Source organism: Olsenella sp. DNF00959, assembly GCF_001553055.1.
GTDB classification, from domain to species: domain Bacteria; phylum Actinomycetota; class Coriobacteriia; order Coriobacteriales; family Atopobiaceae; genus Olsenella_I; species Olsenella_I phocaeensis.
Genome location: NZ_KQ960123.1, coordinates 588,924 through 645,214, shown reverse-complemented (window position 1 = coordinate 645,214; position 56,291 = coordinate 588,924). Strand labels below are relative to the sequence as shown.

Annotated in this window: 51 protein-coding genes and 3 tRNA genes (1 of these 54 only partly in view); 21 read left to right on the top strand and 33 right to left on the bottom strand. The window is 65.4% G+C overall.

Features of this window, described 5'->3' with window-relative positions:
• The 14 genes from HMPREF1868_RS02770 to HMPREF1868_RS02705 form a co-directional block, all read right to left on the bottom strand.
• Window positions 1–29 carry the 5' portion of a division/cell wall cluster transcriptional repressor MraZ gene (locus HMPREF1868_RS02770; RefSeq protein ID WP_009279434.1) on the bottom strand. Its footprint begins 403 nt before the window's first position, so 29 of the gene's 432 nt are visible here — the first part of the coding sequence; its start codon is at window positions 27–29; its stop codon lies beyond the left edge, outside the window.
• A gap of 646 nt (window positions 30–675) precedes the next feature.
• Entirely contained in the window at window positions 676–1,638 is a 963-nt protein-coding gene (locus HMPREF1868_RS02765; RefSeq protein ID WP_062530133.1) for a site-specific tyrosine recombinase, read from the bottom strand.
• Window position 1,639: 1 nt separating this feature from the next.
• Window positions 1,640–3,307, bottom strand: a complete 1,668-nt coding sequence (locus HMPREF1868_RS02760) for a CTP synthase (protein WP_062530132.1) — start codon at window positions 3,305–3,307, stop codon at window positions 1,640–1,642.
• 128 nt (window positions 3,308–3,435) lie between these two features.
• The gene (locus HMPREF1868_RS02755; RefSeq protein ID WP_062530130.1) at window positions 3,436–5,076 is read right to left on the bottom strand and encodes a DNA repair protein RecN; all 1,641 of its coding nucleotides are present in this window, start codon (window positions 5,074–5,076) and stop codon (window positions 3,436–3,438) included.
• A complete protein-coding gene (locus HMPREF1868_RS02750) occupies window positions 5,076–5,924 on the bottom strand; it encodes an NAD(+)/NADH kinase (RefSeq protein ID WP_062530128.1) in 849 nt (282 codons plus the stop codon). Before HMPREF1868_RS02750 ends, HMPREF1868_RS02755 begins: the two co-directional genes overlap by 1 nt.
• Window positions 5,925–5,990: 66 nt before the next feature.
• Entirely contained in the window at window positions 5,991–6,851 is an 861-nt protein-coding gene (locus HMPREF1868_RS02745; protein WP_062530126.1) for a TlyA family RNA methyltransferase, read from the bottom strand.
• 1 nt (window position 6,852) lies between these two features.
• A complete protein-coding gene (locus tag HMPREF1868_RS02740; protein WP_062530125.1) occupies window positions 6,853–7,119 on the bottom strand; it encodes an exodeoxyribonuclease VII small subunit in 267 nt (88 codons plus the stop codon).
• A 3-nt stretch (window positions 7,120–7,122) separates the two neighbouring features.
• Entirely contained in the window at window positions 7,123–7,788 is a 666-nt protein-coding gene (gene nusB, locus HMPREF1868_RS09955) for a transcription antitermination factor NusB (RefSeq protein ID WP_082719504.1), read from the bottom strand.
• Window positions 7,789–7,799: 11 nt separating this feature from the next.
• Entirely contained in the window at window positions 7,800–8,162 is a 363-nt protein-coding gene (locus tag HMPREF1868_RS02730; protein ID WP_009279443.1) for an Asp23/Gls24 family envelope stress response protein, read from the bottom strand.
• Between the two features lie 264 nt (window positions 8,163–8,426).
• Window positions 8,427–8,993 (bottom strand): elongation factor P, encoded by a 567-nt coding sequence (gene efp, locus HMPREF1868_RS02725; protein WP_009279444.1) that lies wholly within the window; start codon window positions 8,991–8,993, stop codon window positions 8,427–8,429.
• Between the two features lie 593 nt (window positions 8,994–9,586).
• The gene (locus HMPREF1868_RS02720) at window positions 9,587–9,970 is read right to left on the bottom strand and encodes a DUF956 family protein (protein ID WP_062530122.1); all 384 of its coding nucleotides are present in this window, start codon (window positions 9,968–9,970) and stop codon (window positions 9,587–9,589) included.
• Window positions 9,971–10,196: 226 nt separating this feature from the next.
• Window positions 10,197–11,117 carry a PTS system mannose/fructose/sorbose family transporter subunit IID gene (locus tag HMPREF1868_RS02715; RefSeq protein WP_062530120.1) on the bottom strand — a complete coding sequence of 307 codons (921 nt, stop codon included), beginning with the start codon at window positions 11,115–11,117 and terminating at the stop codon, window positions 10,197–10,199.
• Window positions 11,118–11,140: 23 nt separating this feature from the next.
• On the bottom strand, window positions 11,141–11,953 hold the full coding sequence (locus HMPREF1868_RS02710) for a PTS mannose/fructose/sorbose transporter subunit IIC (RefSeq protein ID WP_009279447.1): 813 nt from the start codon (window positions 11,951–11,953) through the stop codon (window positions 11,141–11,143).
• Window positions 11,954–11,965: 12 nt separating this feature from the next.
• On the bottom strand, window positions 11,966–12,967 hold the full coding sequence (locus HMPREF1868_RS02705) for a PTS sugar transporter subunit IIB (RefSeq protein WP_062530118.1): 1,002 nt from the start codon (window positions 12,965–12,967) through the stop codon (window positions 11,966–11,968).
• A 425-nt stretch (window positions 12,968–13,392) separates the two neighbouring features.
• On the opposite strand from HMPREF1868_RS02705, the gene HMPREF1868_RS02700 reads away from it, so the two are divergent.
• Window positions 13,393–14,184, top strand: a complete 792-nt coding sequence (locus HMPREF1868_RS02700; protein ID WP_062530115.1) for a tRNA threonylcarbamoyladenosine dehydratase — start codon at window positions 13,393–13,395, stop codon at window positions 14,182–14,184.
• 1 nt (window position 14,185) lies between these two features.
• Window positions 14,186–14,962 carry a TatD family hydrolase gene (locus HMPREF1868_RS02695; RefSeq protein WP_062530113.1) on the top strand — a complete coding sequence of 259 codons (777 nt, stop codon included), beginning with the start codon at window positions 14,186–14,188 and terminating at the stop codon, window positions 14,960–14,962.
• 174 nt (window positions 14,963–15,136) lie between these two features.
• Here HMPREF1868_RS02695 and clpX read toward each other — a convergent pair whose 3' ends face one another.
• The 4 genes from clpX to HMPREF1868_RS02675 form a co-directional block, all read right to left on the bottom strand.
• Complete coding sequence (clpX, locus tag HMPREF1868_RS02690) at window positions 15,137–16,438, bottom strand: ATP-dependent Clp protease ATP-binding subunit ClpX (RefSeq protein ID WP_009279451.1); 1,302 nt, start codon at window positions 16,436–16,438, stop codon at window positions 15,137–15,139.
• Between the two features lie 36 nt (window positions 16,439–16,474).
• A complete protein-coding gene (locus tag HMPREF1868_RS02685; RefSeq protein WP_009279452.1) occupies window positions 16,475–17,089 on the bottom strand; it encodes an ATP-dependent Clp protease proteolytic subunit in 615 nt (204 codons plus the stop codon).
• 131 nt (window positions 17,090–17,220) lie between these two features.
• Window positions 17,221–18,549 carry a trigger factor gene (gene tig, locus HMPREF1868_RS02680; RefSeq protein WP_062530111.1) on the bottom strand — a complete coding sequence of 443 codons (1,329 nt, stop codon included), beginning with the start codon at window positions 18,547–18,549 and terminating at the stop codon, window positions 17,221–17,223.
• A 70-nt stretch (window positions 18,550–18,619) separates the two neighbouring features.
• Window positions 18,620–18,706: transfer RNA gene (locus HMPREF1868_RS02675), tRNA-Leu, on the bottom strand.
• Window positions 18,707–18,905: 199 nt separating this feature from the next.
• Between HMPREF1868_RS02675 and HMPREF1868_RS02670 the strand changes: the two genes are divergently transcribed.
• Complete coding sequence (locus tag HMPREF1868_RS02670; protein WP_062530109.1) at window positions 18,906–20,321, top strand: ATP-binding protein; 1,416 nt, start codon at window positions 18,906–18,908, stop codon at window positions 20,319–20,321.
• A 193-nt stretch (window positions 20,322–20,514) separates the two neighbouring features.
• On the opposite strand, the gene HMPREF1868_RS02665 is transcribed toward HMPREF1868_RS02670, so the two are convergent.
• Complete coding sequence (locus HMPREF1868_RS02665) at window positions 20,515–21,417, bottom strand: hypothetical protein (protein ID WP_062530107.1); 903 nt, start codon at window positions 21,415–21,417, stop codon at window positions 20,515–20,517.
• Between the two features lie 717 nt (window positions 21,418–22,134).
• Here HMPREF1868_RS02665 and HMPREF1868_RS02660 point away from each other — a divergent pair.
• Both HMPREF1868_RS02660 and HMPREF1868_RS02655 read left to right on the top strand, forming a co-directional pair.
• Window positions 22,135–22,302, top strand: coding sequence for a hypothetical protein (locus HMPREF1868_RS02660; protein ID WP_156439387.1), 168 nt, complete (start codon window positions 22,135–22,137; stop codon window positions 22,300–22,302).
• Between the two features lie 33 nt (window positions 22,303–22,335).
• Window positions 22,336–22,644 carry a TfoX/Sxy family protein gene (locus HMPREF1868_RS02655; RefSeq protein ID WP_062530103.1) on the top strand — a complete coding sequence of 103 codons (309 nt, stop codon included), beginning with the start codon at window positions 22,336–22,338 and terminating at the stop codon, window positions 22,642–22,644.
• Window positions 22,645–23,005: 361 nt separating this feature from the next.
• On the opposite strand, the gene HMPREF1868_RS09685 is transcribed toward HMPREF1868_RS02655, so the two are convergent.
• Window positions 23,006–23,665: a hypothetical protein gene (locus HMPREF1868_RS09685; RefSeq protein WP_156439386.1), complete on the bottom strand. Its 660-nt coding sequence runs from the start codon at window positions 23,663–23,665 to the stop codon at window positions 23,006–23,008.
• Window positions 23,666–23,673: 8 nt separating this feature from the next.
• Window positions 23,674–24,771 (bottom strand): DNA cytosine methyltransferase, encoded by a 1,098-nt coding sequence (locus HMPREF1868_RS02645; RefSeq protein ID WP_062530098.1) that lies wholly within the window; start codon window positions 24,769–24,771, stop codon window positions 23,674–23,676.
• 101 nt (window positions 24,772–24,872) lie between these two features.
• On the opposite strand from HMPREF1868_RS02645, the gene HMPREF1868_RS02640 reads away from it, so the two are divergent.
• The 6 genes from HMPREF1868_RS02640 to HMPREF1868_RS02620 are packed head-to-tail and all read left to right on the top strand — an operon-like array spanning window position 24,873 to window position 30,843.
• Window positions 24,873–25,136, top strand: coding sequence for a helix-turn-helix domain-containing protein (locus tag HMPREF1868_RS02640; RefSeq protein WP_062530096.1), 264 nt, complete (start codon window positions 24,873–24,875; stop codon window positions 25,134–25,136).
• On the top strand, window positions 25,129–26,766 hold the full coding sequence (locus tag HMPREF1868_RS02635) for a hypothetical protein (protein WP_062530094.1): 1,638 nt from the start codon (window positions 25,129–25,131) through the stop codon (window positions 26,764–26,766). The genes HMPREF1868_RS02640 and HMPREF1868_RS02635 overlap by 8 nt, the downstream gene beginning before the upstream one ends.
• 6 nt (window positions 26,767–26,772) lie before the next feature.
• Window positions 26,773–27,525, top strand: coding sequence for a hypothetical protein (locus HMPREF1868_RS09680; RefSeq protein WP_156439385.1), 753 nt, complete (start codon window positions 26,773–26,775; stop codon window positions 27,523–27,525).
• A gap of 6 nt (window positions 27,526–27,531) precedes the next feature.
• The gene (locus HMPREF1868_RS02625; RefSeq protein WP_062530090.1) at window positions 27,532–29,232 is read left to right on the top strand and encodes an ATP-dependent nuclease; all 1,701 of its coding nucleotides are present in this window, start codon (window positions 27,532–27,534) and stop codon (window positions 29,230–29,232) included.
• Complete coding sequence (locus HMPREF1868_RS09530; RefSeq protein WP_197414927.1) at window positions 29,219–30,271, top strand: UvrD-helicase domain-containing protein; 1,053 nt, start codon at window positions 29,219–29,221, stop codon at window positions 30,269–30,271. The genes HMPREF1868_RS02625 and HMPREF1868_RS09530 overlap by 14 nt, the downstream gene beginning before the upstream one ends.
• A gap of 35 nt (window positions 30,272–30,306) precedes the next feature.
• Window positions 30,307–30,843 (top strand): SEC-C metal-binding domain-containing protein, encoded by a 537-nt coding sequence (locus HMPREF1868_RS02620; RefSeq protein WP_082719487.1) that lies wholly within the window; start codon window positions 30,307–30,309, stop codon window positions 30,841–30,843.
• Window positions 30,844–30,857: 14 nt separating this feature from the next.
• Here the strand turns inward: HMPREF1868_RS02620 and HMPREF1868_RS02615 are convergent, their stop codons facing one another.
• Together HMPREF1868_RS02615 and HMPREF1868_RS02610 are read right to left on the bottom strand one after the other, a co-directional pair.
• Complete coding sequence (locus HMPREF1868_RS02615; RefSeq protein ID WP_062530087.1) at window positions 30,858–31,229, bottom strand: hypothetical protein; 372 nt, start codon at window positions 31,227–31,229, stop codon at window positions 30,858–30,860.
• A 31-nt stretch (window positions 31,230–31,260) separates the two neighbouring features.
• The gene (locus tag HMPREF1868_RS02610) at window positions 31,261–31,728 is read right to left on the bottom strand and encodes a helix-turn-helix transcriptional regulator (protein WP_062530085.1); all 468 of its coding nucleotides are present in this window, start codon (window positions 31,726–31,728) and stop codon (window positions 31,261–31,263) included.
• A gap of 184 nt (window positions 31,729–31,912) precedes the next feature.
• Between HMPREF1868_RS02610 and HMPREF1868_RS09825 the strand changes: the two genes are divergently transcribed.
• From HMPREF1868_RS09825 to HMPREF1868_RS02590, 4 genes are all read left to right on the top strand, one after another.
• Entirely contained in the window at window positions 31,913–32,116 is a 204-nt protein-coding gene (locus HMPREF1868_RS09825; protein ID WP_062530082.1) for a hypothetical protein, read from the top strand.
• 105 nt (window positions 32,117–32,221) lie between these two features.
• The gene (locus HMPREF1868_RS09820) at window positions 32,222–32,440 is read left to right on the top strand and encodes a hypothetical protein (protein WP_062530079.1); all 219 of its coding nucleotides are present in this window, start codon (window positions 32,222–32,224) and stop codon (window positions 32,438–32,440) included.
• 32 nt (window positions 32,441–32,472) lie between these two features.
• Window positions 32,473–32,895 carry a hypothetical protein gene (locus HMPREF1868_RS02595; protein ID WP_231782235.1) on the top strand — a complete coding sequence of 141 codons (423 nt, stop codon included), beginning with the start codon at window positions 32,473–32,475 and terminating at the stop codon, window positions 32,893–32,895.
• 231 nt (window positions 32,896–33,126) lie between these two features.
• Window positions 33,127–34,356, top strand: a complete 1,230-nt coding sequence (locus HMPREF1868_RS02590; protein WP_062530078.1) for an ATP-binding protein — start codon at window positions 33,127–33,129, stop codon at window positions 34,354–34,356.
• A 38-nt stretch (window positions 34,357–34,394) separates the two neighbouring features.
• Here HMPREF1868_RS02590 and HMPREF1868_RS02585 read toward each other — a convergent pair whose 3' ends face one another.
• Window positions 34,395–35,768 (bottom strand): ATP-binding protein, encoded by a 1,374-nt coding sequence (locus tag HMPREF1868_RS02585; RefSeq protein WP_062530076.1) that lies wholly within the window; start codon window positions 35,766–35,768, stop codon window positions 34,395–34,397.
• Between the two features lie 575 nt (window positions 35,769–36,343).
• Window positions 36,344–37,924 carry an alpha-amylase gene (locus tag HMPREF1868_RS02580; RefSeq protein ID WP_062530074.1) on the bottom strand — a complete coding sequence of 527 codons (1,581 nt, stop codon included), beginning with the start codon at window positions 37,922–37,924 and terminating at the stop codon, window positions 36,344–36,346.
• A gap of 664 nt (window positions 37,925–38,588) precedes the next feature.
• Between HMPREF1868_RS02580 and HMPREF1868_RS02575 the strand changes: the two genes are divergently transcribed.
• On the top strand, window positions 38,589–39,497 hold the full coding sequence (locus HMPREF1868_RS02575; protein ID WP_062530072.1) for a TetR family transcriptional regulator: 909 nt from the start codon (window positions 38,589–38,591) through the stop codon (window positions 39,495–39,497).
• A 622-nt stretch (window positions 39,498–40,119) separates the two neighbouring features.
• Here the strand turns inward: HMPREF1868_RS02575 and carB are convergent.
• Together carB and carA are read right to left on the bottom strand one after the other, a co-directional pair.
• Window positions 40,120–43,452, bottom strand: a complete 3,333-nt coding sequence (gene carB / locus HMPREF1868_RS02570; protein ID WP_062530070.1) for a carbamoyl-phosphate synthase large subunit — start codon at window positions 43,450–43,452, stop codon at window positions 40,120–40,122.
• The gene (carA, locus tag HMPREF1868_RS02565; protein WP_062530069.1) at window positions 43,452–44,816 is read right to left on the bottom strand and encodes a glutamine-hydrolyzing carbamoyl-phosphate synthase small subunit; all 1,365 of its coding nucleotides are present in this window, start codon (window positions 44,814–44,816) and stop codon (window positions 43,452–43,454) included. Before carA ends, carB begins: the two co-directional genes overlap by 1 nt.
• Window positions 44,817–45,656: 840 nt before the next feature.
• On the opposite strand from carA, the gene HMPREF1868_RS02560 reads away from it, so the two are divergent.
• A complete protein-coding gene (locus tag HMPREF1868_RS02560) occupies window positions 45,657–47,225 on the top strand; it encodes a DUF2130 domain-containing protein (RefSeq protein WP_062530067.1) in 1,569 nt (522 codons plus the stop codon).
• 310 nt (window positions 47,226–47,535) lie between these two features.
• On the opposite strand, the gene gdhA is transcribed toward HMPREF1868_RS02560, so the two are convergent.
• The 4 genes from gdhA to HMPREF1868_RS02540 form a co-directional block, all read right to left on the bottom strand.
• Window positions 47,536–48,867 (bottom strand): NADP-specific glutamate dehydrogenase, encoded by a 1,332-nt coding sequence (gene gdhA / locus HMPREF1868_RS02555; protein WP_062530064.1) that lies wholly within the window; start codon window positions 48,865–48,867, stop codon window positions 47,536–47,538.
• Between the two features lie 438 nt (window positions 48,868–49,305).
• Window positions 49,306–49,584 carry a type II toxin-antitoxin system Phd/YefM family antitoxin gene (locus tag HMPREF1868_RS02550; protein ID WP_062530062.1) on the bottom strand — a complete coding sequence of 93 codons (279 nt, stop codon included), beginning with the start codon at window positions 49,582–49,584 and terminating at the stop codon, window positions 49,306–49,308.
• 163 nt (window positions 49,585–49,747) lie between these two features.
• A tRNA-Gly gene (locus HMPREF1868_RS02545) sits at window positions 49,748–49,823 on the bottom strand.
• Between the two features lie 3 nt (window positions 49,824–49,826).
• Window positions 49,827–49,903 (bottom strand) — tRNA-Pro (locus HMPREF1868_RS02540).
• A 417-nt stretch (window positions 49,904–50,320) separates the two neighbouring features.
• Here HMPREF1868_RS02540 and HMPREF1868_RS02535 point away from each other — a divergent pair.
• Window positions 50,321–51,280 (top strand): diacylglycerol/lipid kinase family protein, encoded by a 960-nt coding sequence (locus HMPREF1868_RS02535; RefSeq protein ID WP_062530061.1) that lies wholly within the window; start codon window positions 50,321–50,323, stop codon window positions 51,278–51,280.
• A gap of 241 nt (window positions 51,281–51,521) precedes the next feature.
• Here the strand turns inward: HMPREF1868_RS02535 and fba are convergent, their stop codons facing one another.
• Complete coding sequence (fba, locus tag HMPREF1868_RS02530; protein WP_062530059.1) at window positions 51,522–52,394, bottom strand: class II fructose-1,6-bisphosphate aldolase; 873 nt, start codon at window positions 52,392–52,394, stop codon at window positions 51,522–51,524.
• A 158-nt stretch (window positions 52,395–52,552) separates the two neighbouring features.
• Between fba and HMPREF1868_RS02525 the strand changes: the two genes are divergently transcribed.
• Together HMPREF1868_RS02525 and HMPREF1868_RS02520 are read left to right on the top strand one after the other, a co-directional pair.
• Window positions 52,553–53,593 carry a hypothetical protein gene (locus HMPREF1868_RS02525; protein ID WP_062530057.1) on the top strand — a complete coding sequence of 347 codons (1,041 nt, stop codon included), beginning with the start codon at window positions 52,553–52,555 and terminating at the stop codon, window positions 53,591–53,593.
• Window positions 53,594–53,734: 141 nt separating this feature from the next.
• Window positions 53,735–55,162 carry a L,D-transpeptidase gene (locus HMPREF1868_RS02520; RefSeq protein ID WP_062530055.1) on the top strand — a complete coding sequence of 476 codons (1,428 nt, stop codon included), beginning with the start codon at window positions 53,735–53,737 and terminating at the stop codon, window positions 55,160–55,162.
• Between the two features lie 79 nt (window positions 55,163–55,241).
• Here the strand turns inward: HMPREF1868_RS02520 and HMPREF1868_RS02515 are convergent, their stop codons facing one another.
• Window positions 55,242–56,018 (bottom strand): radical SAM protein, encoded by a 777-nt coding sequence (locus HMPREF1868_RS02515; protein WP_062530053.1) that lies wholly within the window; start codon window positions 56,016–56,018, stop codon window positions 55,242–55,244.
• 148 nt (window positions 56,019–56,166) lie between these two features.
• Between HMPREF1868_RS02515 and HMPREF1868_RS09675 the strand changes: the two genes are divergently transcribed.
• Window positions 56,167–56,291, top strand: a 125-nt coding sequence (locus HMPREF1868_RS09675; protein WP_369817517.1) for a glycosyltransferase, incomplete at its 3' end; no start/stop codon positions are given.

The following is a 56,291-nucleotide window of genomic DNA, read 5'->3' as shown; positions in this document are numbered from 1 at the left end:
TTGTGCTGGTAGCTGCCAGTCAGGTACATGTCCCCCTCCCCTCTCTGCTCGCAGGGAGTCCCCCCTCGAAAACGTGAGACTAATAATAGGTCATCCGCCCCCTTTCGCAACACTTCCCTCCACTTTGGTACACCGAAGGCACCACATTTTGGGCTGAGCGGACCCGGAGTCTGGGCCATGCCCCACATATCGTGGGAACGCCCGTTCTGGGCACAAGTTCGCATGGCAAGTTGTGTAGGACCTGTGAATCTGCTGGTAGAATGCATCTTCGCAGGTCAGATAGGGTGTTTTTTTCAGACGAGAGGAGCCTGCGGCCTCGGTGGGACGAGGTGTGGAGTGGAGTGCGGACGGGGGCCGGGCGGCGTAGGGGCTGGGCGGTGCCGGAGCCGCGGCACAAGCAGGAAGGCAGGCAAGAAGGCAGACTCTCTCGCTTGTCGGCAGTTTTGGAGAGGGGAACCACCGACAAACGGGCCGACATGGCACGCTCACGTCCAGGACAGCCCACTTGTCGGCACTTTTGGAGAAGGAAGCCACCGACAAACGGCCGGCAATGACACGCTTATGGCCAGAACAGCCCGCTTGTCGGCACTTCTGGGGAGGGGAACCACCGACAAACCTGCCTCACCGCGCAGCGCATGCCCCGACGCCACCCCCCTGCCAGGCGCTCCAGCGCGACTACCCCTCCCGCAGGCCGGCCCTCGGATGGGCCTGGAGGTAGGCCATGCGCACGTGGGTGCGGTCGACGTGCGTGTAGAGCTGGGTGGTCGAGACCGACGCGTGCCCCAGGAGCTCCTGGACCATCCTCAGGTCCATGCCCCCCTCGAGCAGGTGCGTCGCGTAGCTGTGCCTCAGCGTGTGGGGGTGGAGTCCCTCGATCCCCACCATGCGGCCGTAGCGCTCGACGAGCGCGTGCACCGCCTGGCGCGTGATGCGGCTCCCCCTCTGGCTCAGGAACACGGCCGGTCCCGGCCGGCCGTGCGCGGCGAGCAGGGGCCGCCATTCCTCGAGGTAGCTGGCGAGGGCCCGCGCCGCCGTTCCCAGTACCGGCACGACCCGCTCCTTGGAGCCCTTGCCCATGACCCTGAGCAGCTCCTCGTCCAGGAGCACGTCCCTCAGGTCCAGGCCGCAGAGCTCGGAGACGCGCAGGCCGCAGCCATAGAGCAGCTCCAGGATGGCCTTGTCGCGCCGGAAGGCGGCCACGTTGCTGCGGTCGGGCTCGCCCGTCTGGCGCGCCTTGGGCCTGGGGTCCACGCGGAAGGGCTCGTCGAGGAGGCGTGCCGCGTCCTCGCGCGATATGACGTCCGGCAGGCGCTCGGGCTTCCTGGGCAGCGCGAGGTCCGCGGTGGGGTGGTTCTCGCAGATCTGCTCGGCCACCATGAAGCGATGGAAGCCCTTCATGGCCGAGGCCGCCCTCTGCACCGAGGAGGAGGCGAGTCCCATCTCGTGGAGCTCCCTCACGTGCGCCTCCGCGTCCTCCCTCGTCACGTCGTCGGGCGCGACCACGCCGCGCTTGGCCAGGAAGGCCAGGTAGCGGTCGAGGTCGCGCCCGTAGGACTGGATCGTGTTGCGTGAGCTGCCTCGCTCGATGGCAAGGTAGGCAAGGTAGTCCCGGCAGGCCCTGTCGAGGCTCGCGGCCAAACTACGCCTCCTTGGCCCCTGCGTGCAGGGGTTCGACGGCAAGACGGCCGCAGCCCTCGTGGTGGGCGATCGCGGCACGCACGAACTCGCGGAAGAGCGGTGCCGGGCTGGTCGGGCGGCTCTTGAACTCGGGGTGAGCCTGGATCGCCACGAACCAGGGGTGCACGTCCTCGGGGAGCTCGACCATCTCGACCAGGCGCTCGTCGGGCGAGAACCCGCTCAGGCGAAGGCCGGCCGCCTCGAGCCTGGCGCGATAGGCGTTGTTGACCTCGAAGCGGTGGCGATGGCGCTCGTAGACGAGCTCCTCCCCGTAGGCCTCGCGGGCGAGGCTCCCCTCGCCCAGCTTGCAGGGATAGGCACCCAGACGCATGGTGCCGCCCTTCTCGGTCACGTCCTCCTGGTCGGGCATGAGGTCGATCACGGGATACTCGGCGTCGGGGACGAACTCGGTCGAGGTCGCCCCAAGCATGCCGCAGACGCTGCGCGCGAACTCGCAGACCGCCACCTGTAGGCCCAGGCACACGCCCAGGTAGGGGACGAGCTGCGTGCGGGCGCGGTGGGCCGAGAGGATCTTGCCCTCTATGCCGCGCAGGCCGAAGCCGCCGGGGACCAGGATGCCGTCGGCGCCGCCCAGGACCTCGTCCGCGTTGGACTCGTCGAGCTCCTCGCCGTCCACCAGGTCGATCCGCACGTGACGCCCATAGAAGACGCCCGAGTGGTGAAGGGCCTCGATGATGGAGAGGTAGGCGTCGGGCAGCTGGGTGTATTTGCCCACGACCTTGACGGTGACGACGTCCTCGCGGCGGTTGGCCTCGTGCATGGCGTCGGTGAAGCGGCCCCAGTCGGCCAGGTCGCGCTCGCGGGGCTCGAGGCCCAGGCGCTCGAGCACCTTGAGGTCGAAGTCCTGCTCGGCGAGGTGCGCCGGCACGTCGTAGATCGAGGGGCAGTCGGAGTTCTCGAAGACGCAGTCCTCGGCGACGTCGCAGAAGCTCGCGATCTTGGCGCGGATGGAGGCGTCGACCTCGTGGTCGGAGCGGCAGACGATGAAGTCGGGCTGGATGCCCATGGAGCGCAGCTCCTTCACGGAGTGCTGCGTGGGCTTGGTCTTGACCTCGTGGGCCGCGGCGATGTAGGGCACCAGGCTCACGTGGATCACGACGCAGTTGCCCACGCCCTTCTCCTTGCGGAACTCCCTGATGGCCTCGACGAAGGGCTGGCCCTCGATGTCGCCGATGGTGCCGCCGAGCTCGGTGATCACCACGTCGGCAGAGGTCTGCTCCTCGACGCGCAGGAAGCGCTCCTTGATGGCGTTGGTGACGTGGGGGACGACCTGCACGGTGCCGCCCAGGAAGTCCCCGGCCCTCTCGCGCGAGATGAGCGACTGGTAGATGGCGCCGGTGGTGAAGTTGGACTCGCGGGTGAGGTTCTCGTCGATGAAGCGCTCGTAGTGGCCCAGGTCGAGGTCGGTCTCCTTGCCGTCCTCGGTGACGAAGACCTCGCCGTGCTGGAAGGGGCTCATGGTGCCCGGGTCGACGTTGAGGTAGGGGTCGGCCTTCTGCATCATGACCTTGTAGCCCCTGGCCTTGAGGAGCCTTCCCAGAGAGGCGGCGCAGATGCCCTTCCCCAGGGAAGAGACGACGCCACCGGTGACGAATATGTGCTTGGTCATAAGATTGGGCCTCCCGCAACGAGTCGATGTGACTTATCCACGGGACTCGATTGTACGACGGGTGGTACGCCCGTCGGGCCTATGGAGGATTTTTCACAAAGCGCGAACGCAGGCGAGAGGGGCTGCGGCTAACGGGCCCGTCCCGCGGCCGCGGCCTCGAGCATCTGCCGGGCGTGGGCGAGGGACGCCTCGCTCGCGTCGCCCGAGAGCATGCGGGCGACCTCGACGACGCGCTCCTCCCCCTCGATGGGGCGGATCGTGGTCTGCGGGAGCGCGCCCTCGCTCTTCGACACCAGGTAGTGGCGCTCCGCCATGACCGCCACCTGCGCCAGGTGGGTCACGACGATGACCTGGTGGCTGCGGGCGAGACGGGCGAGGACCTGCGCCAGGGCGACGGCGGTGCTTCCGCCCACGCCCGCGTCCACCTCGTCGAAGACGAGCGTCTCCGTGCCGTCCGCCTCGCCCAGGACCACCTTGCAGGCGAGCATGACGCGGCTGACCTCGCCGCCGGAGGCGATCCTTTTGAGGGGGCGCGCCGCCAGTCCCTCGGCGGGGCGGTACATGAGCTCGACCGAGCTGGCCCCCGCGGAGGTCCACTGGGCGCGCGGCAGCCTCCTCAGGGCCACCTCGAGCCGCGCCGTCCCCATCTCGAGGTAGGCCATCTGCTCGCAGACGGCGCGGGAGAGCTCGGGCGCCGCGGCGGCGCGCAGCCCGTCGAGGGCATCGGCGCGCCGCGCGAGCTCCGCCTCGGCGGCGTCGAGCGCCTCCTGCGCGCGGGCGACGAGCCCGCTGCCGTCGCGGGCCGCGTCCACGAGCTCCGCGGCCTTGCGGCGCCGCTCGAGGACGTCCTCCATGCGCGGGCCGTAGCTGCGCAGGAGCCCCTGGAGCTGGGACATCCGCGCCTGCATGCGCTCGAGCGAGTCCTGGTCGAAGTCGAGGGAGTCGCGGTAGCGCCTGAGCTCCGAGGCCACGTCCTCCACGTCGATGAGGCTGGACTCGAGCCGGGAGGCAAAGCCCTCGAGCCGCTCGTCGTAGGCCGCCGCGTCCCTGAGCTCGGACACCGCGGAGGCGAGCGCGTCAGAGACGCCCTCGTCCCCCAGGATGGACTCGTGCGCCCCTCCGGCCGCCCTGAGCAGGGACTCCGAGTGCTCCGCCATGGGGAGCTGCTGCTCGAGCTCCTCGAGCTCCCCCTCCGCGGGCCCCACCTCGTCTATGCGCCTGAGGACGAAGGAGGCCTCGTCCACGCGCTCCTCCGCGGAGCGGCTCATCTCGACCACGCGCTCGAGCTCCGCCTTCGCGGCGCGGGCGTCCCTGAGAGCCTGCGCGTAGGACTCCCGCGCGCTCGTCACGCCCTCCCCCGCCCAGCCGTCCAGGAGGTCGACGTGGCTTGCCACCTGGAGGAGCCTCTGGTGCTCGTGCTGCCCGCAGAGGTCGATGCTCGAGCCCACCCCCTCGGCGAGCTCTCGCACCGAGGCCATGCGGCCGTCCAGCTGCACCCTGCCGCGGCCGCTCGACTCGACCTGGCGCCTCACCACGACGCCGTCCCCATCGCCGCCCGTGAGGAAGAGCCTGCCTTCGACGACCAGGCAGTCGCTCCCCTCGCGCACGGCGCCGGCGTCCGCCCGCTCGCCCATGAGCAGCTTGATGGACGAGAGCAGCGCGGACTTGCCCGTGCCCGTCTCGCCCGTGAGGACGGTGAGGCCCGCCGCGGGCTCGATGGTGGCGTCGTGGATGAGCGCCACGTCCTGCACGTGGAGCTGGTCGATCATCAGCGGTTCTCCCCGTAGAACACGCGCGAGACCGACTGGTAGAAGCTCTTCGAGCTGCGGTCCAGGAGGATGATGTCGCCCGGGCCGCGCCTCACGGTGGCGCGCACGCCGCGCGGGCCGCAGTCCATGGGCTGTCCGTCGGAGAAGAAGAGGCGCTCGGCATGGCGCTCGGGGCTGATCGCGATCTCCACGACGTCGGAGGGCGCCGTGAGGAAGGCGCGGGCCCTGATGGAGTGCGGCGCCACGGGCACGCAGACCATGCCCGAGAACTCCGGCGTGACGATGGGCCCGCCCGCCGCGAGGGCGTAGCCCGTGGACCCGGTGGCCGTCGCCACCACGAAGCCGTCCCCCCTCAGGCGCTCGATGTGGTGCCCCGAGACCGCCACGTCGAACTCGATCATGTCCCCCCTCACGCCATGCGTGAGCGAGAGGTCGTTGAGCGCGAAGGAGCGCTTCGACTCTATGCTGCCGTCCGGCAGCTCGAACTCGACCTCGATGTCCAGGGTCGCGCGATGGGACGCGTGGAGCTCGCCCGCGAGGGCGTTCGCCACCGTCTCGATCATGTTGGATGGGCCGCCCGCCGTGAGGAAGCCCAGGTGCCCGTACGAGAGACCGAGGAGGGGTATCTCCTGGTAGCCCACGATGCGTGCCGCCCTCAGCAGCGTTCCGTCGCCTCCGAGCGAGACGACCAGGTCCACGCCCTCGGTGCTCACCACGCGACCGGGGAAGAGCTTCTTGTCGTGGGCCCACTGCAGCTCGACGCCCTCCCCCTCGAGCCACGCCGCAAGGCGGCTGGCGCCCTCCACGGCCTCGGGACGGGAGTAGTTGGGAACGAGCAGCACCTTCATCCTTGACACCCCTCATTTGGAACGCGTGTTCGGTCTTTGCAAGAGTGTAGCACGGAGCCGGAGCGCCTATCCAGTCGCGCCGGGACCGGGCGCGCGGTCGGCGTGCCGCGTGCCCGGCGCGTCCCACGCGACGCCGGCGGCGCGCGCCGTCTCGGCAACGACGCCGGCGAGGTCCAGCTCCGCAGGCGACGTGCCGCGCGTGCCCAGCAGCAGGAACTCCCTGTTGCCCTTGTGTCCGGCGATGGGGCTCGCGCAGCAGCCACGAGGGGCGAGGCCCCTCTCCTCGAAGGCGGAGGCGACCTTGGCAAGCGCCCAAAGCCATACCCCGGGGTCGCCCACGACGCCGCCCTCCCCCACCTGGGAGCGCGCGGCCTCGAACTGTGGCTTGACCAGCGTGAGGAAGGAGCCCTCGGGCGAGAGGAGCTCGCACACGGCGGGCAGCACGGTCGTGACTGAGGTGAACGAGACGTCACAGACCGCGAGGTCGACACGCCCCGCGCGCTCGGGCGAGGGGACGTCCACGATGTTGGTGCGCTCGAGGAGGGTGACGCGGGGGTCCTGGCGCAGCGTCCAGTCGAACTGCGCGTAGCCCACGTCCACGGAGAGCACGCTCGCGGCGCCGCGCTTGAGCAGGCAGTCGGTGAAGCCACCGGTCGAGCAGCCCACGTCCAGGCAGGCGAGCCCGGTTGGGTCGACCCCGAAGGCGTCGAGGCCGCGCTCGAGCTTGAGGCCGCCGCGGCCCACGTAGGCGATGTGACCCCTCACGTGGAGGGGCGCGTCGGGCGCGAGGAGCTCGCCGGCATGGTCGAGCCTCCGGTCGCTGGTGCTGACGTCGCCCGCGAGGATGGAGCGCAGGGCGTCCTGCGCGTTGGAGAAGAGGCCCCTCTCCACCAGGAGCTGGTCAAGGCGGCGACGGCCCCGGCCCATGCTAGTCCCCGCTGGTGGTCGGCTCTGCCTGCCCGTCACCCGCCGCCTGGGGCGCGTGGGAATCGGCAAGCTGGGCCTGCTCGCGCGCGGAGAAGTCCGTCGCGTCGACCAGGTCCACCGCCTTGGAGCCCAGGGCTATGGCCTCGTCGAAGAGGTCGAGCGAGCGCTCGAGGGAGGTCTCCTTGTCACGGACCAGGTCTATGATCTGGTCGAGGCGTCCGCTGATGTCCTCGAAGGACTCGTACGCGGAGGTGTCCGGCTTCGCCATGGCCTACTCTGCCTCGACGGTCTGGGGTTCGGGGACCTCGGACTCCGTAGGAGCCTCCGGCTGGGGCTCAGCCGCAGCCTCGGAGTCGACGCCGTTCTCGCCTGGCCGGGCATCGGCCTCGCCGGAGTCGGCCCGGTCGGGGCCACCCTCGTCCTCCGCCTCTACAGCCTCCGCACGCTCGGCGTCCGCTGCCTCGGCATGTCGGCGTTCCTCCTCCGCGCGGCGGGAGAGTTCCTCATGGGCGTCCGCGACCACGTCGCGACCCGCCTCCATGCGAGAGGCGACGCGGCCGAGAAGGCCGTTCACGAAGCGCGAGGACTCGTCGGTGCCATAGGCCTTCGCCAGCTCGACGGACTCGTCGATTGCCACGGCGGTCGCGACCTCGTCGACCTCGAGCATCTCGTACAGGGCGATGCGCAGGAGGTTGCGGTCGACGGCGGGCATGCGCGAGAGCCTCCAGTTGGAGGAGGTCGCGTCGATGACGGCGTCGAGGTCGGAGCGCATGTCGTCCGCCCCGCGCGCGAGGCGCTCGCCGAAGGGGTCGAGGGGGCCGTCCGAGAGCGAGTAGTCGCCCTCGAGGACCTCATAGACCGTGCGGCCAGTGGCCTCGGCCTGGAACAGAAGCTGCAGGGCCTGGCTGCGCGCAGTGGTGCGCGGACCGAAGTGCATGTTGGACAACGCTACTCCTTGGGAAATACGAGGCTGTCGATGCAGACGTCGACCGCCGCGACCTGGACGCCGACCTGCTCGGTGATGGCGGCGGCGACGGCCTCGCGAACGGCGGCGGCGAGCTGGGTGAAGGGGTACCCGTAGAAGACGGCCAGGTGGACGGAGACCCTGAGCTCGTCGTCCTCGACGCTGGACTCGACGGCCTGCGCCGCGGGAACGCTGCTGCGGGTGAAGACGGAGACCAGGCTGGAGGCGATGTCGTTGCCGCCCACGCGCACGACGCCCTCGACCTTTTCGGCCGCCAGGGTGACGATGGTCGAGACGACGTTCCGCGAGATGCCGATTCCGGAGATGAAGAGTTCGCTGTCTGCCATGGGAAGTCCTTTCGGGAGGGACGCTCCGTCGAATCCGTTTGCGACGCTCACGGGACCAGTATAGACGTTGGGCATGGCCGGGTGCCGTCGCCCACGAAGCCGCCGCGGGGACACGACGCCGGCACGCCGTTCGCGCGGGCAGGACGGGTGCCCGGTCGGACACGGGCATGCCGGACATGGAAGCCAACGCGCGGTCCCGGCCCTAAAGCGCGGGACCCACGTGCCGCTCGCACGCGGGTCCCGAAGGGGACATGCCTGGGGGCGCTAGACGCGCGAGACGAACTTGCCGTCGCGGGTGTCGACCTTGATGACCTCGCCCTGGTTTAGGTACATGGGGACCTGGATGGTTGCGCCGGTCTCGATGGTGGCGGGCTTGGTGCCGCCCTGGACGGTGTCGCCCTTGAAGCCGGGGTCGGTCTCGGTGATCTCGACCTCGATGAACATGGGCGGGTTCACGCCCAGGAGCTCGGTGTCGGCGTAGAGGAGCTGGCAGGTGTCGTTCTCCTTGAGCCACTGGGCGTTGTCGCCGATGTAGGAGGGGTCGACGGGGATCTGCTCGTACGACTCGTTGTCCATGAAGACGTAGGCGACGCCGTCGTTGTAGAGGTACTGCATCTCGCGGGTGATGAGCTGGACGCTCTCGAACTTGGTGCCGGCGTTGACCGTCTGGTTGTTGATGGTCTTGCCGCTCTTGAGGTCCTTGATGGTGTAGCGGACGAAGGCGCCGCCCTTGCCGGGCTTGACGTGCTGGAACTCGACGAGGGTGTAGTACTTGCCGTTGATCTTGAGGCCCATGCCGTTCTTGAAGTCTGCGGTGCTGATGGTTGCCACGTGTCTCTCCTTCTCGCCTGCGCCCGCAAGCGCGAGGCGCGGGCTCTTAGTCATATGCGCAGGCAGTATAGCGCAGGGCAGGCTGTCGGCAGATGCTCCTGCCTGGGGCTTCACACAGCCAACAGTTGGCATCGCGACAGTTGGGGCGCCGTCGCGGCGCAGCCTGGCGCACGCGCCACTCGCCCGGCATGCCGTCACGCACACCGCAGCACCACCATGCACGTAGCCGCGCACGCTGCGGCGCCATCATGCACGTAGCCGAGCACGTCCCGCACCACCGCGCACGTCGTCACGCACGCCGCGAGCGTTCTCCACGCTCGAACGCACGACGCGTGAATCCTCCACGCTCGAACGCACAAGCTCCCAAGGCGGCAACTGGGCAAACGCCGAGGCGCGTGTGCGTTGGAGCGTGCACGGTGAGGCGGGCGTGCGCAACGGCGTGGACGACGCGCCAGATGTGCGCTTTGGCGTGAGCGACAAGACGACGCGTGCGTTGGCGCGTGCACGGTGAGACTGAGCGTGCGTTGGCGCGTGCGCGACGAAGGCGAGAGGCGCAGCCGCCCGCCCGCACGCCCATGCGACGCGTGACGGCGCTACTTCCCGGTGACGTCCCTGAACAGGCGCCGCATGCCTAGCCCGACCACGTCCAGGAAGCTCGGTGACCTCACGAGACGGTCCTCCCCCACGTACGGCCGCATCGCGCGCAGCGTTGCCTTGTTGTCCCTCGTGGAGAATGAGAAGCTGCCGTTCGTCTTCGTGAACACCGCGAAGCGCGAGATCCACCTGCCACCCAGCATCACGGACGCGGCGACGTGGTCCACCTCGCCCCAGGGAATCTGGACGTAGTCCTCGGCGTTCTTTTCGTTGTAGAACTCGATCGCCTTGTTGCCCACCATGAGGTTCCCGTAGGTGGCGAGCCCATGGTAGGAGGTCGCGCGCACGGCGAGGTCCACGCTGCTGTTCTGCGATTGCGCCATCTTCGGGCTCCGATCGGTCGGGGTCTATTCGTGGCGGCACCCGGGGCGTCCGCCAAACCATGCGTTCCAGTGCCAACAAGACGCCCGCTGCGATGGGCGTCCCGATGCGTTCCGGTGCCAAGCAAGAGGGACCCGCCCCTCGGCTGGGAAGGCTCCCTGCCTCCCACAGCCTACTAGGCGCGGCCCCTCGCGTCGAGCGTCACGCCCGCCGTCGCGGGCGTGCTTCCTACATGAAGCCGCAGACGCGGCCGACGATGCCGAAGGCGAACAGCGCGAGGATGATCGCGATGGGCGAGACGTTCTTCTTCAGCAGCTTGCAGCAGAGCAGGGTCAGCAGCACGGCGGCGAGGCCGGGGATGAGCTGGTCGAGGTTCTGCTGGAGGGTGGTCACCTTGGTCGCGTCAAGGCCGTTGACGCCCAGGGCGCTGTACTGCAGGAGGGCGGTCTTGACGCCCTCGGCGCCGGCAGGCAGGTTGGCCCAGTCGATGTAGGCGCCGGCCTGCTGCGGGATCTTCGAGACGATCGGGGTGAACGAGATGGACACCCAGCGCTCGACCAGCGAGCCGATGATGAACATGCCGAGGATGGAAGCGCCCTCGGTGATCTTGCCCAGCATGCCACCCGAGAGGTCCTGCGCGATGGAGGCGCCGGCCTTGTAGCCGAACTCCTGCGTGTAGTACTCGAACGCGAGGCGGATGACGTTCCAGAGGACGAAGAACAGGATGGGTCCCAGGATGTTGCCCGAGAGCGCCAGGGAGGCACCGAGGGCACCCAGGATGGGGCGCACGGTGAACCAGAACACGGGGTCGCCGACGCCGGCCAGCGGTCCCATCATGCCGACCTTGACGCCCTGGACGGTGGCGTCGTCGATGGGGTCGCCGTTGGCGCGGCCCTCCTCGAGCGCCAGGGTGACGCCCATGACCGGGGAGGAGACGTACGGGTGGGTGTTATAGAACTCCAGGTGGCGCTTGAGGGCTGCGACCTGGTCATCCTTGTTGGGATACAGGGCCTTGATGGCCGGGATGATGGAGTAGCACCATCCGCCGTTCTGCATGCGCTCGTAGTTCCAGGAGCCCTGGAGGAACTGGTGGCGCCACGCGACCGCCTTGCGGTCTTTGGCGCTGAGCGTGATCTTCTCTTCTGCCATTTGTCTTCACACTCCCTTGGGGCCTAGTAGTTGTTCAGGATGTCGCCGAGAGGGTCGCCCGAGCCGCCGGCACCGCCACCCTGGGTGGCAAGCTCCTTGAGGCCGAGGTAGATCAGGGCGAGGGAGACGCCGATGGCGCCGAGGGCGATGAGCGTGAGCTGGCTGATGGCGGCGAGGACGAAGCCCAGGGCGAAGAAGGGCCAGACCTCCTTGGTGGCCATCATGTTGATGACCATGGCGTAGCCCACGGCGGCGACCATGCCGCCGCCGACGGCCATGCCGCCGGACAGCCATGCGGGCATGGCGTTGAGGGCGTTGGTCACGGCCTCGGCGGGGATGACGCAGAGCGCGGCCGCCGGGATGGCGATGCGCAGGCCCTGCATGATGATGCCGGCGAACTGCCAGCGCTCGATGGCGCCGAAGTCGGCGCGCTCGGCGGCCTGGTCCATGGCGTGGACCATGCCGGTGGCCAGCGTGCGGGCGATCATCGTGAGGAAGAGGCCGGCGACCGACAGGGGGATGGCCAGCGCGATGGAGGCGTTGACGGCCGTGGTGGAGTCGGCGCTGCCGCCCGAGAGGGCGAGCACCATGATGATGGCGGAGGCGACGGAGGCCAGGGCCGCGTCAGGCGCGACGGCGGCGCCGATGTTGGCCCAGCCAAGGGCGATCATCTGGAGCGAGCCGCCCAGGAGGATGCCCTCGGTGGGATATCCCGTGACGATTCCGATAAGGGTGCAGGCGACGAGCGGCTGGTGGAACTGCCACTGGTCGAGGATGCCTTCCATGCCCGCGAAGAACGCGACGATGACGACGAGCAGGATCGTGATTGGCGACATATTCCCTCCTTCTTACTTGGTCTGGGCGGCAAGCTCGGACTTTGCCTTCTTCATGATGGCGTCAAAGGGCTCGGCGGAATCGGCGGGCACCTTGCGCACGTCGAACTCGATGCCGTGGCCGGCGAGCTTCTCGAGCGTCTCGACGTCGTCCTCGCCCATGGCGATGGCGTTGGTCACGACGACCTTGCCCACCGAGTGGGCCATGGAGCCGAGGTTGACCTTCTTGATGTCGACGCCGCCCTCGACCGCGCGGAGCAGGTCCTGCGGGGTCTCGAAGAGGAGCATCGCCTTGGTGGCGCCGAAGCGCGGGTCCTTGGCGACGTCGATGATCTTCTGGACGGGAACGACGTGCACCTTGACTCCCGGAGGCGCCGCCTGGACGATCATCGTCTTGCGGAGCTGGTCCTTCGAGACGTCGTCGGATACCACGATGATGCGGTCGGGACCGGTCATCTTGGTCCAGGTCGTGGCGACCTGGCCGTGGAGCAGGCGGGTGTCGACGCGCACGAGCACGAACTTGATGTGGCCGTCGCCCAGGACCGTCCCCTCGGGGATGGCGCCCATGGGGGCGGCTGCGGGAGTCGGCGCGGCCGCGACGGCCTCCGCGGGCTGCAGGGACTCGGGCTTGACCTTGACGCCGCCCTTGGCCTCGGGATAGATCTCCTTGGCCACGTCGGCTGCGGTCTCGGCCGCCATGCGGGAGCCATACGCCGAGACGAGCATGGGCAGGCTGAGGCCGGTCACCGCGACCCAATCCTCCTTGCCCTCCTCCTCAAGCAGACGCGAGGTCTGGTTGAAGGGAGTGCCTCCCCAGAGGTCGACCAGGAACAGGACGTGGTCCTGGTCTTCGAGCTTAGCGACCGCTTCGAGCAGCTTGGCGTGATAGTCGTCCGGCCCCATGTCGGGGGTCAGGGCGACCGCCTCGACGCTCTCCTGGGGACCAAAGATCATCTGTCCCGACTCCTTGATGCCCGTGCAGAGCCCGCCGTGGCTTGCCAAAATGATGCCTACCATCGCTTACCTCCTTCGCCTTTCTTGTACTTCCTTGCCTACAGGTCCCGTGCGACGCGACTCGTCTCAGGTCAACTTGCCGAAGCCACCCGCACGTACATCGCACAGAACAAAATTATATTGTTTTGTGGTTTTCCTTTGACGAGCTGCCGTTCGTCGAACGCTAACTTGTTTGAACAACAATGCATATACAGACGTAGACAGTGCAGACGAATCAGATTAAATTTTGGGTCAAGATGCCGTCCGCCTATATCTTCTTGACTTTGCGGAACATTGCTAGTTTTTTTATCGCCCAAAATGCTCACCTTTGGGCTCTGGCCTGTCCCTTTGGCGCCCACGCGCTCCGTCTGGCACCTACAATCGGCTGGTACGCAAACACGAGGCCCAAGGCGAAGGGAGCCCGTGCCATGCAGAAGGGAGCCCCACCCATGCCCCGGCAAAGCGAGAGCGGCGTCGCGCCCGAGGTCGAAACCGCAAGCGACCGCCTGAGGCTGGTCATGGGCGACGCGGCCCTGGCGCGCGTGCAGGCGAGCCGCGTCATGGTGCTGGGGCTGGGTGGCGTGGGCTCCAACTGCGCGGAGGCGCTCGCACGAGGCGGCGTGGGCTCCCTCGTGCTGGTGGACCGCGACGTGGTGGCCCCCAGCAACCTCAACCGGCAGGCCGTGGCATGGCAGCACACGCTGGGCCAGCCCAAGAGCGAGGTCATGGAGCACCTCGTGCGCGACATCAACCCCGACTGCCAGGTCACGGCCCTCCACGCCTTCCTGGGCAAGGACGGCCTGACCGACGCGCTCGCCGCCCTCCCCCGTCCCGACTACGCAGTCGACGCCATCGACACCGTGTCTCAGAAGCTGGCCATCGCCCGCTGGTGTCAGGACGAGGGCATCCCCCTCCTCTCCAGCATGGGAGGGGCAAACAAGCTCAACCCCTGCCGTCTGCGCTTCTCGACCATAGAGAGGACGGACGTGGACCCCATAGCGCGCGTGATGCGCAAGGAGTGCCGCAAGCGCGGCATACGCGGCCTCAGGGTCCTCTATTCCGACGAGCCGCCCATCCCCGTCGAGGGTGGCACCGGCCCCGACGGCAGGCGAGACCGCAGCCACTCCATACTGGGGACCATGAGCTACCTGCCCCCCATCATGGGCCAGATGATCGCCGGACGGGTGATCTGCGACCTCGCGGGGCTCTCCAACGAGCTCGACCACCAGGGCTGGCGCTAGCGTGGGCTGGCGGCTGGCAGACATGCACTGCCACCTCGACCTCATGTCCAACGCGCGCGAGGTGGCCGCGGAGGCCGAGGGGCTCGGCCTGGCCATACTCGCCTGCAGCGTGACTCCGGAGGGCTACCTGCGGGCGCGCGAGGAGCTCAAAGACGCCCCCAACGTCCGTCTCGCCGTGGGGGCGCATCCCTGGTGGGTGGCGGACGGCCGCATGACGGACGCCGACGTCGCGCTGGCGGCACGGCTCGCCAGCCGGGAGGGCTTCGTGGGCGAGATAGGCATGGACCTCTCGCCTGCCCACGTCGACCTGGGAAGCGAGGCACGCCAGCTCGCGTCCCTCGAGCGCGTCTGCGCCGCAGCCGCATCGGGGCCCGGTCCGGACGGCAGGCCGCGCGTACTCTCGATCCACTCCGTGAGGTGCGTCGGCACGGTGCTCGACGTCCTGGAGCGCACGCGCGCCCTCGAGCGCTGCGCCTGCGTCTTCCACTGGTTCAGCGGCACCAGCGACGAGCTGCACCGCGCCGTGAAGGCGGGCTGCTGGTTCTCGGTCAACGAGATGATGCTCGCCACCAGGCGCGGCCGCGAGTACGCCCGACAGCTGCCCGAGGGCAGGCTCCTCACCGAGACGGACCTCCCACCCACGGAGGGCAAGCCCTTCTCGGCCGCCAAGATAGCCGCCTCGCTCGAGCGGACGCTGGACCAGCTCGAGGGAATACGCGGGCGAGACGTGCGCGAGGCCTGCGCCGCCAACGCGACGGAGCTGCTGGGGTTGAGCTAGGCGCGCGGCGGCGCGAACGCACGGCAGCCGAGCCCGTGCTAGGCGCGCGGCGGCGCAAAAAGGGAGAGAGGCGCACAGACCACAGCCGGTTTGCGCGCCTCTCAAGAAATACCTGCTAAAACGCAAGCTCGCGCGCAGACCACGGCTGGTTTGCGCGCGAGCGGACCACGTGTCCTACACCGCGCGGTGCTTGCCCGCGTCCTCGCGCACGACGCGAGGCAACGTGCCGCCGCCCACCGACTCGGGCGTCACGACGACCTTGGTGATGTCCAGGTCGCTCGGCAGGTCGAACATCGTCTGCTGCAGCGTGGACTCGCAGATCGCGCGCAGGCCGCGAGCGCCGGTACCCCGCTCTATGGCCTGGCGGGCCATCTCGCGCAGCGCCGCGTCCTCGAACTCGAGCTCGACGCCCTCGATCTGGAACATGCGGCGGTACTGCTTCACGATGGCGTTGCGCGGCTCGGTGAGGATGCGCACCAGGTCGTCCTCGGTGAGCTCGTGGGTTGAGGTGATCACGGGGATACGGCCGACGAACTCCGGGATCATGCCAAACTTGTGCAGGTCCTGGGGCATGACCGCGGCCATGAGCTCGTCCTGGTTCTCCTCCGTCTTCCGGGAGAGCTCGGCGTTGAAGCCGATGCCCTTCTTGCCTATGCGGTCGGCCACGATCTTGTCCAGGCCCACGAAGGCGCCGCCGCAGATGAAGAGGATGTTCCTGGTGTCGATGTGGATGAGCTCCTGCTGGGGGTGCTTGCGCCCTCCCTGCGGGGGCACGCTGGCGATGGTGCCCTCCAGGATCTTGAGCAGCGCCTGCTGCACGCCCTCGCCGGAGACGTCTCGGGTGATGGAGAGGTTCTCGGCCTTGCGAGCAATCTTGTCGATCTCGTCGATGTAGACGATGCCCAGCTGGGCCCTCTCCACATCGCCGTCGGCGGCGGCGATGAGCTTGAGCAGGATGTTCTCCACGTCCTCGCCCACGTAACCGGCCTCGGTGAGGGTCGTGGCGTCGGCGATGGCGAAGGGCACCTCGAGGAAGCGCGCCAGGGTCTGCGCCAGCAGGGTCTTGCCCGTGCCGGTAGGGCCCAACAGCAGGATGTTGCTCTTGGCGAGCTCCACCCGCTCCTCGTCCTCGCTCGTCACGTCGTCGCCGGACACGATGCGGCGGTAGTGGTTGTAGACGGCCACGCTCATCGCGCGCTTGGCCTCCTCCTGGCCCATCACGTACTGCGACAGCTCGTCGTAGATGTCGTGCGGGGTCGGGAGGTTCTGTATGGGGCCCTGGGCGAGGTCGAACTGGTCGAAGTCGCCTTCGGGCACGAAGTCCTCGTCGTTCTCTGCCATGATGTCGGCGCACTCGCTGACGCACTCGTCGCAGATGAAGACCCCGTTGGGCCCCTGGACGAGCTTGCGCACCTGGCTGCGGGTCTTGCCGCAGAACGAGCAGCGCATCTCGGGTGGGTTGTTGTCTATCGCCATCTGGCCTCTCCTCGAAGGGCGCGTCGCGCCCGCTTGCTACTCCGCCTGCTCCATGCGCGATGCGATGACCTTGTCCACCAGGCCGTACTCGCGTGCCTCCTCGGCGCGCATGTAGTTGTCGCGCTCGGTGTCGGCGTTGATCTTCTCGATGGGCTGGCCCGTGTTCTGGGACAGGATCTCGTTCAGGCGGTTGCGGATCCAGCGGGTCTCGTCCGCCGCGATCTGAATGTCCGTCTGCTGGCCCTGGGCGCCCGAGCTGGGCTGGTGGATGAGCACCATGGAGTTGGGCAGCGCCATGCGCTTGCCCTTGGCGCCGGCCGAGAGGAGCACGGCGCCCATGGAGGCGGCCATGCCCACGCAGATGGTGGACACGTCGGGCTTGATGAAGTTCATGGTGTCGAGGATGCCCAGGCCAGCGTACACGTCGCCGCCGGGCGAGTCGATGTAGAGCGAGATGTCCTTGTCGGGGTCCTGGCTCTCGAGGTGGAGGAGCTGGGCGATCACGAGGTTGGCGCTGTCGCGCGTGACCTCCTCGCCCAGGAAGACGATGCGGTCGTTGAGCAGGCGCGAGTAGATATCGTAGCTGCGCTCGCCGCGCGGGGTCTGCTCGACCACGTACGGGATGAGGGGGATGTTGGTGGGGTTGATCATGTCTCTCCTAACCTAGAGGAATGCGCTCCGAGAGTTGGTACCCCCGGAGCGCATCTACTAGTCGTGGGTCGCGCGAATGCGGAGGGGGCGTGGGGCAACTCCGAGCCTGCCCTCCCCCGCCGCGGCGGCTGCTACTCGCCGGACTCCTCGTCCTTCTTGGCGCGGGCCTCGGCGATCTCGTCGACCTCGGTGACGGTGGCGTTCTCGCTCAGCCACTTCACGGCCTTGGTGCGGCGGATGGACTCGCGGATGGCGGGCATCTGGCCGCTCTTGGTGAACTCGTCGATGGAGGCGTCGACGTCGTCCACGCCGGCACGCTCGAACTCGGCGCGCACGTCCTCCTCGGTGGCCTTGAGCTCGAGCTTGGCGGCCAGGGCGTCGAGGGCCAGCGACTGGCGGGCGCGCTCGGCGGCCTGCTCGTGCAGGTCGGCGAGGAAGTCCTCGCTCTTGATCTGGCGCGCGGCGAGGTACATGTCAAGCGACATGCCCTGGCGCTGCAGCTGGCCCAGGACCTCGTTGGCCAGCTCGGAGAAGACCTGGTTCTGGTAGGCCTCGGGGACCTCCTCCAGGGTGAGGTGCTTGCCGATCTCCTCGACGACGCGGTCCTCCTTGAGGCCGGGGAGGCTGTTCTTCTTGTCGCCCTCGATCTCTTCCTTCACGGCGTCGCGCAGCTCGGCCACGGTGTCGAAGCCGAAGCTCTTCTTGGCGAACTCGTCGTCAAGCTCGGGGGTGACGGACTTCTTGATGCCCTTGAGGGTCACGGTCACGGCGACGTGGTGCTCGTGGTCGTCGTGGGCGCGGGTCCACTCGATGTCCTTGGTCTCGCCCTTGGTCATGCCAACGATGCCGTCGACGAACTCGCTGGGCAGGTAGGCGTTGGAGAGGCCCAGCTGGCGGTCGGTGCCGGCGAGCTCGGGCGCGCCCTCCTTGTTCTGGACGTCGGCCACGATCACGTCGCCGGCGACGACGGCGCGCTCCTCGGTCTCGTCCTCGTAGCTCACGTGGTAGCTGAGGAGCTGCTCGACCTGCATGTCGATCTCGGCCTCCGTGGCCTCCTGGGGAGGCATGTTGATGGCGGGGGCATCGTAGGAGTCGAGCTCGCAGGTGGGGGGAACGCTGACGGTGCAGGTCACGGTGAGGTCCTCGTGCTCCACCACGGCGATGGGGTCGTCACCGTAGTTGGGGCGGTCGACGGGAACGATGTCGAGCTCCTCGAACATCAGGGGCTGGGCCTCGTTCATGACGTCCTCGGTGGCCTGGGCCAGGACGGAGGCGCGGCCCACCATGCTGTCGATGACGGGACGGGGCGCGCGACCGCGGCGGAAGCCCTGGAAGGCGTACTTCTGGGCGATGTCCCTGTAGGTCTGGGCGATTGCCTTGTCGACGTCGGCAGCGGGCACGGTGAGCGTGGCGACTACCTGGTCGTTCTGGGGCCTCTCGGCGGTGACGGTGATGTTCAACGTTCCTCCAGTGTTGTTCTCCTGCTTGGCGGGAGGGCCCGCCTCGCACAGTTCCTCTGCGTCTGCGACGTGGTGCGGGCGAAAGGACTCGAACCTTCACGAGATTTCTCCCACTGGAACCTAAATCCAGCGCGTCTACCAGTTCCGCCACGCCCGCGCATGTCGCATGCAATTTATGGATTCTAGCAAAGGCAGCAGGCCGTGTGAGCTGACGTTGCCCGTCTTCACGCAAACGGGGAGAGGGGCGGAGCTGCGAGGGCTGCGTGGCACGCGCGCTGGGCTTCATCTCTCTGTTGTAGAAAAGGAGAAACGTATTTATAATAATCGTGTTTCTCTTATCTAAAGGAGGACCAGCCATGTCCCGCAGCATCCCGTTCTTCGGCCGCGAGAAGGAGCTTGCCGCGCTCGATGCCGAATACCAGAGCGGCAGCTCGTTCGTTGTCATCTACGGACGCAGACGCGTGGGAAAGACGGCGCTGATCAAGCAGTTCATCCAGGACAAGCCCTCCCTCTACTTCCTGGCATCCAAGGAAGACGAGGTACTCAACCGCAGGCATTTCGCGCAAACGGCAGCCAGGTTCACGGAAAACCGCCTGCTGGCAGACGCGAGCTTCGATGACTGGCGTCCCCTGTTCGGCGCAATCGCGGACGCCATGTCCGGCAGGCCGTACGTGTTGGCCATCGACGAGTTCCCCTACCTCATCGGGGCGAACAAGGCCATGCCCTCAATCATGCAGTACGTGTGGGACGAGCTGCTCTCGAGCACGGGATGCACCCTCATACTCTGCGGTTCGTCCGTGAGCATGATGAGGGACCAGGTCCTCTCGCGGACGAGCCCCCTCTATGGCAGACGCACGTCGCAGATGAGGCTAAGGCCGCTTGCGTTTCAGGAGCTGCGTGAGGCCTTCCCAAGGTCAAGCTACGAATCGGTGGTGCGGTCATATGCCATCACGAACGGAGTGCCCAAGTACCTCGAGCTCTTTAGCCCCGACCAGGACTTCGAGGAATCCATACGTCGCAACGTCCTCTCCACCTATGGCTTCCTCTACGAGGAGCCTGAGTTCCTCCTAGGGGAAGAGACAAGAGGCACTGCCAGCTACCTCTCCATCCTTTCCGGGGTGGCGGCAGGCAGCAGGAAGACGTCCGAGCTGGCAAGGTTCCTGGGGAGAAAGGCGCAAGAGATCACCCCCTACCTGAGGCCCCTCATGTCGCTCGGCTTCCTCGAGCGAAGGGTCCCCTTCAACGAGCGTTACCCCGAACGCAGCAAGAACGGGCTCTATGAGGTGTCGGATAGCTTCCTGCGCTTCTGGCTCACCTACGTGCAGCCCTTCCGGGGCGAGCTCGAGATGGGCAACATGCGGCCCAGCCTCGAGGCGATGGGCCGGAGCTTCCAGAGCAAGTTCGTCCCCTTCGAGTTCGAGAGAATCTGCGCGGAGGACCTTGCGCGCCTGTGCCTCGAGGGGAGGGTGGGCATCACGCCGAGCAGGATAGGCGGCTACTGGAACCGCACGGGCTCGCTGGAACTTGACGTCTGTGCGCAGGATGGCGGGGGCGCCAAGGCGTTCCTGGGAGAGTGCAAGTACTACGTAAGCAAGCCCGTCGGGATGGACGAGTACCGCCGTCTTGCCGCGAAAGCAGAGACGTTCGCGGCAAGCTACGACGACGGCGTCCTGCTGGGCCTCTTCTCGCACACAGGCTTCTCCGACGAGCTCAAGGATCTTGCAGGCGAGAGGGACGACCTCATCCTCGTCGACAAGGGCGAGGTGGTGTGAGGGGGCTAAACGGCAGCGCGTCCGGTCGCACTAACGATCCCGCAGCAGAAGTGTCCGTTTTGCTAGACAAGCCTCCCCTACAGCTCCAGCGCCCTCCTCGCAGCGTCAGCGGCGTCGCCCCCCAACCGCTCGGCATATGAATGCCCCGCCGACATGGCTGTCGACGGGGCAAGGTGATCAAATGCGATGGCAGCTAGTCGAGCTTGGTAAGCCCGTCAATCACCGTAGCCTCAAGCGCTTGCTGATTCGAAGCGGTAAGAAAGTTGGAAGTCCTGACGACGCACGTCCCGACCACCTTGTGCGAGCCAGACGCCAGGATGCTTCCGTCGAAGGCAGCGAGGTAGTCATTGCGCTTTTGGGCGTCCTCCGCCGTCGCGTACACCTCCACCGCCCCGCCACCATCGGTGCCAGCGGCGACGATGGGCGTATATCCTGTGCTTGGATAGACCTTGGACTGGTCGACCAAGTCAGAGCTGAAGTAGACGGTTGCGGTGTACGACCCAGCCTTGCCAAGCATCCCGTTCGGATCGTTGTCCTCAGATACAGCCTCAGCTCCAGTTACATTGGCCAGGCCCGTCAAACGCTGCACCACAGAATCGCCCGACGGATTGGTGACGAGCTTCATCTGGGCGATGCTGTTCTCGAGGCTCTTCTGGGCGGTCCGCAAGGACTCCAGCGGCGACGCGTAATCCCTAAGGGAAGAGACCTCTTCCGCGGCGGCCTTTATCTGCTCGGTATCCGATGGCATCTGCGGCGCTTCGACCTTTGCGGCAGAAGCGGATTGAATCGCCGACCTTGCCGCATCCTGCGTCGACTCGTCGAGTGGCTGATTGCCGGAGTCAACCACTCCCTGCAAGCTCGCAACCGCGTCATCAAGCTCCTGGTTGCGCTGCGAGAGTCCGACAGTCACCTCGTCAAAAGCCTTTACTGCCGCATCATGCGGCACCTTGAAGTTCACGTACCAAAATGCCACGGCAGCAACAACAAGCAGCGCAATTGCTGCAATTGCAAGGACACGTTTTTTGCCCGGGGCAGCTTTGCGATCCTGGTCGTCCGCTTGCCCTTCGGGCCCTTGCGCCTGCTCTTCCTCACTCATCGGTACCTCCATCGTCCACTGGATTCCCATTTGAGAACCACTGTCAAAGCGGGTTGCTGGCTGGTCCCGTCGGCACCCTGAAGCAGCCTCACAAACTTGCCTGGCAACGTCCTGCTCATGGGCAGTCGTGCACCACATGTTCGGCCAGCAAAGTCATCCTCGAAAGCAAGGCATCGAGCGAGCGCCTGGACGGCGACCCGTTTCCGCTGGACGGTACCGTCGCTCACGCCGTGCTCGCTCCCCCTTCGACGACACAGCGGGCTTTGCCACGTCTACCGTATCAAAGTCCAGATACAACTTTTCGTCGATGGCGCGCCTGAAGCTCTCTACCCATGGTGACGACAATCTCTTTCCTCTGGAAAATCTCGCCAGCATTGCCCGCGCCCCTATCTGGTTCAGGATGGCAAGGCCCTCGATCTCCGATAGCTCATCCATCGACTGATCGGGCCACTTTACCGAAACAGGAAATAGATACATGACATCCAAAAAGCGAGAGATGCGCACAGCCAGCACTTGCGTCAGGCACCCTGGGGTGCTCACGTCCTCGAATGCCCAAGCGAGCGTATGGATGTATCTGCCTGAGACGCTTTTTGAAAAGGAGAGCACCAGCGCAAGAGCGCCGCTATCCCGTTCGACAAGCAGGGCTGCACCATCTTCTGCAAGGCAGTGAGCGCCGCGGGTACGATCCAGGTGTTCGTACCCACGCTGAGAACGAACGTGCAGTTCGAAGCCTTCAGAACTGCCCTGCAGATGCTCGGCGACTTCACCGGCCTCGGTATCACGTACTTCGACTTCGGCAACACGGGATGCCTGAAGGCGACGCGGGCAGGCGTGGGCGAGCTCGGAAGCGGATCATCCAAAGGCGGCAGCAGCCCCGTCGGATAAAATGGTGCAGACCAGAGCAGGGAGGGTGGCCCCATGGCGTCGAGCGGCGAGTACCTCGAATACGTTTTGGATCTCCTGGCAGGCGTGCCGGAGGTCACCACGCGCAAGATGATGGGCGAATACCTGCTCTACGCGTCCGGGAGGCTGTTCGGGGGCGTCTACGACGACCGTTTCCTGGTGAAGGACACCACGGCCTCCCGCGCCCTGCTGTCAGCCGAGGCGATACCCTACGAGGGCGCGTCTGTGATGCTCCTGGTGGACGTGGAGAACGCCGAGGCCGTCGGCGCGATGGTATCGGCCATGCTCCCCGAGCTGCCCGCCCCAAAGAGGCACCGCGGGTAGGTCATCGGCGGGCTGGGCCGCCGCCCGGGATGCCACGCGCCGGATGCGTCCTGCGGGAACGCGAGCACCGTGCCGCCCGAGCCTGGACGATGGACCGGGCGTACGGTGCGGCGGAGGCCACGGAGGCAGCACGGACGAACGCGCGGAGGGTGTGCGCCGATGGGCGGGAGTGACGCCCGGCCGGCATGGCGCACGCCGACGACGCACCGCTCGACCGGGCCAGCGGCCGGGGCCGGCGGCACAGATAAGTTCGAGAACGGATGGGTTGCTGGGCTGGTTGATTCTCTGCAAAAGCAACCACCCATGTTCAGCTCGGGAAAAGTGACCGCTCATAAGAGTTTGGATACCTAACGAGCTGATGCTAGGTAACTTGTAGCCAGCGATAAAAACTGTTCGTTATGCGGTAAAGCGGCGCATCTCGTCTCTCGTTCAGCTTAACGAGAAAACCCTGCTCTTTCAGCCACCGGAACTGTTCGAGCAGCAATGGTTGCTCTTCGTAGTATACGGTGCTTAGGAAACTGCCACTGAAGCACACATACTTGTTCGGCAGCAATACGACGTCACGTAAGAGATGTGACTCGTCCTTTTCGACGATGTTCCGCAGGCATCCTATGGCGTCCGAGCACAACGTTTCAGCTTCGCTTAGCATGAGGACGTCCTCTGATGACATCCCGCTTCTTCTGCCAATACTTGATCGCGCTTCTGCCTCCGCCTGACGCTTCCATGAAGCCAGCAGGTCGGAAGGGTACTTATCTGGATCTGCATCTATCAAATGCGCACAGTTCTGGCAGAGCCATATGCCGTTCCCTACCGAAGCCCTTTCCTCATGCGACATGAATGGGTCGAATCTGGGACCACCTTCTGAAGCTGCCGCTATGTGGGCGGCAACTCCTATATTGACAGTCTTATCTGGAGTTTCACCAGGGCCTACCGTCTTCTTTCGACACTCTGGGTTCGAGCATACGAAAGAGACTCTTCTCGCTAAGATGTCCTTCGTCCTTTGCGTGAAATCGTCCCTCATGAAACCTCTTAGTTTGTCGACATGCGTGTTAGAAGCGACTCCTGCGTATCAAGAGCGTAACCGAGAGCCTTTGACACAGACTTGGCCACTGCGTAGGCCATCCTCGGCGGCACGGCATTACCAATCTGACGATAGCGGGAACTCTGCGAGCCGTGCCAAGGCATGTCCTGCGGAAACGACTGGATAGCTGCCGCCTCTTGCACGGATATGCGGCGAAGCCGGCTCGGTATTCGAGTGGCAACCTCGCCACCGTTCATGAGCCTATCGTGATACGTCTCGACCCACTGCTTCGCACCAGTCTCAAGGGTCTTCTGGTCGACAATCGGCGTCCTGTTGCCGCCCATGGAGGCGGGCAGAGTCGGGGCGGGGCGGTTCATGTCCATCGGGCGGCCCTGTCCGTTGAAGAGCATGCCGGCAAACGGTGATTGTCTCAGAATCGGCTCCTTCGCTGCGGTCACCTTAGCCTTGCACGTCTGGTCGTTGCCTGGCTCACCGAGAGCCGGGAGGCTCCGCAGCGCCTCTGCGACTCCCACATGATGCTCGACGGCTGGTTCTGGGTATGTGTACTCGACCGCTTCGTCCTTGAAGCCGACGAGGAACATCCTCTCGCGCGTCTGCGGCACGCCGTAGTCGGCACTGTTGAGGACTTCGAGGTGGGTCTTGTAGCCGATTTTCTTTGCCTGGGCACGGATGTCTGCAATCGTGCCAGCCCATCTCTTGTTCTTGGCGAGGGCCTTCACGTTCTCCATGACGAATGCCTTGGGCTGCACGCGCTCCACCATGGCAAGGAAGTCGAAGACGTGCCGCGACCTTGGGTCGTTCGGGTCCATCTTGCCCGCTACCGAGAAGCCCTGGCAAGGCGGGCCACCTATGACCAAGTCCGCGCAGCCTCTCTCTGGGAGCCTTTCGACTTGGCGAATGTCACCGGTTATGATCTCGTGCTCGAAGTCCTTTCCGATACGCTCGGCAATCATGTCCACCGCGGCAGAATAGGTCTCCATCGCGTCGGCGTTGATGTCGTTGGCGAATACGGGCGTGAAGCCAGCTGCTATGAACCCGAGGTCGAGGCCCCCGGCGCCCGTGTAGAGACTTACGAACTCTGGCATAACCTCTCGCTCTCTAATTGAGTTCATTCTATTGGAGAATGAGCCCTATGGATGGTATCATATCATGTGATGGACGCCCTTGCGAATTGGAGCTGACTGGGATGGCCAATGGAAACACACGGCTCGGCGGACTTGTCGCCAAATGGCGCAAGGAAGCCGGCCTCTCCCAGGTAAACCTAGCCGATGCCATGGGTACGCAGCAGGCGACGATCTCGAAGTTCGAGTCCGGCGCGTACAAGCTCAGCGTCGAGCAGCTCCTCTCCATCCTCAACGCCTGCGGCCTCACGCTTGGCGAGGTCGCGGATGAGATTGCGCATACCTCGGAAGCGACCGACAAGCCTTTGTGGGAGAGAGTCGATGAGTAGCAAAGAGTCAATCTCGGAAGTATCGGAAGCCTTCTTGGGGGCCTCGATGCCAATCGACCCGAACGTCATGGGTGCCGCCGCAGAGCGCGTCATCAGGTTCTATGCTGATGCACCCGACAGGCTCGCGCTTTCCGAGGAGGAGGTGGCTGGCCGTTTTTCCGAGATGTGGAGCCTCTGGTTCTCCGGCAGCGACGCCCCGACTAAGGAGCTCCGTGATGTCGTCTCCACGGCAATCTGCGTGGACGATGACATGTCGCGGCTCGCAGGCGACTACTTCAAGCTTGAAGAAAAGCTTGAAGAGAAGTCGTTCATGACGCGGTCATATGCAATCGCGCTCATCGGATGCGCGCCGCTCATTCGCACGCTGGTCATGGAGCAGCACCTCGGACTCGATCGTATACGGTCCATCCTCAATGTTCCTGGCGCAACGTTCGACGCCATCCGCAGCGTGCTCGGCTCCATAGGCATATCCGCGGCGTTCGAGCAGGATGACATCCCTGCAATACATGCCACCGACGTCGAGGACGTCGGTGCCTACTTCGGTGACACGCCGGCCGACGAGGCTGCAGATACGTTCAGGGGTTTGCTCGGCATCTTCTCGCGCAACGACGAGCTTTGGGAGAACGTCTGCGAGCTGACCGACATTGGCTTCGAGCCGTACCTATTTATGCTGTATTACGAGCTGCTGACGCTCGAGACGACCGACCGGTTCCCAGGTCGCGCCATATACGAGTGCGGTCCGCGTGGCAGCAAGGTGAAGGCGCTCTGGAATGCGATGTACCACCCGACGCAGGAGAACCCCTACCTGAACAACGCCAAGTCCGTCTACTCGCTTGACCTCTCCTGGGCGGAGACGAAACTCTCTCACCCTCTCGAGACCCAGAACGGCTCCCTCATTCTCGCGGACGTCTTCGACATCATGGCGGAGCTTCCCTACACGACGAGGCGCAGGGTCGCGCACGTCATACGCTGCTACCTTGTGCTCGTGGCCGACAAGAACCAGAAGCGCACCCCGCTCGAACCAATAACTCCTGCGGGCATCCGCTCATTCGTCAATAACGTTGTCGCCGCGAACAGCTTGACCAAAGGCGTGCTCGACCAGCGCCTCGTGGACTTCCTGACCTTCTGCGCGTACGACTACGACAAATGGGTTGTTCGGGGCCTTGGGTCTTCTGTCAACGAGACGAACGCTTCTGGGCGGAAATACGGCGACGTGGAGTACCTCGACCTTGAGACGCGCACGCACGTCCACGCTTATGAGGCTCATGGTGGCGGACTGCGTGACGAGTACGTGCAAGATCACATTAACTCGCTGAACGGCACCGTCGAGTATCACAAGCATGAGGCAGAGATTCGCGGTGAAGATTACAAGCGCGAAGTCGAGGTTGTTTACGTGGCGCACGATGTGTCCAGACTTATGCTGTTCAAAACTGGACATCGGGAGACCATAGCTGGCATTTCGTTCACCTTCAGGTTCATTACTTTTGCCGGACTACTCAAAGAAGCCGGGGGAATCGATGTCGTTGCTACGCAAGTAAACCGGTTTGACGAATTGGTACATAACCGCATTTCGCGCCTGCCCGACGCTTATTCGCTGAAAAAGCGCTATCAGCAACTCTTAGAGAGCTGATTCCACATGAGCGGAGATTACCATTTTGACCCAGATGGAGAACTTGGCGGTGACCCTTTTAAATTCATCGACTTCGATGGCTTGGCGACATTTGGATTAGAGAGGGGCATCGCTTGTACGGCAGCCAGAGATGCTTCTTCTGCTGGCATTGCCGCAGATGGAGGAGTAAGAGTAAATGCCCTGCAGTCTGCTATTGACGGGCGTGTGGCTCCGCAGCCAGCATCCAAGGTCGATATTCTCAAGCGCGATGCTAGGCGCAAAGCCGTGCCTATGCGCGAGGCTACGGCACCTTCTACGCCCGCCAAGCCCGAAGCTAAAGCCGCTCCCCTCGACTGGGTTGCGGAAGCCATAGCTGGATGGGGCGTAGAGGCAGTCGATAAGCGAGACCGTATGGGCAACCTCTGGGTGCTGGGCGACTACGAGCTGGATGCCAAGATGGACGAACTCGCGAAGCTCAGCGCGAAGTTCACCTTCAGGCCGGGCGACGGCCGCGTGACCGGGCACCGCGACGGCTGGTGGATGAGCGGCATGCTGGAAAGGCGCGAGGCAGTCGAGGAGAAGCCGCCCATAGCGCAGGGGCAGATCGATGCCCTTGAACCTGGCGATTCCGTATTCCACAAGGCATTTGCCTACGGTGGGATCATTGACATCAGCGACTCGTACATCGAGTTCGCGTTCGACTCCGGCAACAAGAAGAAATCGTCACGCAAGCTCATGTTCCTTGGGGCGTTCCACCAGGGACTGCTGCAGATTGGATAGGTGTAGATGTTAGAGGCGAACGCAGGTCAACCAAGATTCGACATAGACAAGGTCGTCATCAGCGGCTTCAAATGCATCCACGAGCCGCTTGCGATTGATATCTTGAAGCCCCTCAACATACTCGTGGGGGACAACGGCGTCGGCAAAAGCACGATCCTCGAGGCGATACACCTTGCGCTTACGGGTATGTACCGAGGGGAGCCCATTAGGCGTGCGCTATCTCAGACATTGTTCAATAACGCTGATGTTGCTTGTTTTGTCGCCGGTTCATCCGACGGGCATGGGCTGAAACTGCCTCGCATCTGCATAGAGGTCTTCCTAAACGGCGGTGGCCGCGAAGAGGAACTTTTGTCAGGCGCCGTAAATTCTGAAAGACAGAAGTGCTGCGGTTTCACCTTCACAGTCGAGTTCGATGAGGATTATAGGGAGGAGTTGGAAGCACTACCGGATGGCTGTCTCAACAGCGTGCCTATCGAGTATTACGATTTCAAGTGGACGACCTTTGCTGACGCACCGATAACTCCGCGCAAAATCCCCGTCCGCTCGGTAATGATAAACCCCGCCGGTGACTGGCAAGGCAACCGGGCGGACGAGAGGGCGACAAGGACCTTCATCGACGGACTTGGCGAGAGACAACAGATGGCACTTGCTCAGGATGCCCGCATTGCTATCGACGCCTGGAATGCCAAGGATTCGCTCTCAAAGGCCAACGCGGCTCTTCCCAGCATCGGCATTGAAGGCATGGGAAGCGTTGACATCGTCGCAGACCGTGGCACAAGCGAGTCCTGGAAGCGGAATATCGTTGTACGCCTAGAGGAAATACCGTACGGTCATATCGGTGCCGGTTCACAAAGCATGATGCAGGCAGGGATAGCACTCGGAAAGAGTCGCCCCGAGAAGACAACCCTACTTCTGTTCGAGGAACCCGAGAACCACCTATCCCATGTGAACTTGAACAAGCTCGTCAAGCTTTTGTCTGATGGGGCGATTGACCGCAAGATCATTGTCACGACTCATTCAAGCTACGTTGCCAACGTGCTCGGTCTTGAGAATCTTCAGATGATCGGCAATGAGATTGGACATGCAGCCTGTGCGCCAATTACGTCGCTTCCAAAAGACACATTTGACTTCTTCAGGAAGCTGCCGGGGTATGACACCCTGCGACTTGTCCTTGCGCGGTGCGCAGTTCTTGTCGAAGGCCCTTCCGACGAACTCATCGTACAGCTTGCCTACAGGAAGAAACATGCCGGTAGATTGCCCATCGAGGACGGTATCGACGTTATCTCGGTTGGCAGTGGATTTCTGAGGTTCCTTGAACTCGCCTCCGCAATCAGAAAGCGCGTGCTTGTGCTTACCGACAATGACGGCAATCCTGAATCTTTGAAGGCAAAGTACTGCGACTATAGCGGCCTTGAGTTCGTCAAGATCAGTTACGTGGAAGAGATTCGCCCGGCGAACGACCCAAACAACGTTGACCCTGAGAGAAAGATTAACTGGAACACGCTTGAGGCTGAGATGCTAGAAGCAAACGGCTTCGGAAACATGAAGAAACTTCTTGGCAGAGAGGATGATTGCGAGGCTAGGCTCCTCAAGCATATGGAAGGGAACAAGACGGATACCGCGCTCACGTTGTTCGATGCTGACAGTGCCGTAGTCATTCCAAAATACATTGATGATGGGCTGGGATGGCTTGATGAGCAGCAGTGATGATCACAAGAGGACTATCATTGCAGGTGCTGGCACTGGCAAGACAACCATGCTTCGCAAGATTGCAACAGAGCGCAGCCATAGCAGCAGTGTTCTTTACCTGACCTACACCAACGCTAACGCATGCGAATTCCGTGCATCTGTAGCCAATGAACTTGGTTATGTGCCCGCAAACATCACCATCATGACTTGGTTTTCTTTTTTGCTCGCACACGGCGTTAGGCCTTTTCCCGCTCAAGGATTTACACACCGGATTGACAGGATGCTCTTCAACGAAGGTCGTGTGCAAAATCGTAGGGGTATTAGCCGTGGTGCCGAGCGGTACTACTGTCCCATACCTGGTTTTGTGTATAAAAGCAGGCTTTCCGACCTTGCAGTGCTGTGCGATGAGCAATGGAACGGCGAGGTCACGAACAGGGTTTGCTCGATCTACGACACAATTTTGGTTGACGAAGGACAGGATTTCGCAGGTTATGACTATGACGTGCTCGGCACACTTATGGAAAAAGCTGCCGAAATGGTAATAGTTGGTGATCCCCGTCAACAGACCTACCGCACTGGCAACGAACCCAAACACTCAGGTGTCCCCCACATTTTTGAGTTCTTGCAGACGGCAAAGGGCTATACACCGGATACGGTCGCATTAGGAACCACCTTCCGCTGCTCAAAGGCGGTAATCGACCTTGCTAACTCGCTATACCCAAAGTTGCCACAGGTCACCTCTAGCGCCGAAAGAGCGAGCAATCCTCTCGGCTTGGTCTCGAAGATTAAAAAGTCAGATTTTGAGACTTGGACAAAATCCCATAACAGGGAATTTACGGTTCTCAGATACGATGCGCGGACTAAAGTGCCGACCGAGTGTCACATGATGAATATGGGAGATTCCAAAGGGTTGACGTTGGAGGATGTCGTAATCTTCCCTACGCCAGAAATGAAGAAGTGGCTCGACGGCAAGCCTGTAAATCTGAAAGACGGGACGCGGGCGAAGTTGTACGTCGCCATCACTCGCGCACGCGGCGATCTCTTCTTCGTTGTTTAGCTTATGCTGGGTATGTCCTAGAGTGCATTATCGGGATGAGTAATAGGAACACTTTATTTGACGATCTCGACTGTGTAGAGGACATGCGGACCGCAATTGCGGAGACAGTACGGCAGGTGAGGCTGCTTCCATCGCAGGTCGATTCGCTGCGAGAGTCAATCGGAGGGCGGCTTGACCTCAACCACATCACGATGGAGATGTGGTACCGGCTCATCACCACAAACGGCATCATCCCGGCACTGTGGTCAATCGCAACCGGCAAAGAAGCACCCACGATGCTCGTGTCTTTCGACCTGGGAGACCTCCTACAGACCAGCAATTTCAAAAAGTTCCAGCTAATGCTTGCGGAGTGGGATAGCACACTTGACGAGGACGAGACCTTTTCACATGAGCGGTTCAACGAAATGAGAATGACTTTCGCCAACGATTGCGACCAGCTTGCGGGAAAGGTCGCTGCTACACGGGCTGCAGCAGAGCACATCGGTCGTAACGACGTGTGCTTCTGCGGCAGCGGAAGGAAGTACAAGAAGTGCTGTGCCCGGAAGGGGTTTGACGAGGTGGCCGGGCGCTAAAGCAGTATGTGGATTTACGCCACGTAGCTCGATATTGATTTCAAGAAATCCGCGGACACGAAATAGGGGCTGTTCTCGTCACCGATCTTGTCTATGAGGGCAGCATCGCCGTCAACCTCCAGCACCTTGAACTTGTCGCCGACGTTGAATGCCAGGCCCTCGTTGCTGTGGCCTTCCTTAGCGACCGTATACACAACAGCAGCATCGGCTATTCGCTTCTTATCCTCTAGAGATTTGTCGACCGTCTTCTTGATCTTGCTGCCACCTGCAACTGATACACCACCAATCAACGCACTGCATCCGGAAAGCAGGGCCATGAAGCGTCGGGGTCCACCGACCCTCTTTGCCATCGTGGTCATTACCTGATACCAACCTAGATTGCTCATGCGTGACTCCTAACCGTTTGCTGCTTTCGCTTTAGTTGCGCTTGATAATTTTCGAGAGCCATGTGTCCGCCGTTGCACCGATGGCTACCGACGCTATCGGACCCATGACTATTGCCTCCGCAGCCGCTGCGCCAATGAGGGCAGCCAACCCCGCCACAATGGCCTTCTGGTCCAGCCCTGTTCTTGTGGCCCCCTCGACGAACGCGCGAGCTTGATTCTTCTCAGGTTCGAGCAGGTCGTCGGAGTTCATGGACAGGTTAACTGCCGAAGCGAGCAATTGGTCGTCCGGTCTCTCTTCAAGCTCGTAGTCGAGCACTGCTCGGATCGCAATGTATTGCGTCTTGCTCAAGCGCGTTTTCTTGGTCTCTAGGTTTCGCACCGTCTGCTTGGTGACGCCAATCATGTCGCCAAACTCCTCTGCTGACCAGCCGCCTGCATTGCGAATGAGCGGAAGGTTGTCCTGGAGCTTAGCGATTTCTTCTTCAACGACAGGTTTCATGTCATCACCTCGCGTGGTAGCGTATCTCATAAATTAGCTAAAGTCAAATATTTTGATACAAACCATCATTTGGACAATGTTAACCAACATCGAAACGCCACTTTGTGACGTGCCGAGATACTGCATCCATCGGTTCTGGATGCAGGCGGCATGCGCTGTCTGCTACGAGGAAGGCAGGCAGGGCATGGACGGTGAGCAGAATGGCACGCAGGAGGGCACGCAAGCCCAGGAAGGGCAAGGGCAGCAGCAGGCCCAGCAGGCGGCACCGCAGCAGGTAGTCGGGGGCAACGAAGCCGGAAACGTATCAGCCCCCGACTACGAGAGGCAGATTGCGGAGCGCGACGAGAAGATCGCCTCGCTCGAGGCGCAGATAGCAGACGCCGCCTAGAGCGCCGAGCAGGCCGAGAAGCTGAGCGCGGAGATCGCTGACCTGAAGAAGGCGTCGGCCGACGAGCGCGTCGACTTCTCGCTGCAGCTGGCGGGGTGCCGCAACGTGAAGGCGGCAAGGGCCGTCCTGGACGACTATGACGGCGACATCGACAAGATGAGAGCGAGCGAGCCCTGGCTATTCGCAAAGCACATGGCCGGCGACAACGCACAGCCCTCCGGCAAGACCGGCCTTCCCAACGCCGGCGCGGCGACCGACGAAGGCAAAACGCTCAGGCACTGGCGCGACATCGCGGGGTCCACCGACGAAGACAAGCAGGAATAGGCCGGGCCTACCGGCGGGAAGCGAGGTAACCCATGCCCAGCAACAGCATCGCGTTCGCGAAGAGCTACGCCTCGGTGCTCGACGAGGTGTACCAGAGGGCGTCCGTCTCCGGCGTGCTCAACAGCGGGCGGCGCACGGTCCGCGCTGGGCACAACGCAAGGGAGGTCATGGTCCCGAAGATCTCAGTCACCGGCCTCGGGAACTACACCCGAAACGTGGGCTACAGGACCGGCGCCATCACCTACGGGTTCGAGACCAAGACCTTCAACTACGACCGGGGCATCCGCCTGTTCGCCGACGTGATGGACGTGGAGGAGGCCGGCGTCAACGACTGCTTCGTGGAGGCCGGCGCCGAGCTGCAGCGCACCCAGGTGGCCCCCCGAGGGCGACGCCTTCACCTTCGCGACGATCGCCTCCCACGCCAGCGTGACTCCGGTGGAGACGGACCTCTCTAGGCGGCAGTCGAGTCAATATCTGGATTTTCTTAAGAGACGAGGATACTGATGCCTCTGACGGGTTCTGCGAATCTTCTGACGTTGAGCACGAGCAACGTCAGACGAATTCCATCGGTGAGGACAATCTTTTACCTACGGATGCGGCATTACCAGCTTATGTGCCATCAGCGAAGGCATACGCCATCATGGAAACAACGGCAGTGCATGCGATTGGTCGATAGGAGCCTAGCGATGTACGTCCACAGAGAGATCGAACCACTGCTGGAAAGCTGCATCGGACAGTACGAAGTGCTGCTGCTCGTGGGACCACGGGGCTCAGGGAAGACCAGCCTCCTGCGTCATTGCCTGGGCGAGGCATGCCAGTTCCTCTCTGATGAAGACGTAAGTGCGATGGACGTCACCCTTGCGGACCCCGACGACTTGCTGGCAGGGGGCGACCGCACGCTGGTGCTGGAGGATACGGAGCGGCAGCCCAGACTCGTCCGCAGGCTCGTCGCCGCCGCCGTGGCGGACGGCCGCCCCGGCGGACTCGTGCTGGAGGCGCAGCTCGTAACCGAGAGGCTCTCTGCCGCGCTGCAACCCTTTGCCGCGCACGTCCGCACGCTTCAGCTTGGGACGCTCAGCCTACGGGAGCTGCTGGGACAGACGGGCAGAGGCCCACACGTTCCCGCGCCGCCTCGCAACATGGGTGGAGCACCCGCGATGGACGAGGGGGCTCTCTGGGAGCACATCTGGCGCGGCGGGCAGCCCACGCTCCTGGACGCCACGGCCAACTGGGACGACTATTACTCCGCCTGGGAGAGGGAGCTCCTCGAACACAAGCTGGAGGGGTTGTTGGGAAGGCGCGACGCCTTCCGCTTCCTGGGCCTCATGACGGCCTGCGCAAAACGGACGGCGCAACCCCTTGACCTGGACGGGCTTTGCAATGAGGCCGAGCTCGACCCCCAGACCGCCGAGGAATGGATCAACCTGCTCGAGGACCTGGGCATCGTCTGCCTGGTGCCTCCCCTCGTATCCGCCCTGGGCAGGAGGGCGAGCTCCCACGCGGGGCGCACTCCCCTCCTCCACTTCATGGACACCGGGCTCGCCTGCCACCTGGCAAGCCTGGACAGCCCTGACGGACTGCGCTTCGGGCCACTCTACCGACCCATGCTCCGGAGCTTCGTGACCTCCGAGGTCATGAAGACATGGCTGGCGGCGGGACGGGAGCTCGCTAGGTTCAGCTACCCCTTCGACGGGGAGGGCCGCGAGCTCGACCTGGTGCTGAGGGAGGGCAACGTGCTGCACCCCATCAAGGTGGACGCCGGCAGGGCCGCACGCGCCGACGAGGCCCAGAGAGAGTTTGCGAGCCTCCAAGGCGTCGACGGCTGCGAGCTGGGCTGGGGCGAGGTCGTGTGCCTGGCACGGGACGACGGTGTGGCAGGACGGGGTGTCGTCGTAACCCCCGCATGGCAGGTCTAGCGGTCAGACTTGTCCTGGCCCCTCTCTGATCCTAAAACCTAAAACTCGACGGGCTCCAGATGCATGTCCCCCATGTGCCCAGCTCCAACCAGCTGGTCCAGGAAGAGCAGCATGTAGAGCGGCAGGTAATAGACCGGCTTCCCAAGCCTCTGCTCGACGGACACGCTGTGCTCCGAGAGCACCAGGGCCTCGTCAATCCTCCAGTCGCTCGTCCTCAGCAGGTTGTTGAGGGCAAGGTGCAGCTTGTAGTCCTTCCCCGACTTGACCTCGAGCGGGATGACCCTGGCGTCCTCGGTCTGGAGCAGGAAGTCCACCTCGCCCTTCCTGCTGTTGTGGAAGTACCAGAGCTCCCTGCCCGACGATGCGAGCTCCTGGGCGACGACGTTCTCGTACACCGCCCCAAAGTTGGCATCCCCCTCGCCCGACACGACCCTCATGGCAGCGAGCCGCGGATATTGCGCCAGCAGGAGCCCGCAGTCAGACGAGTAGAGCTTGAACTTCTCCCCCACCTTGGTCCTTTGGAGGGGGTACTTGGGCTCCGTGACCGCATGAGCGGGAAGCACCACCCCGGCCTCCTCGAGCCAGGCGAAGTCGTCCCTCAGCCGCCCGTGCGTGGCCCCCGCCCTCACGGACGCCATCTGGAAGCGCTTGTTCTCCTTCGCGAGCTGCGAGGGCACGTTGGAGTAGATGGAGCGGACGTTGAGGCTCTTCTCGCCTGCGTACTTGGAGATGTCGAAGCCGTACTGCTCGACGATATCCAGGCAGACTTGCCGGGCACCGCCGAGGTCCAGCCCGCCCTCGAGGAACGTCGAGACCGCCTCGGGCATGCCACCCACCACGATGTACTGCCTGAAGAGCCTCACCATGCGGTCGTGCAGAGAGTCCTCGACGGGAGTCCTTGCGTCAAGCGCCACATGGAGCTCGTCGATGATGGAGGACGGTACCCCGCTGGCCCAGCAGAACTCCTCGAAGTCCAGGGGGAACATCCGGCGGACCTGCGCGTATCCGACGGGAAACGACGTCACCCCGCCGAGCGTCGTGCCAAGAAGCGAGCCGGAGAGGATGAGGTCGAAGCGGCCGTCCTCCACGATGAACTTGGACAACGTGACGACGTCGTGCCCCAGCTGCTGCACCTCGTCGAGGAAGATCAGCGAGCCCTCGGGGATCGAGCGTCCCGCCACGAGCGAGAGGCGCGAGAGCAGCTCCGTCGAGCTCGACGACGCCGCGAGGAAGGCACCGCTCTCCTGGCTCTCGATGAAGTTGACCTCGACGAAGGAGTCGTAGCTCTGCCGCGCGAACTCGCGCACGACGTACGTCTTGCCGACCTGGCGCGCCCCGAGCAGTATGAATGCCTTGCGAGCGCCTGCGGCCTTCCAGCCTTCGAGCTCGTGGAGCATCTTCCTCTTGAGCATGGCCACTCCGTTTCTAGAGCAGAAGGTATTTGCTCAATTATGTCTCTAACACAGAACGATTTCGAGGGTTTGTGTGTCTAAAACAGAAGGAATCTTGGCGATTTTGTTACTGACGCGCGTTTGCTTCGAAGTTTAATGTTTGTCGCAAGGCGACGGACTCGACCCGAGTGCGGCATGCGGGCCGGGGCTGGATGCCGGAGCCGCCCGTCGCCGCAGGCACGCGGGAACGCACTCCGACAACATCGTCCACGCCATCCCGCACGCGACCAGACAATGCGCACGCGCAGCCGCATCGCGCACGCCGTTGCGCACGCCATTTTGAACGCGCACGCGGTCGCGCACACGGACTCCTCCCGCCAAATGCGGAAACGCCAAGACCAATGTGCGCTTTCGCGTGCTGGGCGTAAGCGACGTGCGTAAGCGCGTGCGGGATGGCGGCTCGTGTGCGTAAGCACGTGTGGGGTAGCGGCTCGATAGCGGCTCGCATGCGCATGCGCGTGCGGAGCGGCGACGGGCGTGCGTTGTCGCGTGCTGGATGGCCGCCAGTCGCTGCCAAACGCCCGAGTCCCTCTCCCCTACTTGCCCTTCCTCGAGCGCGTACGGTGCGGCGCGGCGTTGACGCTTATGGGACAGTACTCGTAGCGCGGTTCCTGCACCTTGCGCACGATTCGGTCTATCGAGCGCAGCACGCGGTCGTGCTCGAGCGAGCTCACGACCTCCTTGCGCACGTACGCGCAGCCGCAGCCCCCGGCGCAGGAAAACTCGCCGAAGCCCTCGTCGTCGATGGTGACGTCCGGCTCCTCGAACCCCGCCACGCAGCAGAAGGTCGAGCCGGCGTGCCGCGCGCCCACGCGCATGCGCTTGGACCCGCCCTCGGCGTCGGTGAGCACCACGGCCACGCCGCTCATGGGGTGGGCGTCGTCTCCCTCGCGGGTCCAGCCTATGAGGTTGGCGTCGTCCAGGTAGTCGTTCTGGGGACCGAAGGCGAAGCGCTGGCGTAGCTCCATGAGCAACGGGAGCTCGGCCACGGCGGGGATGTTGCCGTCGTTGGACATGCCGAAGAGGTCCCCGAAGAAGACGCAGGGATACCCCGCCTCGCGCAGGAGGATCAGCATGTAGGCGCTGGGCTTGAACCAGTCCTGGACCGTGCTCTGCAGCGCCTGGTTGGGCTGGGTGTCGTGGTTGTCCACGAAGGTGACGGCACGGATGGGCTCGCGCTGCACCAGCGTGTCGTCGAAGACGTGAGCCAGGTCCCTCTCGCCCATGCTGTTGGAGGCGTCGAAGAGCCGGTAGTGCAGGGGCACGTCGAAGAGGCTCATGGGAACCTCGCCCAGGTAGGACTCGAGGTCTTCCACCTCGGGCGACCAGTACTCCCCCACCGTGAAGAGCTCCTTGCCCGTGGCCTCGCGCAGGCGCGTGAGCCAGCGGTGGAAGAACGCGCGCGAGATGTGCTTCAGCGCGTCCAGGCGGAAGCCGTCGACGCCGGTGGTCTTGAGGTACCACTCGCCCCAGCGGCCGAGCTCCTCCTCCACCGCGGGCTCGCTCACGTCCACGTCGGAGCCCATGAGGTAGTCGTAGTTGCCGTTCTCGGACTTGTCCACATCCTCGTCCCAGTGCTTGCCGTTAAAGAGGTAGACGCCGGGCTCGTGGGTCGACTCGTCCCAGTCGGTGCCGTGGAAGCAGCGCCAGTCCCAGTGGAAGTCGGAGTACTTGTCGGCCCGACCGGGAAAGCGGTAGCGGGTCCAGGCGCTGATCTGGCGCGGCTCGCCCGCCTGCTCGTTGCGGTTGGCGGGGTTGATGGGGGTGGCCAGGACGTCCTCGCACTCCTCCCCACCGAAGCGCTGGTTGAGCACGACGTCAGCGAGGACCTGGATGCCCGACTTCTGGAGGGCGCGGATGGCTGAGAGGTACTCCCTGCGCGTGCCGTACTTGGTGCGGACGCTGCCGCACTGGTCGAACTCGCCCAGGTCCCAGGGGTCGTAGACGGCGTAGCCCACGCCCTCGGCCCCCTCGGAGCTCTTGTAGGCGGGCGGCATCCAGACGGAGCTCACGCCCATGTGCGCGAGGGTGGGCGCGAGCTCGGCCAGGCGCTTCCAGTGCGCGCCGTCCGCGGGTAGGTACCAGGAGAACCCCTGGAGCATCATGCCGTTTTCCATGTGAACCTCCGGAGTGTGGGGGTAGGTGGTTGGGTACGGGGCGGGGTCGCACGCGTGGGGGCGTGCGGCGGCGCTGGACGCGGGCAGCGGCGGTGTTGGGCGCGGGCAGCGGCGGTGCTGGGCGCGGGCGTGTCGCGGCAGACGCGGGTGTATACGACGTGCGGCTACGTTGCGGCGCCTCTCTCGCCATGAAAATGCTAGCGCTCGCGAGGCGTAGGCGCAAAGCAGGGTGGCGACGCAAGGTGTCGGGCCAGAGCACCGTGCATGCAACTACGCACGTCGTTAGCGTCGTGCACGCCGTTGCGCACAACATCCGCAACAAGCACGCTGTTTCGCACGCCACACACAGCGAGCACGCTCGAACGCACATCTTCCAGAGCGAGCACGCTCGAACGCACATGGACGCTCCGCGCTATCTGGGCAAACGCAGGAGTGCGTGTGCGCAACAGCGTGTGCGATGAAAAACGTGTGCGCAAGCGCGTGTTCGGCGAAATGTCCGTGCGTTGGAGCGTGCCGGACGTCGGTACCTGTGCGTTGGAGCGTGCGCGACGTCGGCGCGTGTGCGCAAGTGCGTGCCCGACGTCGGCGCGTGTGCGCAACGGCGTGCCCGACACGCGTAAGCTAGTGGCCGACGTCAGACGATGCCACCAACAGAGGAGGCAGCATGCCCACGTGGACCAAGCGGCACATCGTCGACGGCTTCGTGCGCCTCCTGCACAAGCACAGCTACCCCTCCATCACCGTCGAGATGATCCTAGCTCAGACCGACGTGAGCAAGACGACTTTCTACCGTTACTTCAGGAACAAGTCGGACGTGATGGATGCCTACTTCCAGCAGGTCTACGACGCTGCCATCCTGGACGAGGGCTGCCGCGACCTCGAGGACCTCTTCGCCGCCATCCTGGAGAAGGCGCGCAGCAACCCCGAGCAGTACCGCATGTTCGAGACCACGGGCTACAACTCCTACCTCCGGTTCATCTACCGCTACACCTTCTCCATGGGCAGCAGGATCATCGAGACCGCCTGGAAGCGGAGCCTGAGCGAGGCCGAGTCCCTGCACGTCGCCTTCTTCTGCGCCGGGGGCAGCCACATGACGGTCGAGGAGATTCCAGCCCCGCAGTTCGCCTTCCTCAAGAGCCTGTTCTTCACCTACTACGGGCCGACGGTGATCGAGGTCACCGAGAGGCTGGGGCTGGACTACGACGAGTACCGCTGCGACGTCGAGCAGGTGATGGCCGACGCCGAGGTGACGACCCCCAACGCGCACATCATGCCGGGCACCATCGGCACGCACCACTTCGTGATGGCGACCTACGACCACGGCCGCGAGGTGGTGGGCTTCCACTTCAACCACAAGGGGTCGAACCAGATCCTGGCCGACTACAGCGTGGACAAGGCGATCGAAATCTTCGGCGAGCCCCACGTGAGGGTGGACATCGACGGCATCATCGACCACGAGGACCCGTTCCTGACCAGCGCCGCGCCCAACGTGAACCTGATTCCGGCGATCGTGGACGCGGAGCCAGGCTACCAGGACGCGCTGGACATACCCTTCGGCCGCGTACCGCGCTAGCAGGAGAAGGGCGCGGGGCCGCTGAAGGACGAGTACCGCGTCATCGTCTGAGGCCCGAGCTAGTCGCGGAGGCGCCGGAAAACTGCGCATGATTCCTCAGAGTTGTGGAGATGCACAAAGAGAATGAGCTCCTGAGCTGGCCAGACGCTCATTTCGACCGAAGTTCGAAAATACCGTGCGCAGTTTTTTTGGACGCACACCTTGCCCCTGCCGCTCGCGCGCTCGAACGCACGACCGCCAGCGCCACCCACGCGTCAACGCACGACCGCCAGCGCCACCCACGCGCCAACGCACAAGCAAAACGACGAGCACGCTCGAACGCACATCGTCGCCTCACGTTACCTGGGCAAACGTCGAGGCACATGTGCGTAAGAGCGTGCGCGTTGCAGGAGTTGTGCGCAAGAGCGTGCTCGGCACCGGTGGCCGTGTGCAAGAGCGTGCGCGACGACGGTGGCCGTACCCGGTGGCGTGCATAAGAGCGTGCCGGGAGAGAGGCGCGGGCGCACGAGCGTGGAAGCCGCACGCACGCGACGACATGCACCTCTCGTCACGCGCCATCGCGCGTCCCTCTCGCTGCGACGACACGCGCCTCTCGCGCGCCCCTCTCGCCCGAGCCACGGCGCTACAGGTCCTGCAGCGCGACCACGTCCAGCGCGCCGCCACCTCGCGCCCTCACCGCCGCCAGCGCCTGCACCAGCGCGATCGTCGCGGACATCGCCGTCACGCAGCAGATGCCATGGTTCACCGCCGCCGCACGCAGCCGCGCCCCGTCGCCGCGTGAGGCGTGCCCGTGCGGCGTGTTGACGATGAACGCCAGGCTGCCCGACTCCACCAGGTCGAGCGCGTTGGGGTGCCCCTCCGCGACGCGCCTCACCACCTCGCAGGCGATTCCCGCCGCGCGCAGCGTACGAGCGGTCCCCTCGGTGGCCACGATCTTGTAGCCCATGTTGGCCAGCGCCAGCGCCACCGGCGCGATCGCACGTTTGTCGCGGTCGCAGACGGAGACGAACGCCGCACCCTCGCGGGGCATCTCATAGTCGATGGCCTGCCGGGTCTTGGCATACGCCTCCGGGAAGCTCGCGGCGATGCCCATGACCTCGCCGGTCGAGCGCATCTCGGGCCCCAGGACAGAGTCCGCCCCCGGGAAGCGCGCCCACGGCATGACCGCCTCCTTCACGGCGAAGTAGCCCAGCTCGCGCCCCTCGTCCGGCAGCTCGCCGGCAGCCCGGAGCCCCGCGATCGTCTCGCCCGCCATGACGCGCGCGGCGAGCCGTGCCAGCGGCACGCCCGTGGCCTTGGACGAGAAGGGCACCGTGCGGCTCGCGCGGGGGTTGAGCTCGATGACCAGCAGCTGCTCGTCCTTCACCGCATACTGCACGTTGAGCGGTCCCACGACGCCCACCGCCAGCGCCAGCCGGTGCGTCACCTCGCGCACCTGCCGCACCATCTGGGCCGAGAGCGAGAACGGTGGGCAGCAGCAGGCGGAGTCCCCGGAGTGGATGCCGCACTCCTCGATGTGCTCGAGCACGGAGCCCACGTGGCACTCCCGCCCGTCGCAGAGCGCGTCCACGTCCAGCTCGATGGCATCCTCGAGGAAAGCGTCCAGGTAGACGGGGTGATCGGGCGAGACGCGCGTGGCACGCTCCATGTAGCCGCCCAGGTCCTCCTCGCCGTACACGATGGCCATCCCACGCCCTCCCAGCACGTAGCTGGGACGCACGAGGAGCGGGTAGCCCACGCGACGGGCCACCTCGCGGGCCTCCTCGGCCGTGCTCGCCGTGGACGAGGGCGGATAGGCCACCTGCAGGCGGTCGAGCAGCGCGGCGAAGCGGTCGCGGTCCTCGGCCAGGTCGATGGCCTCGGGCTGGGTGCCCAGGATGGGCACGCCCGCGTCGCGGAGGCGCCGGGCCAGGTTGATGGGCGTCTGGCCGCCCAGGGTCACGATCACGCCGAGCGGACGCTCCAGCTCGACGACGTTCATCACGTCCTCGAAGGTCAGCGGCTCGAAGTAGAGCCGGTCGGAGCTGTCGTAGTCGGTGGAGACCGTCTCGGGGTTGCAGTTGACCATGACCGTCTGGAAGCCGCGCTCGCGCAGCGCCGCCGAGGCGTGCACGCAGCAGTAGTCGAACTCGATGCCCTGGCCGATGCGGTTTGGACCGGCGGAGATGATCACCACGCTGCGGCCCGCGGGCGCGGCCTGGGCGGCGGGGACAGGCGCGGCCGCGGCACGGGACCCAGCCGCGAGCGAGGCGCCAGCGCAACTCTCGCCTGGCAGGGCGGCCATGGCAGGCACGGAATCCGCAGGCGCCTCCCCCGCCGCGTAGCCGAAGTAGTGGTAGCCCGTGCGCGAGGCGAACTCCCCGGCGCAGCTGTCCACGCTGCGGCGCCGGGGCACGACGCCCAGCGCCTCGCGGACGCCGCGCACCACGTCCTCGCCCGAGCCGACGAGGCGCGCGATCTGCAGGTCGGAGAAGCCGAGCTGCTTGGCAGCGAGGAGCCGCTCCGGGCCCAGCCCCGCAAGGCCCAGCCGCGCGATGGCGCGCTCGGCGAGTACGATGTCGCGCATGCGGCAGAGGAACCAGGCGTCGACGCCCGTGGCCTCGTGCAGGCGCGCCACGTCCCAGCCGCGGCGCAGCGCCTCTCCCAGCCAGAGTATGCGCTCCGGCGTGGGGCGCGCCACCAGCTCGAGCAGGTGCGCGTCGTCCGTCTCGTCCGCCTCCGGGGGGCTCACCAGGCCGGGCCAGCCGCGCTCCAGCGAGCGCAGGGCCTTCTGCAGCGCCTCCTCGAAGCAGCCGCCCATGGCCATGGCCTCGCCCACCGACTTCATGCGGGTGGTGAGCTCCTCGCTCGTGCCCTCGAACTTCTCGAAGGCGAAGCGCGGCACCTTGACCACGCAGTAGTCGATCGAGGGCTCGAAGCAGGCGGGCGTCGCGCGGGTGATGTCGTTCTGGATCTCGTCCAGGGTGTAGCCGACGGAGAGCAGCGCCGCCATCTTGGCGATGGGGAACCCCGTGGCCTTGGAGGCCAGCGCCGACGAGCGGCTCACGCGCGGGTTCATCTCTATGACCACGACCTCGCCCGTCGTGGGGCTGACGGCGAACTGCACGTTGGAGCCGCCGCAGGCGACGCCCACCCGCTCCAGGATGGCAAGCGAGTGGTCGCGCAGGCGCTGGAACTCGCGGTCGGTGAGGGTCTGGGCGGGAGCCACGGTGATGGAGTCTCCTGTGTGGACGCCCATGGGGTCGAGGTTCTCGATGGAGCAGACCACGATTCCGTTGCCCGCGGAGTCGCGCATGACCTCCATCTCTATCTCCTTCCAGCCCTCGAGGTCCTGCTCCACCAGCACCTCGTGGGCGGGCGAGAGCGCGAGCCCCTCGCGCGCGATGTCAGCGAGCTCGGCCTCGTCGTGGGCCATGCCACCGCCGGCCCCGCCCAGGGTGAAGGCGGGCCGCACCACGACGGGGTAGCCCAGCCGTGCCGCGACCTCTGCGCACTCCTCGAGCGAGTGCGCCACGCCCGAGTCCGCCACGCGCAGGCCGATGTCGACCATGGCCCGGGCGAAGAGCTCGCGGTCCTCGCCGATCTGTATGGAGGCTATGTCGCAGCCGATGACCTCGACGCCCCAGCGCGCGAGCACGCCCGCCTCGTCCAGCGCCACTGCGCAGTTGAGGGCCGTCTGGCCGCCCATGTTGGGGAGAAGCGCGTCCGGCCGCTCCCGCTCGATGACCTTCTCCACGCTGGCCACGGTGATGGGCTCCACGTAGGTGCGGTCGGCGGTCTGGGGGTCGGTCATGATGGTTGCGGGGTTGGAGTTGACCAGCACGACCTCGTATCCCTCCTCGCGCAGGGCCCGGCAGGCCTGCGTGCCGGAGTAGTCGAACTCGCAGGCCTGGCCGATGACGATGGGACCGGAGCCGATGACCAGGACCTTGTGGATGTCGTCGCGACGGGGCATCAGAGGGACCTCCCTTCGGGGGCGGGGACGGCGGGCGTGGAGGCGGCGGGGGCGTGCGACGCAGCGGCTGGTTCGGGCGCGTGCGACGCAGCGGCGGGGACGGGCGACGTTGCGGCTAGTTCGGGCGCGGGCGCGAGGTAGTCCGCCTCGCCGTCCACGAGGCGCCTGAACGAGTCGAAGGCGTAGGAGGAGTCGCTGGGCCCGGGCGCGGCCTCGGGGTGATACTGCAGGCAGAAGGCGCGCGCGTCCAGGAACTGGAGGCCTTCGAGGCTTCCGTCGTTGAGGTTCACGTGCGTGAGGCGGATACGGCCGTAGCGCCCGTTGGCGACCACCGGCGCCACGCGACGGCGGCTCCAGTGCCTGAGGTCGTCGTGGTGGCGCGCCTCTCCCCCGCTGAGCTCGGGGACGAGCGGGCCTAGGCTCGCGAAGTCCGGCACGTAGTTGTGGTTCTGGGCCGTGACCTCGACCTTTCCCGTGAGGAGGTTCATCACGGGCTCGTTGCCCCCGTGGTGGCCGTAGGGGAGCTTCAGCACGCTGCCACCCGCTGCCAGGGCCATGAGCTGGGTTCCCAGGCAGATGCCGAAGACGGGAAGCCGCCCCAGGAGGGCGCGGGTGGCCTCCTGGGTCGCGCCGACGCTCTGGGGGTCGCCGGGGCCGTTCGAGAGGAAGGCGGCGTCGGGGGCCTGCGCCAGCGCCTTTTCGGCAGGGGTGTCCCAGGGCACGACGACGAGCTCGAAGCCACGCGCGCGCAGGGCGTCGGCGATGCCGCGCTTCATGCCGCAGTCGTAGGCGACGACGCGGCAGGGGCGGCCGGAGGGAGCCGGCTGGGGCGCAAGCACGGTCCTCTCCCCCACGCTGACGTCGGCGACGTGGTTGTGGCTGCCTATGCCCGCGCTCGCCCGCACGCGCGCGACCAGGCTCCTCGGGTCGAGGTCGGTGGTCGAGACCGCAGCCCTCATGGCGCCCGCCTCGCGGACCCTCAGCGTGAGCGCGCGCGTGTCCACACCCTGGATGGCCACGACGCCCTCCTGCCGCAGGTAGTCGGGCAGGCTCTGGACGCTCTGCCAGTTGCTCGGCTCGAAGCACATGTCACGCACCACCAGGGCCCTGAGCGCCGGCGCCGCTGCCTGGCCGTCGCTGGCGGTAACGCCGTAGTTCCCCACCTGCGGATAGGTCAGCGTCACGATCTGGCCCGCATAGCTGGGGTCGGTCACGATCTCTTGGTAGCCGGTCATCGAGGTGTTGAACACCAGCTCGCCGAAGGCCTCGCCCTCGGCGCCGCAGCACTGGCCGGCGTAGCAGCTGCCGTCCTCCAGCGCCAGGAGTGCCCTGGGCAGCCGGTCCGCACCCGCGAGTAGGTTCATCGGAGCTCCTTTCCCCTGCGACGCCCTGCGCAAAAAGGGGCACCCGCGGCCTGCGGATGCCCCTCCTGGCGAGGTGTCGCTTGCGTCCTTGGTGGCGTCTCGCGCCACCGTTAAAGGCTTGAACGCATTCTAGGTGCCAGATATTCAAATCTGCGCAAATTGCGAGAGCGTTTATCTGCTTGTCACAGTTCCAGGCGAGAGGGGCGGCGGGCGCGGGGCGGCGGCGCCGTAGCGGCGAGCACGCGCGAGCGCACACATGGAGGCGCCGCGCAAGCGAGAACGCACACGTGGCGCAAGACTGGCGACACCACGCACACGCGAACGCACGATTTTCTCGCCTGCCACGCATGAACGCACATATTGCGCAGCCATGGCGGCACCGCGCACGCGCGAATGCACATTTGACATCACCGCTCACGCGCGAACGCACGTGCCTCTCACCTTCCACGCGTTTGCGCACGCTTTTCTCATCCTCCACGCGCCAACGCACAATCAAACCATCGAGCACGCTCAAACGCACATCACCGCCCCACGTTACCTGGGCAAACGTTGCGGCCAATGTGCGCAAGAGCGTGCGCGCTGAAAAAGCCGTGCGTTCAAGCGTGCTCGATGCCAGCGGCAGTGCGCAAGAGCGTGCTCGCACTCAGATTCTGTGCGCAATTGCGTGCTGGGTGAGAAAGGCATGTACGACGGCGTGAATGGCATGCACGACGAAGCGCCCGGCACGCAGGCGGCCACGGCGTACCCGACCGCCACCGGAGCGGCTCCCAATCATGTCCCACCCCTGAGCTAAGCTGTGTCCATCACACGACCCGTCTTTCCTCGTACCAAGGAGCGTCCATGGCAACCATCGTCTGCCCACACTGCCACCAGAGCTTCGAGCTGGAGAGCTCGGACTACCAGGACATCGTGAGCCAGGTGCGCACCAGCGAGTTCGAGCGCGAGCTGCACGAGCGCCACCAGCTCATGGAGGGGCAGAAGGCCTCCGAGCTGGCGGAGGAGCGCGCCAAGTCCCAGCTCGAGCTGCAGCGCCTGCAGTCGGAGCTCAACCAGGAGCTCGCCCAGCTCAGGGAGCGCCTCGCCGCCTCTGACGACGCGCGCGCCTCGGCGGTACGCGAGGCGCGGCTCTCGGTCGAGCAGGAACGCGTCAAGGTGGAGCGTGAGCGCGACGAGCTTGCGGCCCGGCTCTCCAAGAGCGAGGACGCCACGAAGCTCGCGCAGGAGAGGACCCGCTCCGAGCTCCAGGCCCAGCAGGCCGAGCTCCAGGCCGAGGTCGCGCGACTCAAGGCCGAGCTCCAGGCGCAGCAGGCCCAAGCGGCGCGCGAGCGTCAGCTGGCCGACGCCCAGGCGAAGTCCGAGCTCCAGGCCGAGCGCTCCCGCCTCGAGCTCGAGCTCTCCCGCGCCAAGGACAGCCTGGAGTCCCAAGCCCAGTCGGCGCGCCAGGCGGAGGAGCTCGCCGTGCAGCGCGCCACCTCCGAGCTCCGCACCCAGTGCGTGGCGCTCGAGGGGCAGCTCGCCCAGCGCGACAGCCAGCGCAACGAACTCGAGGCACGCTACCGCGAGAAGCTCAACGAGGCGCAGAAGTCCCAGGAAGAGATCGTGCGCATCAAGGACGACGAGATAGAGCGCCTCAAGGACTACCGCCTGCGGCTCACGGTGAAGATGACGGGAGAGAGCCTCGAGCAGCACTGCCAGCAGGAGTTCAACCGCTGGCGCTCCCAGGACCCCTCCTCGTTCAAGAACATCTACTTCGAGAAAGACAACGAGGCCGTCGAGGGCACCAAGGGCGACTTCGTGTATCGCGAGACGGACGACGAAGGCAACGAGCTTCTCTCCATCATGTTCGAAATGAAGAACGAGGAGCTGGGCTCCACCAACAAGAAGACAAACGAGTCCCACCTGACCAAGCTTGACCGCGACCGCCAGAAGAAGGGCTGCGAGTACGCGGTGCTGGTGTCGATGCTCGAGCTCGACAGCGACTACTACAACCAGGGCATCGTGGACATGTCATATCGCTATCCCAAGATGTACGTGGTGAGGCCTCAGTTCTTCCTGCTGATCATCGCCCTCCTGCGCAACGCCGCCCAGAAGTCCCAGGACTTGCGCCTGCAGATTGCCCAGATGCGGAGCGAGCAGATCGACATCACGAACTTCGAGGACGCCCTAGGCGACTTCCAGGACAAGTTCGGCCGCAACGTGGAACTTGCCAACAAGAAGTTCAACACGGCGGTGGAAGAGATCGACAAGACCATCACCCACCTGCAGAAGGTGAAGGAGAACCTGCTGGGCTCCCAGAACAACCTGCGCCTGGCGGACGAGAAGGCGAGCAAGCTCACCATCAAGCGCCTCACCAAGAACAGCCCCATGCTGGCCGAGCGCTTCCGCGAGCTGGACGACAACAAGGGCTAGGGACGCCCGCAGGCGAGAGGGACACGCCTGCGGGGCCGGGGCAGGCTGTGCGCTGGCACCGCCGCCGTCTTGGCTCTCCCTAGCGCTGCCCGCGGGGCCGGGGCAGGCTGCCAGACGGATGCCCCGCATGTCTCCCGCACGGGCAGAGACCAGGCGCCGCAGGCCGCCGCCTTATCGCGGGCGTCGCCTTGCCGCTCCCGACCGCGACCGCGATCGCATGCCTCCCGCACAAGCAGGGGGGAGCCGGACCAAGCCCGACTCCCCCCTTGCCTTGCAAGACGATGGCGGCAGCGCCGCCACGTCGGACGTGCTAGCAGATGCCCTGGGCCATCATGGCGTCGGCGACCTTGAGGAAGCCGGCGATGTTGGCGCCGAAGACGAGGTCGCCCTCGTGGCCGTACTCCTTGGCGGCGTCGTAGGCGGCGGCGTAGATGGAGTCCATGATGCCGTGGAGCTTCTCGTCGACCTCGTCGAAGGTCCAGGAGAGGTGCTCGTGGTTCTGGCTCATCTCCAGGCCGGAGGTCGCGACGCCACCGGCGTTGGCAGCCTTGCCGGGGGCAAAGAATACGCCGTTCTCCTTGAGGTACTGCGTCGCCTCGAGGGTGGTGGGCATGTTGGCACCCTCCACCACGTAGCCGCAGCCGTTGGCAACGAGCCTCTGGGCGTCGGCGAGCTCGAGCTCGTTCTGGGTCGCGCAGGGCATGGCAATGTCGCAGTTCTCTCCCCAGGGACGCTCGCCCTCGTGGTAGGTCGCGCCGGGACGGGCGGCGACGTACTCGCTGATGCGACCGCGGCGGCCCTGCTTGATGTCGACGAGGGTGTCGAAGTCGATGCCCTCGGGGTCATAGACGTAGCCGTTGGAGTCGGAGGCGGTCACGACCTTGGCACCCAGCTGCTCGGCCTTCTGGATGGCGTACTGCGCGACGTTGCCGGAGCCCGAGACCGCGACGACCTTGCCCTCGATGGACTCGCCGCGCTGCTTGAGCATGTTGAGCAGGAAGTACACCGCGCCGTAGCCGGTGGCCTCGGTGCGGGCGAGCGAGCCGCCGTACGAGAGCCCCTTGCCGGTGAGCACGGAGGACCAGCTGTTGGTGAGGCGCTTGTACTGGCCGAAGAGGTAGCCGATCTCGCGCGCGCCGGTGCCGATGTCGCCCGCGGGGACGTCGGTGTCGGGGCCGATGTGCTTCACGAGCTCGGTCATGAAGGACTGGCAGAAGCGCATGACCTCGGCATCGGACTTGCCCTTGGGGTCGAAGTCGGAGCCGCCCTTGCCGCCGCCCATGGGAAGCGTGGTGAGGGAGTTCTTGAAGATCTGCTCGAAGCCCAGGAACTTGAGGATGCCCAGGTTGACGGAGGGATGCAGGCGCAGGCCGCCCTTGTAGGGACCGATGGCACTGTTGAACTGCACACGGTAGCCACGGTTGACCTGGACCTTGCCGGCATCGTCCACCCAGGGCACGCGAAAGATGACGATGCGCTCGGGTTCGACGAGGCGCTCGAGCAGGGCAGCCTTCTCAAACTCGGGATGCGCGTCGAGGGCGGGCTGCAGGGTCGTGAGGACCTCCTCGGCCGCCTGGATGAACTCCGGCTGGTCGGAGTAGCGCTCCTTCAGCTCGGCGATGACCTTCTCGGAATAGGACATGGTCTCTCCCCTCAAGGGTTGTGACGCAATGCGGACGGCTAAAGAATAGGCATCGGGTTGGGGGCGGGCTAGGACATTCACGGTGCGTAACTCAATCGACATGCATAAGAAACCGAACTTGCAGGGCATCTGCACGCAGGCGGGGCCGTCGAGTTCGCGGGCGGGGCGTGCCTTCTGGGCGCGCGGGGCGACGCCGGTGGCGAAGTTCTGCGACACGTGCGGCGGAATCCTGCAACACGTTAAGTCGGTTGCGGAGTTTGGGACTTTTAGAGCCTGCAGCTGACTCCAGACTAACAGGTCGTTTACAGGCGAGAGATGCCATGGGCACAGTCAGTTGCGGACTTCTCCCCTTTCAGAGGCCGCAACTGATGTCGAACGCGCGACTGGACGGCCGAGCGTGCAATGGAACGGCGTAGTACACAATCGAGCGGCCTAGTGTCAGCCCTTGGTGTTCTGCGGCCCGATGCGCTGGCGAAGTGCCTGGGCAGCCGTACCCGCAGGTCTGGCATGGCCCTCGTCCGCGGCGACGCGCCCTGCGGCAAGGCTCTCGTACAGTGCAAGCCGCGAGGTTAGGCCCTCGTATGCATCCATATCAAGGACTGCAAGGTCACCAGCACCGTTCTTCGTGACGAAGAGGGGTTCGCCGGTCTTATGGCACCAGTCGGAGAGCTCCGCGTAGTTGTTCCTCAGCGTTGTGCTGGAGATGATCTTTGGCATTGTCCCTCCAAACTAAAGTTATTCTTACTTTATTCCACTCTTATTAGTTAACTTTTCGTGCTATTGCAGAACATGGAAAGGTGGCCACACGATGCTGGCAATTGGCGCATAACCCCGCGCGATAAAAAAGCCAGGGCCCCGAGGGACCCTGGCGACGGTTCTATGGAGCGGCGGACGGGACTCGAACCCGCAACAAGTAGCTTGGAAGGCTACTGCTCTACCAATTGAACTACCGCCGCGCGTGGTCGGGGTGACTGGATTCGAACCAGCGACCCTCTGCTCCCAAAGCAGATGCGCTACCAAGCTGCGCTACACCCCGGAGCCGCTCTAGAATTATACGAGAGTGCCTCGTGCGGGGCAACGCATTCCGCAAAATCGCACCGGTCCCCCCGACTGCCCCGACTGCCCCTCCGGGCGGCCTCCGGAACCTGCGACAGAAGGCTCCGGGATTCAACCCCGCGGCAGAAGGAGCGCATTTCAGATTTCAAATGCGCACCCATCTTCGATGAACTGCGGTTTTGCGGAGAGGTGCGCATTTCACGCCTGGAATGCGCACTCCGGCCGTGCCGATGCGCCCCGACCGAGCACCCCGACCACGCCTCCGCGCCACGCCCGGGCGCGCCTCCTCCCCCTGCCGCGCCACCGCGACGCTCCCCCGCCCCGACCGGACACACCCCACCCCAAGTGCTTAGAATGATGGGGCACGGACCGCACCCGTCCCCGAAAGGCCCCCAACATGGCAATACTCAGGCTCGGTCGGACGCTCGTCGTGGCAAATCCCGCCTCGCACAGCGGAAAGGGGGCCGAGGCGGCGGAGCGCGCCCGGCGCTTCTTCGAGTCGTACACCTCTGCCACCGAGTCGTTCGAGCTGGTCATGACCGAGGGCCCCGAAGACGCCAAGCGCCTCGCAGCCGGCGCCGCCCAGATGGACACCCTCATCGTCCTGGGCGGGGACGGCGTCATCCACGAGGCAGCGAACGGCCTCATGACCCTGCCCACCGACGCCCGCCCCGCCCTCGCCGTCATCCCCATGGGCTCAGGCAACGACTTCGCCCGCACCATCTCGGCCACCTACAACGACCCCGAGCTCTCCCTGGCCGAGCTTCTCGGCGGCCGCAGGGTCAGCATCGACTTGGGCCACGTAACCAACGAGCTCGGCCAGGACACCCACTTCGTCGAGACCCTCTCCTTTGGCCTGGACGCCGCCATCGCCCTGGACACGACCGACCGCCGCGCCGCCAACACGAGCCAGGAGGGGTCGATGCTCTTCGCCACCTCGGGCGTGAAGGTCTTCTCGTCCGGGCACAAGGGCTACCCCTGCTGCCTCCGCCTCGACGACGGCGACCCCCAGGAGCTGCGCGCCCTCATACTCGCGGTCCAGAACGGCCCCACCTACGGCGGCGGCTTCCGCGTCTGCCCCGACGCGCTGCCCAACGACGGAATGCTGGACGTCTGCTACAACGTGAAGGTGCCCTCCATCCCCCGCCTGCTGGCCCTCTTCGGCCTCGCCCGCTCCGGAAGGCACGTGCGCTCGCGCGTCATCAGGGCCGAGCGCGCGAGAAGGCTCCAGGTCGAGTTCGAGGGAGAGGGCATTCCCTGCCAGGTCGACGGCGAGAGATTCGAGGGCAGGCGCTTCGAGGTCGAGGTGGAGCCACGGGCCCTCGACGTGCTCGTGCCCGCCCGCTGCGGCTGGTAGGCAGCCAGGGACCGGCAGCTACGCCCAAGGCCGACAGTATCCCGGACCGGTAGCTACGCCCAGGCCCGGCAGCATCCAGTCCGGCAGCTACGCCCAGGCCCGGCAGCATCCCGGCCCACAGCCACGCAGCCACGTCCAGCCCACAAGTCCACAGAAAGGGGGACCGCCCGAAGACGGTCCCCCTTGCGTTCGTGCGCCTTCCCTGCCCGGTTGCGCGGGCGCGCCGGGCAGGAGCCGATGCCTACGCCCAGCCCTTGCCGTCGGAGCCGAACTCCTTCATGAGCTCGATGGTGCGGGTCTTGATGGCGTCGCGACCAGGCTTGAGGAGCTTACGGGGATCGTAGCCCTTACCCTCCTTGTCTGCACCGCTCTCGATGTACGTGCGGGTGGCCGCAGCAAAGACCAGCTGGAGATCGGTGTTGACGTTAATCTTGGAGACGCCCTCGGAGATGGCCTTCTGGATTTGGTCGACGGGGATGCCGGTGCCGCCATGAAGGACGAGCGGCAGGTCGCCCGTGAGGGCCTTGATCTCGGCAAGGCGCTCGAAGGAGAGGCCCGCCCAGTTGGCAGGATAGATGCCATGGATGTTGCCGATGCCGCACGCCAGGAAGTCGACGCCCAGGTCTGCGATCTGCTTGCACTCCTCGGGATCGGCGAGCTCGCCCTGTGAGGTCACGCCATCCTCGGTACCGCCAATGCCGCCGACCTCGGCCTCAACGGAGATGCCCTTGTTATGGGCGGCCTTGACGACCTCGGCGGTGCGCTGGAGGTTGGTCTGGAAGTCGGGCTCGTGCGAGCCATCGTACATGACCGAGGTGAAGCCCGCATCGATGCACTTGAAGACATCCTCGTAGCTACCATGATCGAGGTGCAGTGCCACAGGCACGGTGATGTTCTTGGCCTCGACAAGGTCCCTCACGATGTCGGCGACGACCTTGAAGCTGGTCTGCCACTTAGCGGCGCCGCTCGTGCACTGGATGATGACGGGAGACTGGAGCTCTTCGGCAGCATCGAGGATCGACGTTGCCCACTCGAGGTTGTTGGTGTTGAACGCACCCAGGCCGTAGTGACCCCTCTGAGCGCTCTGGAGCATGGCGGTAGCGTTGACTAGCATGGTGATACCTCCTATATGAGACACCCTGTCGAACCTACGCCCCCAATCATACCGCTCAGCTAGCCAAAATATTCGTGTAGTTGCCATGCCCGTGCGCATGGGCCCCGCGAGCTGGGTAATGCTTGTCTGGATGGACGCGTCTTCTTGGGAGGTTCTCCATGCGTGACCAGCTGAGGCAGGAAGGTGACCGTCGCGAGGACGAGGAGGGGCGCGGGGGCGTCCTGGGGGAGCTCTCGCTCTCGGCGATCGTGGCGAGTGCCCTCGCGGCGGCGACCTCGTTCGCCCTCTCGTCCAGGATCGGCCTCGCCGGCTCCATCATCGGCGTCGCCGTGGCGGCCGGCGCCAGCGCCCTGGCCGCCCAGGTGTACAAGGGCATGATCAAGGCCAGCGCCCAGAAGCTCAAGGACCTCTCGTACGACCGCGACGACGATTCCGACGCTGCATGGTCCGGCGCCCCCCTCCCCGGCCACGACGGCAACACGAGCGCCATGCCCGCCGCCGTCCAGGCCCCGCCACAGGGCGAGCCCGAGCGCTCCTTCGCCGCCACGGGCACCCCCATCGCGCCCGCCAGCCTGCACAGCGCCGCTGCCCGCCAGCAGGGACGTCGCGTCGCCCGCAGGGCGGCGGTCGTCCTGGCGGCGGTCGCGGTCCTCGCCGTCCTGGCCTACGCCGCGGTGGTCAGCCTCGTCACCGCGGGACAGGGAATCGGTCCCAGCATCGACGAGGTGGCGCAATCGGTCACGAGCGAGCAGCCTGCCGCGCAGAGCGTCCAGGGCGAGAGTGACGCCACGAACTCGACCGAGGGAGACGCGTCGAGCCAGGAGGGGACGAAGTCCGAGGCGACCGGATCGACCACCACGGCTCCCTCGACCGAAGGCGGCACGTCCGCGAAGGATCCCTCCACGGAGGCGGGCGCGGGCACGTCCGGGTCCGGCACGGCAGGCACCAGCGGCAGTTCGGACTCGGGCCCGGCGGGCACCGGCTCCTCAAGCGGCGGCGCCTCCGGCAGTGGCTCCTCGGGCAGTTCCGCCAACTCCAGTGGCGGAAGCACGTCCTCGAGCGCTGGCTCCAGCGACGCCGGAGGCAGCGGCACGAACGGCTCCTCCTCCGGCACCGGTACGGGAAGCTCCAGCGCGGGTTCTTCCGCAGGCTCGGCAACAGGCAGCACGAGCGGCACCGCCGCCGGCTCGGGCAAGTAGGCCCACTCCCCGGAGGGGCGCCCCATCCGACGTCGACGCCCCGCCCCCCTGCCAAAGGCCCCTTGCGCTAGACTCTTGAGGCGTGCTGCTCCCGCTTGGGAGCGACCCCTTCAAGCAGCCAAAACGAGGACGAGGCGGACCGTGGCGAAGCAGGCAGAAACCCCCAGCACCAAGACGGCCCAGGACGGCGTCCCCGAGGGGCCCAGGCACCGCCTCGCCCCCAAGCTCGTGGCCTGCGGCCTCGCCCTGGCGACGGTCTATGGCGGGGGCTGCGCGTACTTCTCGACCCACTTCACGCCGGGCACCACGGTGAACGGGCAGGACGTCTCGCTCATGACCAAGGAGGCGCTCTCGGCCTCGGTTGCGGACGCCGCGCGCGACTGGAGGCTCGAGCTCCAGGGGCCCTCCGGCTTCACGGCCCAGGTCGCGTCCGCCGACGTGGGACTCGCCGCCCGTGCGGACGACTACGCGGCCGACGCGTTCCGGAAGGCGGACGCGCGCGCCTGGCCCCTTGACCTCCTCTCCCGCCGCGTGATCTTCCAGGAGGACGGCGTGACCCTGGACGAGGCGAGTCTCCGCGACGCCCTCCAACCGGCGGTCGAGGCCTACAACCAGTCCGCCACGGCGCCGACCAGCGCCAGCTCCTCCTTCGACGCCGACGCGGGGGAGTTCAGGGTGACGGACGAGGTGCCGGGCACCATGCTCGACCTCGACCGCGTCGTCGCCAGCGCGTCGACGGCCGCAAAGTCGCTCCAGCGCAAGCTCGTCCTGGGCGACGCGGAGCTCGTCCAGCCAGCGGTCAGGCATGACGACGAGCGGCTCGCGGCGGCGACCAAGAAGGCCAACGACGCGCTCGCCCTCTCCATCCCGCTCACGCACGACGGCAGGGAGGTCGCGCGCGTGGACGAGTCGCTCAGCGCGTCCTGGCTCGTCGTGGGAGACGACCTCGCCCTCGGCGCGGACGGCGACGCCATAGGCAACTGGATCAACTCGGTGCTCGCGGCCAGCGTGGACTACTCCGACGAGGTCAACGACTACGCGGTGGACGACGCGAGCCTCGCCGAGTCCATCTACAACGCCCTCCTGGGCCAGCGCTCCGACCCCATAGAGATCCCCCTGCAGGTCGTGGGCTCGCGCCCGGCCGAGAGCGAGGGCGCGCGCGAGCGCGGACGGCACATCGACATCAACCTCTCCACCCAGTACGCGCGCTTCTACGACGCGAACGGAAGGGTCATATGGAGGTCGTACATCGTGTCGGGCAACACCTCGGAGGGTCGCACCACGCCAACGGGCACCTACGCCATCAACTCGAACATGGCCCGCGACACGGTGCTGGTGGGAGCCGACGAGGACCACGACGGCGAGCCCGACTACAGGAGCAACGTGTCGTACTGGATGCCCTTCATCGGCAACTCGGTGGGCCTCCACGACGCGACCTGGCGCTACAGCTTCGGCGGGTCGATCTACAGCTACGCCGGCAGCCACGGCTGCGTGAACCTCCCCTACCAGGACGCGAAGGCCCTCTGGGACCTGGTCCGCGTGGGGGACAAGGTGGTCGTGCACTGGTAGACGACACGTCGCTGCCGGCCTGCGCCAGCGCGTCCCGCCGGCGAGCGGTCGGCACGCCGCGCTGGCGCGGTTCGCGCGACTAGTACGAGACGCTGCACTCCAGGCCGAGCGCCCGCACCCGGGCCGCGATGGAGTCGAGCGCCTCCGGGCTGGCCTTCCTGAGACCCTGGAAGGGCGTGTCGCGCGCGATGGTGTAGACCATCACCGCCTCGGGGCGAATCCGTGCGAGCGCCTCAAGCCAAGGTCCGACGTAGGCCTCGCCCGTGTTGTCCACGCTCCTGCCGTCGAGCTCCCCGCCCAGGAACATGCTCTGGACCATCACCCTGCCGCCGAAGGCCGCCAGCGCGTCCACCACGCGGCCCACGTCGTAGCCGCCGACGGGCCGGTCCACCCTCCGGATGAAGTCCCCGTCCACCGTGTCCAGCTTGAGGATGTTGTCGTCCACGCGCAGGAGCGCGTCGCGCACGGCCGGCACGTGGGCCATGGTGGCGTTGGAGAGCACCGCCACCCGCGCCTTGGGGCAGAGCTCGTCCCTAAGCGAGAGGACCGCATCCACGACCTCGGGAAACTCTGGGTTGGCCGTGGGCTCCCCGTTGCCCGCGAGGGTAATCACGTCGGGGGGCTCGCCCGCCGCGGACATGTCGCGCAGGCGCGCGCCCAACGCCTCGGCGACCTGTGCGGCCGTGGGCCAGGGCGAGCTCGTAGGCCGCTCGTCGTTGGTGCCGTTCTCGCAGTAGACGCAGTCGAAGCTGCAGCGCTTGCCGTCCGCCGGCGCGAGGTTGACACCCAGCGAGACCCCCAGCCTTCGGCTGCGGACGGGCCCGAAGACGGGGCCTGGGTTCAGGTAGGTTGCCATGGCTTCTCTCCCCTCCTAGCGCCGCCCGCGACCGTGCGGGCGAGCCCCATCCTAGACCAGCGAGCGCATGGAACGGGCGGCTCATGCCATAATGTCTTGAGAAATGGCACGACAGCCGCCTGTCGCAACGAATCCGGAGGGCCAACCCATGAAGAAGGTCATCACCTTCGCCATCCCCTGCTACAACTCCGCCGAATACATGGACAAGTGCATAGAGTCCATCCTCGTGGGGACCAACTACGCCGAGGACGTCCAGATCGTCATCGTGGACGA

Coding starts and splice junctions, on each gene's coding strand:
- HMPREF1868_RS02705 (WP_062530118.1), bottom strand. CDS start 12,967: ATGGTAGGCATCATTTTGGCAAGCCACGGCGGGCTCTGCACGGGCATC.
- HMPREF1868_RS02715 (WP_062530120.1), bottom strand. CDS start 11,117: ATGGCAGAAGAGAAGATCACGCTCAGCGCCAAAGACCGCAAGGCGGTC.
- HMPREF1868_RS02685 (WP_009279452.1), bottom strand. CDS start 17,089: ATGATCAACCCCACCAACATCCCCCTCATCCCGTACGTGGTCGAGCAG.
- HMPREF1868_RS02595 (WP_231782235.1), top strand. CDS start 32,473: ATGCCCAGCAACAGCATCGCGTTCGCGAAGAGCTACGCCTCGGTGCTC.
- HMPREF1868_RS02615 (WP_062530087.1), bottom strand. CDS start 31,229: ATGAGCAATCTAGGTTGGTATCAGGTAATGACCACGATGGCAAAGAGG.
- HMPREF1868_RS02665 (WP_062530107.1), bottom strand. CDS start 21,417: ATGAGTGAGGAAGAGCAGGCGCAAGGGCCCGAAGGGCAAGCGGACGAC.
- HMPREF1868_RS02610 (WP_062530085.1), bottom strand. CDS start 31,728: ATGAAACCTGTCGTTGAAGAAGAAATCGCTAAGCTCCAGGACAACCTT.
- HMPREF1868_RS09825 (WP_062530082.1), top strand. CDS start 31,913: ATGGACGGTGAGCAGAATGGCACGCAGGAGGGCACGCAAGCCCAGGAA.
- HMPREF1868_RS02515 (WP_062530053.1), bottom strand. CDS start 56,018: ATGGCAACCTACCTGAACCCAGGCCCCGTCTTCGGGCCCGTCCGCAGC.
- HMPREF1868_RS02590 (WP_062530078.1), top strand. CDS start 33,127: ATGTACGTCCACAGAGAGATCGAACCACTGCTGGAAAGCTGCATCGGA.
- nusB (WP_082719504.1), bottom strand. CDS start 7,788: ATGCACTTCGGTCCGCGCACCACTGCGCGCAGCCAGGCCCTGCAGCTT.
- HMPREF1868_RS02730 (WP_009279443.1), bottom strand. CDS start 8,162: ATGGCAGACAGCGAACTCTTCATCTCCGGAATCGGCATCTCGCGGAAC.
- HMPREF1868_RS02720 (WP_062530122.1), bottom strand. CDS start 9,970: ATGGCGCAATCGCAGAACAGCAGCGTGGACCTCGCCGTGCGCGCGACC.
- gdhA (WP_062530064.1), bottom strand. CDS start 48,867: ATGTCCTATTCCGAGAAGGTCATCGCCGAGCTGAAGGAGCGCTACTCC.
- HMPREF1868_RS02535 (WP_062530061.1), top strand. CDS start 50,321: ATGGCAATACTCAGGCTCGGTCGGACGCTCGTCGTGGCAAATCCCGCC.
- HMPREF1868_RS02645 (WP_062530098.1), bottom strand. CDS start 24,771: ATGCCAGAGTTCGTAAGTCTCTACACGGGCGCCGGGGGCCTCGACCTC.
- HMPREF1868_RS02655 (WP_062530103.1), top strand. CDS start 22,336: ATGGCGTCGAGCGGCGAGTACCTCGAATACGTTTTGGATCTCCTGGCA.
- fba (WP_062530059.1), bottom strand. CDS start 52,394: ATGCTAGTCAACGCTACCGCCATGCTCCAGAGCGCTCAGAGGGGTCAC.
- HMPREF1868_RS02620 (WP_082719487.1), top strand. CDS start 30,307: ATGAGTAATAGGAACACTTTATTTGACGATCTCGACTGTGTAGAGGAC.
- HMPREF1868_RS02560 (WP_062530067.1), top strand. CDS start 45,657: ATGGCAACCATCGTCTGCCCACACTGCCACCAGAGCTTCGAGCTGGAG.
- HMPREF1868_RS02760 (WP_062530132.1), bottom strand. CDS start 3,307: ATGACCAAGCACATATTCGTCACCGGTGGCGTCGTCTCTTCCCTGGGG.
- HMPREF1868_RS02710 (WP_009279447.1), bottom strand. CDS start 11,953: ATGTCGCCAATCACGATCCTGCTCGTCGTCATCGTCGCGTTCTTCGCG.
- HMPREF1868_RS02755 (WP_062530130.1), bottom strand. CDS start 5,076: ATGATCGACCAGCTCCACGTGCAGGACGTGGCGCTCATCCACGACGCC.
- clpX (WP_009279451.1), bottom strand. CDS start 16,438: ATGGCGATAGACAACAACCCACCCGAGATGCGCTGCTCGTTCTGCGGC.
- HMPREF1868_RS02635 (WP_062530094.1), top strand. CDS start 25,129: ATGAGTAGCAAAGAGTCAATCTCGGAAGTATCGGAAGCCTTCTTGGGG.
- carB (WP_062530070.1), bottom strand. CDS start 43,452: ATGCCCCGTCGCGACGACATCCACAAGGTCCTGGTCATCGGCTCCGGT.
- HMPREF1868_RS02550 (WP_062530062.1), bottom strand. CDS start 49,584: ATGCCAAAGATCATCTCCAGCACAACGCTGAGGAACAACTACGCGGAG.
- carA (WP_062530069.1), bottom strand. CDS start 44,816: ATGAACCTACTCGCGGGTGCGGACCGGCTGCCCAGGGCACTCCTGGCG.
- HMPREF1868_RS02575 (WP_062530072.1), top strand. CDS start 38,589: ATGCCCACGTGGACCAAGCGGCACATCGTCGACGGCTTCGTGCGCCTC.
- HMPREF1868_RS02745 (WP_062530126.1), bottom strand. CDS start 6,851: ATGGGCCGGGGCCGTCGCCGCCTTGACCAGCTCCTGGTGGAGAGGGGC.
- HMPREF1868_RS09680 (WP_156439385.1), top strand. CDS start 26,773: ATGAGCGGAGATTACCATTTTGACCCAGATGGAGAACTTGGCGGTGAC.
- HMPREF1868_RS02740 (WP_062530125.1), bottom strand. CDS start 7,119: ATGGCGAAGCCGGACACCTCCGCGTACGAGTCCTTCGAGGACATCAGC.
- HMPREF1868_RS02580 (WP_062530074.1), bottom strand. CDS start 37,924: ATGGAAAACGGCATGATGCTCCAGGGGTTCTCCTGGTACCTACCCGCG.
- HMPREF1868_RS02750 (WP_062530128.1), bottom strand. CDS start 5,924: ATGAAGGTGCTGCTCGTTCCCAACTACTCCCGTCCCGAGGCCGTGGAG.
- HMPREF1868_RS02525 (WP_062530057.1), top strand. CDS start 52,553: ATGCGTGACCAGCTGAGGCAGGAAGGTGACCGTCGCGAGGACGAGGAG.
- HMPREF1868_RS02625 (WP_062530090.1), top strand. CDS start 27,532: ATGTTAGAGGCGAACGCAGGTCAACCAAGATTCGACATAGACAAGGTC.
- HMPREF1868_RS02585 (WP_062530076.1), bottom strand. CDS start 35,768: ATGCTCAAGAGGAAGATGCTCCACGAGCTCGAAGGCTGGAAGGCCGCA.
- HMPREF1868_RS09530 (WP_197414927.1), top strand. CDS start 29,219: ATGAGCAGCAGTGATGATCACAAGAGGACTATCATTGCAGGTGCTGGC.
- HMPREF1868_RS02640 (WP_062530096.1), top strand. CDS start 24,873: ATGGCCAATGGAAACACACGGCTCGGCGGACTTGTCGCCAAATGGCGC.
- HMPREF1868_RS09685 (WP_156439386.1), bottom strand. CDS start 23,665: ATGAGGGACGATTTCACGCAAAGGACGAAGGACATCTTAGCGAGAAGA.
- HMPREF1868_RS02700 (WP_062530115.1), top strand. CDS start 13,393: ATGCCCCGGCAAAGCGAGAGCGGCGTCGCGCCCGAGGTCGAAACCGCA.
- HMPREF1868_RS02670 (WP_062530109.1), top strand. CDS start 18,906: ATGTCCCGCAGCATCCCGTTCTTCGGCCGCGAGAAGGAGCTTGCCGCG.